The 57,069-nt window shown below is 35.3% G+C and carries 63 protein-coding genes, 2 pseudogenes, 1 riboswitch and 1 other annotated feature (2 of these 67 running past the window's edge); of the genes and pseudogenes, 49 read left to right on the forward strand and 16 right to left on the reverse strand.

The features are described 5' to 3' along the window. Both AC3WSK_RS05840 and AC3WSK_RS05845 read right to left on the reverse strand, forming a co-directional pair. Positions 1-902, reverse strand: the 5' portion of a protein-coding gene (locus tag AC3WSK_RS05840; protein ID WP_079562284.1) for an ABC-F family ATP-binding cassette domain-containing protein. The gene continues 703 nt to the left of window position 1, outside the view; only the first 902 of its 1,605 coding nucleotides appear in the window; the start codon lies at positions 900-902; the stop codon falls past the left edge of the window. 348 nt (positions 903-1,250) lie between these two features. Next, positions 1,251-2,288 (reverse strand): serine hydrolase domain-containing protein, encoded by a 1,038-nt coding sequence (locus AC3WSK_RS05845; RefSeq protein WP_492413678.1) that lies wholly within the window; start codon positions 2,286-2,288, stop codon positions 1,251-1,253. Positions 2,289-3,133: 845 nt separating this feature from the next. Between AC3WSK_RS05845 and AC3WSK_RS05850 the strand changes: the two genes are divergently transcribed. The 7 genes from AC3WSK_RS05850 (at position 3,134) to recQ (ending at position 14,016) form a co-directional block, all read left to right on the forward strand. Continuing rightward, positions 3,134-3,448 carry a hypothetical protein gene (locus tag AC3WSK_RS05850; protein ID WP_427484051.1) on the forward strand — a complete coding sequence of 105 codons (315 nt, stop codon included), beginning with the start codon at positions 3,134-3,136 and terminating at the stop codon, positions 3,446-3,448. A gap of 763 nt (positions 3,449-4,211) precedes the next feature. After that, positions 4,212-6,095 (forward strand): FAD-dependent oxidoreductase, encoded by a 1,884-nt coding sequence (locus AC3WSK_RS05855; protein ID WP_427484050.1) that lies wholly within the window; start codon positions 4,212-4,214, stop codon positions 6,093-6,095. Between the two features lie 158 nt (positions 6,096-6,253). Further along, positions 6,254-6,473: a binding site (T-box leader), on the forward strand. A gap of 118 nt (positions 6,474-6,591) precedes the next feature. Further along, a complete protein-coding gene (gene argS, locus AC3WSK_RS05860) occupies positions 6,592-8,265 on the forward strand; it encodes an arginine--tRNA ligase (protein ID WP_079562287.1) in 1,674 nt (557 codons plus the stop codon). Between the two features lie 173 nt (positions 8,266-8,438). Then, positions 8,439-9,611, forward strand: a complete 1,173-nt coding sequence (locus AC3WSK_RS05865; RefSeq protein ID WP_427484049.1) for an MFS transporter — start codon at positions 8,439-8,441, stop codon at positions 9,609-9,611. A 115-nt stretch (positions 9,612-9,726) separates the two neighbouring features. Beyond that, positions 9,727-10,293 carry a DUF6434 domain-containing protein gene (locus tag AC3WSK_RS05870; RefSeq protein WP_427484048.1) on the forward strand — a complete coding sequence of 189 codons (567 nt, stop codon included), beginning with the start codon at positions 9,727-9,729 and terminating at the stop codon, positions 10,291-10,293. A gap of 799 nt (positions 10,294-11,092) precedes the next feature. Beyond that, positions 11,093-12,238: a TcaA NTF2-like domain-containing protein gene (locus tag AC3WSK_RS05875; protein ID WP_427484047.1), complete on the forward strand. Its 1,146-nt coding sequence runs from the start codon at positions 11,093-11,095 to the stop codon at positions 12,236-12,238. 8 nt (positions 12,239-12,246) lie between these two features. Then, positions 12,247-14,016, forward strand: coding sequence for a DNA helicase RecQ (recQ, locus tag AC3WSK_RS05880; RefSeq protein ID WP_427484046.1), 1,770 nt, complete (start codon positions 12,247-12,249; stop codon positions 14,014-14,016). A 72-nt stretch (positions 14,017-14,088) separates the two neighbouring features. On the opposite strand, the gene AC3WSK_RS05885 is transcribed toward recQ, so the two are convergent. Together AC3WSK_RS05885 and msrA are read right to left on the reverse strand one after the other, a co-directional pair. Continuing rightward, positions 14,089-14,436, reverse strand: coding sequence for a VOC family protein (locus AC3WSK_RS05885; protein ID WP_427484045.1), 348 nt, complete (start codon positions 14,434-14,436; stop codon positions 14,089-14,091). 978 nt (positions 14,437-15,414) lie between these two features. Beyond that, positions 15,415-15,936, reverse strand: coding sequence for a peptide-methionine (S)-S-oxide reductase MsrA (gene msrA, locus AC3WSK_RS05890; protein ID WP_492413674.1), 522 nt, complete (start codon positions 15,934-15,936; stop codon positions 15,415-15,417). Between the two features lie 175 nt (positions 15,937-16,111). Here msrA and AC3WSK_RS05895 point away from each other — a divergent pair, with 175 nt between their 5' ends. From AC3WSK_RS05895 to AC3WSK_RS05920, 6 genes and pseudogenes are all read left to right on the forward strand, one after another. Further along, the gene (locus tag AC3WSK_RS05895) at positions 16,112-17,062 is read left to right on the forward strand and encodes an LCP family protein (protein WP_079562294.1); all 951 of its coding nucleotides are present in this window, start codon (positions 16,112-16,114) and stop codon (positions 17,060-17,062) included. A gap of 64 nt (positions 17,063-17,126) precedes the next feature. Continuing rightward, entirely contained in the window at positions 17,127-18,326 is a 1,200-nt protein-coding gene (locus tag AC3WSK_RS05900) for an AI-2E family transporter (protein ID WP_079562295.1), read from the forward strand. Positions 18,327-18,468: 142 nt separating this feature from the next. After that, positions 18,469-18,833: pseudogene (locus AC3WSK_RS05905) on the forward strand (cupin domain-containing protein). 179 nt (positions 18,834-19,012) lie between these two features. Continuing rightward, complete coding sequence (locus AC3WSK_RS05910; protein WP_427484044.1) at positions 19,013-19,966, forward strand: helix-turn-helix transcriptional regulator; 954 nt, start codon at positions 19,013-19,015, stop codon at positions 19,964-19,966. Between the two features lie 64 nt (positions 19,967-20,030). Next, positions 20,031-20,480: a GyrI-like domain-containing protein gene (locus AC3WSK_RS05915; protein WP_492413670.1), complete on the forward strand. Its 450-nt coding sequence runs from the start codon at positions 20,031-20,033 to the stop codon at positions 20,478-20,480. A 215-nt stretch (positions 20,481-20,695) separates the two neighbouring features. After that, positions 20,696-21,115: a DUF1801 domain-containing protein gene (locus tag AC3WSK_RS05920; protein WP_205756645.1), complete on the forward strand. Its 420-nt coding sequence runs from the start codon at positions 20,696-20,698 to the stop codon at positions 21,113-21,115. Between the two features lie 410 nt (positions 21,116-21,525). On the opposite strand, the gene AC3WSK_RS05925 is transcribed toward AC3WSK_RS05920, so the two are convergent. Continuing rightward, positions 21,526-21,978 (reverse strand): hypothetical protein, encoded by a 453-nt coding sequence (locus AC3WSK_RS05925; protein WP_492413668.1) that lies wholly within the window; start codon positions 21,976-21,978, stop codon positions 21,526-21,528. Positions 21,979-22,453: 475 nt separating this feature from the next. Then, the gene (locus AC3WSK_RS05930; protein ID WP_492413667.1) at positions 22,454-22,810 is read right to left on the reverse strand and encodes a hypothetical protein; all 357 of its coding nucleotides are present in this window, start codon (positions 22,808-22,810) and stop codon (positions 22,454-22,456) included. Positions 22,811-22,967: 157 nt separating this feature from the next. On the opposite strand from AC3WSK_RS05930, the gene AC3WSK_RS05935 reads away from it, so the two are divergent. Both AC3WSK_RS05935 and AC3WSK_RS05940 read left to right on the forward strand, forming a co-directional pair. Beyond that, entirely contained in the window at positions 22,968-23,348 is a 381-nt protein-coding gene (locus AC3WSK_RS05935) for a hypothetical protein (RefSeq protein ID WP_492413665.1), read from the forward strand. 27 nt (positions 23,349-23,375) lie between these two features. Continuing rightward, a pseudogene (locus AC3WSK_RS05940) lies at positions 23,376-23,826 on the forward strand (NUDIX hydrolase). 27 nt (positions 23,827-23,853) lie between these two features. Here AC3WSK_RS05940 and AC3WSK_RS05945 read toward each other — a convergent pair. Beyond that, positions 23,854-25,029 (reverse strand): aminotransferase class I/II-fold pyridoxal phosphate-dependent enzyme, encoded by a 1,176-nt coding sequence (locus AC3WSK_RS05945; protein WP_492413663.1) that lies wholly within the window; start codon positions 25,027-25,029, stop codon positions 23,854-23,856. 560 nt (positions 25,030-25,589) lie between these two features. On the opposite strand from AC3WSK_RS05945, the gene AC3WSK_RS05950 reads away from it, so the two are divergent. Next, a complete protein-coding gene (locus AC3WSK_RS05950) occupies positions 25,590-26,405 on the forward strand; it encodes a hypothetical protein (RefSeq protein ID WP_492413661.1) in 816 nt (271 codons plus the stop codon). 46 nt (positions 26,406-26,451) lie between these two features. On the opposite strand, the gene AC3WSK_RS05955 is transcribed toward AC3WSK_RS05950, so the two are convergent. Further along, positions 26,452-27,246, reverse strand: a complete 795-nt coding sequence (locus AC3WSK_RS05955) for an enoyl-CoA hydratase/isomerase family protein (protein WP_492413659.1) — start codon at positions 27,244-27,246, stop codon at positions 26,452-26,454. Between the two features lie 342 nt (positions 27,247-27,588). On the opposite strand from AC3WSK_RS05955, the gene AC3WSK_RS05960 reads away from it, so the two are divergent. Then, complete coding sequence (locus tag AC3WSK_RS05960; RefSeq protein ID WP_427484039.1) at positions 27,589-28,464, forward strand: tyrosine-type recombinase/integrase; 876 nt, start codon at positions 27,589-27,591, stop codon at positions 28,462-28,464. 103 nt (positions 28,465-28,567) lie between these two features. After that, positions 28,568-29,143 carry a hypothetical protein gene (locus AC3WSK_RS05965; protein WP_492413657.1) on the forward strand — a complete coding sequence of 192 codons (576 nt, stop codon included), beginning with the start codon at positions 28,568-28,570 and terminating at the stop codon, positions 29,141-29,143. Between the two features lie 727 nt (positions 29,144-29,870). Here AC3WSK_RS05965 and AC3WSK_RS05970 read toward each other — a convergent pair. After that, complete coding sequence (locus AC3WSK_RS05970) at positions 29,871-30,488, reverse strand: sterol desaturase family protein (RefSeq protein ID WP_079562307.1); 618 nt, start codon at positions 30,486-30,488, stop codon at positions 29,871-29,873. A 21-nt stretch (positions 30,489-30,509) separates the two neighbouring features. Beyond that, positions 30,510-31,193, reverse strand: a complete 684-nt coding sequence (locus tag AC3WSK_RS05975; RefSeq protein WP_492413654.1) for a GntR family transcriptional regulator — start codon at positions 31,191-31,193, stop codon at positions 30,510-30,512. A gap of 969 nt (positions 31,194-32,162) precedes the next feature. Here AC3WSK_RS05975 and metK point away from each other — a divergent pair. Genes metK through speE form a run of 4 tightly spaced genes read left to right on the forward strand, consistent with a single transcriptional unit; the run spans position 32,163 to position 36,119 of the window. Then, the gene (gene metK / locus AC3WSK_RS05980; RefSeq protein WP_079562309.1) at positions 32,163-33,338 is read left to right on the forward strand and encodes a methionine adenosyltransferase; all 1,176 of its coding nucleotides are present in this window, start codon (positions 32,163-32,165) and stop codon (positions 33,336-33,338) included. Further along, positions 33,338-34,834, forward strand: a complete 1,497-nt coding sequence (locus tag AC3WSK_RS05985) for an aminotransferase class I/II-fold pyridoxal phosphate-dependent enzyme (protein WP_079562310.1) — start codon at positions 33,338-33,340, stop codon at positions 34,832-34,834. Before metK ends, AC3WSK_RS05985 begins: the two co-directional genes overlap by 1 nt. Continuing rightward, positions 34,831-35,265 (forward strand): adenosylmethionine decarboxylase, encoded by a 435-nt coding sequence (gene speD / locus AC3WSK_RS05990; protein ID WP_079562311.1) that lies wholly within the window; start codon positions 34,831-34,833, stop codon positions 35,263-35,265. The genes AC3WSK_RS05985 and speD overlap by 4 nt, the downstream gene beginning before the upstream one ends. Further along, positions 35,265-36,119 (forward strand): polyamine aminopropyltransferase, encoded by an 855-nt coding sequence (gene speE, locus AC3WSK_RS05995; RefSeq protein WP_079562312.1) that lies wholly within the window; start codon positions 35,265-35,267, stop codon positions 36,117-36,119. The genes speD and speE overlap by 1 nt, the downstream gene beginning before the upstream one ends. Positions 36,120-36,417: 298 nt before the next feature. Here speE and AC3WSK_RS06000 read toward each other — a convergent pair whose 3' ends face one another. The 4 genes from AC3WSK_RS06000 to AC3WSK_RS06015 form a co-directional block, all read right to left on the reverse strand. Continuing rightward, positions 36,418-36,624: a hypothetical protein gene (locus AC3WSK_RS06000; protein ID WP_079562313.1), complete on the reverse strand. Its 207-nt coding sequence runs from the start codon at positions 36,622-36,624 to the stop codon at positions 36,418-36,420. 355 nt (positions 36,625-36,979) lie between these two features. Then, positions 36,980-37,026, forward strand: a riboswitch (PreQ1 riboswitch). Between the two features lie 201 nt (positions 37,027-37,227). Next, a complete protein-coding gene (locus AC3WSK_RS06005; RefSeq protein WP_492413650.1) occupies positions 37,228-38,322 on the reverse strand; it encodes a site-specific integrase in 1,095 nt (364 codons plus the stop codon). 64 nt (positions 38,323-38,386) lie between these two features. Next, positions 38,387-39,433 carry an ImmA/IrrE family metallo-endopeptidase gene (locus AC3WSK_RS06010; protein ID WP_492413648.1) on the reverse strand — a complete coding sequence of 349 codons (1,047 nt, stop codon included), beginning with the start codon at positions 39,431-39,433 and terminating at the stop codon, positions 38,387-38,389. Then, positions 39,408-39,749, reverse strand: coding sequence for a helix-turn-helix domain-containing protein (locus tag AC3WSK_RS06015; protein ID WP_492413646.1), 342 nt, complete (start codon positions 39,747-39,749; stop codon positions 39,408-39,410). The genes AC3WSK_RS06010 and AC3WSK_RS06015 overlap by 26 nt, the downstream gene beginning before the upstream one ends. 306 nt (positions 39,750-40,055) lie before the next feature. Here AC3WSK_RS06015 and AC3WSK_RS06020 point away from each other — a divergent pair, with 306 nt between their 5' ends. The 4 genes from AC3WSK_RS06020 to AC3WSK_RS06035 all read left to right on the forward strand — a co-directional run bounded on the left by AC3WSK_RS06020 (position 40,056) and on the right by AC3WSK_RS06035 (position 41,720). After that, a complete protein-coding gene (locus tag AC3WSK_RS06020; protein ID WP_492413644.1) occupies positions 40,056-40,247 on the forward strand; it encodes a hypothetical protein in 192 nt (63 codons plus the stop codon). 34 nt (positions 40,248-40,281) lie between these two features. Further along, positions 40,282-41,055, forward strand: a complete 774-nt coding sequence (locus AC3WSK_RS06025; protein ID WP_492413642.1) for a BRO family protein — start codon at positions 40,282-40,284, stop codon at positions 41,053-41,055. Then, positions 41,056-41,376, forward strand: coding sequence for a DUF771 domain-containing protein (locus AC3WSK_RS06030; RefSeq protein ID WP_492413640.1), 321 nt, complete (start codon positions 41,056-41,058; stop codon positions 41,374-41,376). It abuts the gene before it with no gap. Between the two features lie 143 nt (positions 41,377-41,519). After that, on the forward strand, positions 41,520-41,720 hold the full coding sequence (locus AC3WSK_RS06035) for a hypothetical protein (protein ID WP_492413638.1): 201 nt from the start codon (positions 41,520-41,522) through the stop codon (positions 41,718-41,720). Here AC3WSK_RS06035 and AC3WSK_RS06040 read toward each other — a convergent pair. Next, positions 41,704-42,123 carry a hypothetical protein gene (locus AC3WSK_RS06040; RefSeq protein ID WP_492413636.1) on the reverse strand — a complete coding sequence of 140 codons (420 nt, stop codon included), beginning with the start codon at positions 42,121-42,123 and terminating at the stop codon, positions 41,704-41,706. The two genes, AC3WSK_RS06035 and AC3WSK_RS06040, sit on opposite strands and share 17 nt — an antisense overlap. Before the next feature lie 156 nt (positions 42,124-42,279). Here AC3WSK_RS06040 and AC3WSK_RS06045 point away from each other — a divergent pair, with 156 nt between their 5' ends. From AC3WSK_RS06045 to AC3WSK_RS06100, 12 genes are all read left to right on the forward strand, one after another. Then, a complete protein-coding gene (locus AC3WSK_RS06045; protein WP_492413634.1) occupies positions 42,280-42,762 on the forward strand; it encodes a hypothetical protein in 483 nt (160 codons plus the stop codon). A 119-nt stretch (positions 42,763-42,881) separates the two neighbouring features. Beyond that, positions 42,882-43,151, forward strand: coding sequence for a transition state genes transcriptional regulator AbrB (gene abrB, locus AC3WSK_RS06050; RefSeq protein WP_492413632.1), 270 nt, complete (start codon positions 42,882-42,884; stop codon positions 43,149-43,151). An 8-nt stretch (positions 43,152-43,159) separates the two neighbouring features. After that, positions 43,160-43,342, forward strand: a complete 183-nt coding sequence (locus tag AC3WSK_RS06055) for a hypothetical protein (protein ID WP_492413630.1) — start codon at positions 43,160-43,162, stop codon at positions 43,340-43,342. Next, a complete protein-coding gene (locus AC3WSK_RS06060) occupies positions 43,339-44,232 on the forward strand; it encodes a hypothetical protein (RefSeq protein WP_492413628.1) in 894 nt (297 codons plus the stop codon). The genes AC3WSK_RS06055 and AC3WSK_RS06060 overlap by 4 nt, the downstream gene beginning before the upstream one ends. Then, positions 44,189-44,986, forward strand: a complete 798-nt coding sequence (locus AC3WSK_RS06065; RefSeq protein WP_492413626.1) for a PD-(D/E)XK nuclease-like domain-containing protein — start codon at positions 44,189-44,191, stop codon at positions 44,984-44,986. Before AC3WSK_RS06060 ends, AC3WSK_RS06065 begins: the two co-directional genes overlap by 44 nt. An 11-nt stretch (positions 44,987-44,997) precedes the next feature. Further along, entirely contained in the window at positions 44,998-45,840 is an 843-nt protein-coding gene (locus AC3WSK_RS06070) for a phage replisome organizer N-terminal domain-containing protein (RefSeq protein WP_492413624.1), read from the forward strand. A gap of 1 nt (position 45,841) precedes the next feature. Further along, positions 45,842-47,116, forward strand: coding sequence for a replicative DNA helicase (locus tag AC3WSK_RS06075; protein WP_492413622.1), 1,275 nt, complete (start codon positions 45,842-45,844; stop codon positions 47,114-47,116). Then, positions 47,113-47,547, forward strand: a complete 435-nt coding sequence (locus AC3WSK_RS06080) for a hypothetical protein (RefSeq protein WP_492413620.1) — start codon at positions 47,113-47,115, stop codon at positions 47,545-47,547. Before AC3WSK_RS06075 ends, AC3WSK_RS06080 begins: the two co-directional genes overlap by 4 nt. Positions 47,548-47,557: 10 nt before the next feature. Further along, a complete protein-coding gene (locus tag AC3WSK_RS06085) occupies positions 47,558-47,710 on the forward strand; it encodes a hypothetical protein (protein ID WP_492413618.1) in 153 nt (50 codons plus the stop codon). Further along, on the forward strand, positions 47,707-48,216 hold the full coding sequence (gene ssb / locus AC3WSK_RS06090; RefSeq protein WP_492413616.1) for a single-stranded DNA-binding protein: 510 nt from the start codon (positions 47,707-47,709) through the stop codon (positions 48,214-48,216). The genes AC3WSK_RS06085 and ssb overlap by 4 nt, the downstream gene beginning before the upstream one ends. Positions 48,217-48,228: 12 nt before the next feature. Continuing rightward, positions 48,229-48,795 carry a DUF1064 domain-containing protein gene (locus tag AC3WSK_RS06095; protein ID WP_492413614.1) on the forward strand — a complete coding sequence of 189 codons (567 nt, stop codon included), beginning with the start codon at positions 48,229-48,231 and terminating at the stop codon, positions 48,793-48,795. A gap of 3 nt (positions 48,796-48,798) precedes the next feature. Further along, positions 48,799-49,059 (forward strand): hypothetical protein, encoded by a 261-nt coding sequence (locus AC3WSK_RS06100; protein WP_492413612.1) that lies wholly within the window; start codon positions 48,799-48,801, stop codon positions 49,057-49,059. A gap of 223 nt (positions 49,060-49,282) precedes the next feature. On the opposite strand, the gene AC3WSK_RS06105 is transcribed toward AC3WSK_RS06100, so the two are convergent. Further along, positions 49,283-49,981, reverse strand: coding sequence for a DUF4145 domain-containing protein (locus AC3WSK_RS06105; protein WP_492413610.1), 699 nt, complete (start codon positions 49,979-49,981; stop codon positions 49,283-49,285). A gap of 204 nt (positions 49,982-50,185) precedes the next feature. Between AC3WSK_RS06105 and AC3WSK_RS06110 the strand changes: the two genes are divergently transcribed. The 11 genes from AC3WSK_RS06110 to AC3WSK_RS06160 form a co-directional block, all read left to right on the forward strand. Then, positions 50,186-50,602, forward strand: a complete 417-nt coding sequence (locus AC3WSK_RS06110; RefSeq protein ID WP_492413608.1) for a DUF722 domain-containing protein — start codon at positions 50,186-50,188, stop codon at positions 50,600-50,602. 326 nt (positions 50,603-50,928) lie between these two features. Next, on the forward strand, positions 50,929-51,525 hold the full coding sequence (locus AC3WSK_RS06115; RefSeq protein ID WP_492413606.1) for a hypothetical protein: 597 nt from the start codon (positions 50,929-50,931) through the stop codon (positions 51,523-51,525). Between the two features lie 50 nt (positions 51,526-51,575). Further along, positions 51,576-52,118, forward strand: coding sequence for a hypothetical protein (locus AC3WSK_RS06120; RefSeq protein WP_492413604.1), 543 nt, complete (start codon positions 51,576-51,578; stop codon positions 52,116-52,118). Between the two features lie 195 nt (positions 52,119-52,313). Beyond that, positions 52,314-53,006, forward strand: coding sequence for a hypothetical protein (locus AC3WSK_RS06125; RefSeq protein ID WP_492413602.1), 693 nt, complete (start codon positions 52,314-52,316; stop codon positions 53,004-53,006). Positions 53,007-53,210: 204 nt separating this feature from the next. Continuing rightward, positions 53,211-53,399 (forward strand): hypothetical protein, encoded by a 189-nt coding sequence (locus tag AC3WSK_RS06130; RefSeq protein ID WP_492413600.1) that lies wholly within the window; start codon positions 53,211-53,213, stop codon positions 53,397-53,399. A 200-nt stretch (positions 53,400-53,599) separates the two neighbouring features. Further along, entirely contained in the window at positions 53,600-53,863 is a 264-nt protein-coding gene (locus tag AC3WSK_RS06135; RefSeq protein WP_492413598.1) for a hypothetical protein, read from the forward strand. A 21-nt stretch (positions 53,864-53,884) separates the two neighbouring features. After that, the gene (locus AC3WSK_RS06140; RefSeq protein WP_492413596.1) at positions 53,885-54,016 is read left to right on the forward strand and encodes a hypothetical protein; all 132 of its coding nucleotides are present in this window, start codon (positions 53,885-53,887) and stop codon (positions 54,014-54,016) included. Between the two features lie 200 nt (positions 54,017-54,216). After that, on the forward strand, positions 54,217-54,726 hold the full coding sequence (locus AC3WSK_RS06145) for a hypothetical protein (RefSeq protein ID WP_492413594.1): 510 nt from the start codon (positions 54,217-54,219) through the stop codon (positions 54,724-54,726). 1 nt (position 54,727) lies between these two features. After that, entirely contained in the window at positions 54,728-56,527 is a 1,800-nt protein-coding gene (locus tag AC3WSK_RS06150; protein WP_492413592.1) for a phage terminase large subunit family protein, read from the forward strand. Beyond that, positions 56,527-56,760, forward strand: a complete 234-nt coding sequence (locus AC3WSK_RS06155) for a DUF6148 family protein (RefSeq protein WP_492413590.1) — start codon at positions 56,527-56,529, stop codon at positions 56,758-56,760. Before AC3WSK_RS06150 ends, AC3WSK_RS06155 begins: the two co-directional genes overlap by 1 nt. A 16-nt stretch (positions 56,761-56,776) precedes the next feature. After that, a protein-coding gene (locus AC3WSK_RS06160; protein ID WP_492413588.1) for a phage portal protein crosses the window boundary here: on the forward strand, positions 56,777-57,069 show its 5' end (the start). Its footprint extends 1,297 nt past the window's final position; the window shows 293 of its 1,590 coding nt (coding positions 1-293); the start codon lies at positions 56,777-56,779; its stop codon lies beyond the right edge, outside the window.

The following is a 57,069-nucleotide window of genomic DNA, read 5'->3' on the forward strand; positions in this document are numbered from 1 at the left end:
CTAGAAGGTTTAATGTCGTCAAGCTCGATTTTATCCAACATTTTCTTACGAGAAGTCGCTTGGCTTGATTTCGAAGCATTCGCAGAGAAACGAGCAACGAATGCTTGTAGCTCTTTAATCTTTTCTTCTTTCTTCTTGTTTTGGTCTGCCATCATTTTTTGTGCTAATTGGCTAGACTCATACCAGAAGTCATAGTTACCAACATATAATTGGATTTTAGAGAAGTCTAAATCCGCGATATGCGTACACACTTTATTTAAGAAGTGACGGTCATGGGATACAACAATAACCGTATTTTCAAAGTTAATTAAGAATTCTTCTAACCATTGAATTGCTTTTAAGTCAAGGTGGTTGGTAGGCTCATCTAGTAATAGAACGTCTGGTTTACCAAATAGAGCTTGTGCTAATAATACTTTGACTTTGTCAGAACCTTCAAGGTCAGCCATTAGCATATAGTGAAGCTCGTCGCCAATTCCTAACCCGTTTAATAATGTTGCTGCTTCTGAGTCAGCTTCCCAACCATTTAGGTCAGCGAATTCACCTTCTAATTCAGCAGCACGCATGCCATCCTCATCAGAAAAGTCTTCTTTTGCGTAGATAGCGTCTTTTTCAGATTTTACTTCCCAAAGACGTTTGTTCCCCATAACAACTGTATCTAATACATTGAATTCATCGTATTCAAAGTGGTTTTGTTTAAGAACTGATAAACGTTCGTCCTTACCCATTGATACGTGTCCTTCTTGCGCTTCAATTTCACCAGAAAGAATTTTTAAAAATGTTGATTTACCAGCACCGTTTGCACCGATTAAACCGTAGCAGTTCCCTGGTGTGAATTTTATATTTACGTCTTCAAATAGTTTACGATCGCCATAGCGAAGACCTACATTACTTACTTGAATCATGCAAGTTCCTCCTTTTTTCACAATGGCACTAGTATATCATGAAATATGTACCATAGTCTATAAACATTATTAAATCAACGTTTGGTTATGTGTTGTCAAATATTTGAGCGGGGTAAGAGTGGGGATAATGTTAATAAAAAGTGAATACATATACTTTTTTATGTATTTAATCGTCTCAATTGTAAAGAACAGGTTTAATGAAATAAAGCGCTCTCTAGTGAGAAGGGGCTTTATTTCATTCAAACTTGAGAAAAGGCTTTTATCATTAAAGTTTCTCTTCCCATATCCAAATTGGCTGCTGAAGAACGATGGATATAAGGTGACGTTTGATTTTTTTTGAATTCACCGTCATCTCATTCTAAGAACGATCACTGTTAATTCTTCGTCATTTAGCCGTGTAACATAATGACGGAACCCACTTGGATATCCTCCTGGATGCCCAACAGCATTTTTCCCCATGACATCTTGTGTATACCAACCAAATCCGTATTGATTCGGAAACTTTTTAGCATGGGTCATACCCATCAGCTCTAAAGATTTTTTGCTGATCAATTCATTATTACGCAAGGCTCGATCAAACAGTTCTAAATCTTCAGCTGAAGAAATGATATCCCCAGCTGCATATGCAGCAGAATTATGCATTAATGGTCCGACTTTCCCCTCTATATGTCCTTCCGCTTTGGGTAAATCATCCGGAACTGTAAACATAGAATTAATCATGTTGCTCGGCTCAAAAATATGTTCTTCTATATAATTTGCATAGGGCTGTCCGCTGACTTTTTCAATAATAAGTCCTAACATCACATAACCAGTATTACTATAACTAAAGCTTGTACCTGGGGTAAATTCTAATTCAGAATCACTAACGGTATTTACAATATCAATTGGAATCCATTCTTTACTGTAATCAAAATTTCCCTTTAGATAGTCCGGAATTCCCGAGCTATGACTTAGCAGATGACTTATTGTAATAGTTTCTCCATTCGGAAAGTCTGGAAAGTATTGCGAAATTGGATGATCTAAGTTTAGAAGTTCCTTTTCTACTAGTTGCATGACTGCTACTGCCGTGAATGTTTTAGATAATGAAGCAATCTGATAGAGCGTACTTGGGCTATTAGGTAAATCAGTGGCAAACAATCCGTAACCTTTTGTAAATAACACTTCATCTTCCTTTGCGATTAGGACGGTACCCTGAAATTTTTCATTTATCAAATATTGCTCGATTTTTTCAGAAAAGCTTCCAGATAAATTACTATGGTTGTTACGTCCAAATAATAGCAAAGCGACTATAGACACGACTACAATAACAAGAATAATAATAGAAGAAATTTTAATGATTTTTTCATATATACCTCGCAATCTATTTCTATATAGCTTTTTAAACACTTCCTACTTATTAGATACGCGGAAAAATTACCAATTTATTATGATCTTGAATCAGGGATGTAATTTTTAAAAATATGTAAGCTTTTTTGGGTAAGTTAGACAAGGGCTTATTTAAAAGTCAGAGGGTGGACGATAGATGGTTTGACAAATAAAAATAAAACAAACGTTATGAGTATTACAATCGGATAATTACATACACACTGAGGGATATGTTAATTTGTGTCTCTATTTTTTTATTTTATACAAATTATACCTGAAATACCATATAATATTTACACAAGGGAATAAGTAATACATACATTGTAGAAAAAGCTGAAAGAGTTATAAACATTTTAGAAGAAGTAATACAAACTATTGAACAATCCAAGCTGTTACCTGAGGAAGTTCAGTGACTGTCTTAGCGTCAATTATTAGCTTTGAAGTACATTGGAAGACTAAACAGGTCATTAACAGCCTAACTAGGTGTGAATTTTTATCTGAATGAAATGGTATGGAATGAAAAAAATATATTATAAAAGATACATTTTTAAGGGTTTATAATTTGTATTTATTCTTTTAACATTTGTTCCTATTGGTAGCAAACACAAAGCATAATGAGACATTGGCGGATGAGTTAGAAAGGATTGATAATGCATGAACATCTAGTAATTGAGGACATGACGCTTATATAAGCTTTTACGATAATGTAGAAATGCTTTTTTATTAAATTGATGATTAAATCCATATCGTTGTGTCTCATTGATGAAAATTATTGAACGTAAGTATTTAGTATGAAAGATTTATTCCAGGTACTCGAAAAAATGAGACTTGTTCTTTTTCAATTTCTTTAATTTAGTGGGGTTTTTATGCATAGAGAATTAAAACAAAGAATATTAAGTGAACCATCTGAATTCATTTCTTATGTGGAGAAACTAATTAGTACAAATAGATTTTACGATGGTGAAGTGCTGGAAATATCGATACTTGCCATAAAAAACGGACCTGGAAGATTATCAGATGAACAATGGCATGTCTTTATAGAAAATGGTTTATTACCTTTTTATTATGATAAATGTGAAAGATGTACCGATGATATTCCATGGTCATTTATGTTCAGTGCTATTTTTATAAATAGAGATCATCTTTGTCCTTTCTGTAATTATTTAGAAAATAAAAAATAAGTCTTTTGCCTTCCGCCATGTTGAGGAAGGCATTTATTTCACAAGAAATACAGGCTTGACATTAGTGTGGGAGATTTGGCGAATTCAGAAGTAATGGAATTAGATTTATTTGGTGGGAAAGCGGACAATAATAAATAACTATGTATCAAAAGCTTCATCATGATGGAGGTATACTTTACTCATTAGCTGCGCCCATTACATTCCTTGAAATGGAGATTTCTGTCGGAAAATGAAAAAACAATCATAAAGACCTACAACAATTTAATAGGTTCTAGTTGCTTCATTGTTACAATATCGCTAGAATGATTATGTATCTTTTTTTGTTTTAGATTATACATACATATTTATTGTTTCTTATGCTTTAAATGCATTTGGTTAGTTCTTAAAGTTGATATTCTGCTGCTATTCCAACCCCAATGATTTGCCACTACGAATATCAGTATAGGTAACTGTCAGTAGAAGACTATTATTTCATCATACTTTCATGCCGTGCCGTCCAAAATGGCACCACTTGTTATAGGAAATGAAAACCCTTGAACTCACCAAGGTAAGTTATTTTAGGTGGATTCGATTTTATCTACTGTGTGAAAAACTATTTTGAAAAGTACCTAGACTGTAAAGACCTATTAGGTTTGCTACGAACTCACGTTGAAATGTAAAACAGTTAATAACTATATAAATATGTCATGTCAACTTTTTCAAAAGGTGATCATGATTATAAACAAGAGATACAGATGGGAATTTTATCTATTGGAGGTATGTTATGGGTAAGGGCTTGGTAAGATCAGCCATATTAATAGTAGTAATTGTACTAGGTATAGGAAGTTATTATTTTATAACAGATATTAGAAGTGAAATGGCACATAAAAAACTTGTGAAAAACTATGAAAAGCCAATTCCGGAAAAAACGATAAATGAAGAATATGATGTAATTGTCATTGGTGGAGAGCCAGAAGGGGTTGCTGCTGCAGTATCAGCAGCTCGTAATGGTGCAAAAACACTTTTAGTAGAAAAGCGTGAAGAATTAGGCGGATTATTTACGTATGGAATGCTCAATTTCCTTGATATACCTCGAAATGACTCTAAACGACCAGTCAGTATGGGTATTTTTAAAGAATGGCACGACCTAGTTAGAGGGAAAGATGCCTTTGGAATTGTAGATGCGAAGGCTGCCTTTAAAAAGCTTGTCGATGAAGAACCAAATTTAACGCTTTCTGTACAAACAGAAGTCGTTAATGCCAATCTTGATTCAAATCAGCTAACATCAGTGGAATTAAAAAATAAATATGGTACGTATGCTGTAAAAGGCAAGACATTCATTGATGCTACACAAGATGCTGATTTTGCTACAATGTCAAAAGTTCCATTTTTCATGGGTGGAGAAGATATTGGTATTAAGGATAAGAGAATGGCTGTTACCTTGATGCTACATTTAAAAAATGTTGATTGGGATAAGGTGAAAAAAGAAGCAAATTCAAATACTTTTGGTGGTGCTCACCTAAATGATTCAGTTATGTGGGGCTTTACAAAGCTTCATGATGACTATAAGCCAGTACTAGAAGGTACGAGATTACGAGGCTTGAATTTAGCAAAAGTAGATGATGAATATTATATTAATGCTTTACAAATTTTCGGAATCGATGGTTTGAATGAACTTTCTAAACAGGAAGCAATTGAAAAAGGGAAGAAAGAGACTGAACATATTTTAAAATATTTACATGAGAAGTTTCCTGGCTTTGAAAATGCAGAAGTTGTGAGTTATCCGGAGGAACTATACGTCCGCGAAACAAAACATATTTGGGCAGAATACCAATTACCGATGTCTGATGTTTGGAAGAATAGTGATCATTGGGATAGCATTGGCGTAGCTGCTTATCCAGTTGATGTACAAGCGCAAACGCCTCATGATTATGGATATGTTATTTCAGCTCCAAATCAATATGCAATTCCTTTCCGTTCTTTAGTGCCGAAAGAAATCGATGGCTTGCTTGTTGTAGGTCGTTCAGCAGGTTATTCATCACTTGCAGCTGGAAGTGCACGTGTCGTTCCAACGGGTATGGTGACAGGTGAAGCAGCGGGAGCAGCAGCAGCGATAGCCATTAAAGAAGACGTAACCTTTAGAGCAATGAGCAAGGACAAAAAACTCATTAATACTTTACGAGAAGATTTGAAGAAACAAGGAGCCTTTGTAGATTCTTTTGAGATGGATTATCCTTATAAAAATGAATGGTATGATAAATCTATTCAAACTTTAATCAATTACGGTCTCGTTGTCGGTGGTTATTCGAATGACTTAAAAGTTGAAGATACAGCAACAAAGATTAAGTTTGCGAAAATGCTAAAAGAGGGCGTTCAACGTGTTAGTCCAGAGAAAATGAACGAGCTTGGGGATAAGCTGGATGTCGTTATCTATAAAGTAGCTAAAAAAGAAAAAAACCCAATTAAAAGAGATGAAGTCGCAGAACACTTGGCGGAAGTATTAGTAGGAAAGTCAAGTGATAACAACTGGAATGTATTGATTGAAAAAGGGATTATCAGTGAAAAATTAGCTAAAAGATTAACTGAAAACAAGGAATTAAAATTAAAAGAGTTGTACGCCATAATGGCTGATGTCATCCATTATGCAGAAAAGGAACATTCCCACTAATTAGTGGGGAATGTTCCTTTTCCTTTTAGATACGGTATTAATGTACGCGTAATTTGTCCTACTACCAAAATACACCATTGGAATCGATTCAATTATTTAAAAATCAAAAGACAGTTGGCTAAAAAAAGGAACTACTGTAATATAATTTGAAATTACAGTTAAATTCTGAGATGAAGAGAGTAGTTTATGGAGCAACTGGAAAGCGAATTAGGGATGGTGTGAGCCTAATGCAGGAGCCATAAATGAAACGCACTTTGGAGAAGGTTCTCAAATTTGTAGTAGAGAATATCGGGGAGTCACCTCGTTAACAATGGAAAGTGGTCATATTATATGGCAACTAGAGTGGTACCACGGGATAACTATGCTCTCGTCTCTATTTTAGAGACGAGGGCTTTTTTTATTTTCATTTAGTATGAATCGTCCGTGCACAATTCAAAATATGGACGCTTTGTTTGTCTACAAGAAAATGGATTTATGTATAGAGAGGAGAATGAATATGAATAGACAAATTGCAAAAAGTATAGCTGAGGCATTAAATAATGAGCTGTCCGTTATTGAAGTTCAAAACTTACTGGAGAAACCAAAAAAATTGGACTTAGGGGATTTGGCATTCCCGTGCTTTACGCTAGCCAAAAAATTAAGAAAGTCCCCTCACACTATCGCGTCAGACATAAAAAATAATATAAGCTGCGATTGCATACAAGAAGTTCAAGTAGTAGGTGGTTATGTCAATGTTTTTTATCATCAGCCTACGATTACTCAACAAGTTCTTAGTCAAATTGTAAAAGAGAAAAATTTATACGGGACTCAACAAGAGTCAAAAGGGAATATAGTGCTAGATTTTTCTTCACCTAATATAGCGAAGCCTTTTTCTATGGGCCATTTACGTTCAACAGTGATCGGTAATGCTTTGGCCAATATTGCCGAGAAAAACGGCTACAAAGCAATTCGCATTAATCATTTGGGTGACTGGGGAACGCAATTTGGTAAATTAATCGTCGCTTATCAAAAATGGGGAGATCAAAAGACGATTGAAGCTGCCCCAATAGAGGAACTGCTAAAAATTTATATAAAATTCCATGAAGAAGCGGAGCAGGATGATTCACTGAATGAACAGGCACGTACCGCATTTAAAGCATTAGAAGATGGGGATGAAAAGACGTTAGCTCTTTGGCAATGGTTCAGAGATGCATCACTCGAAGAATTCAAAAACATTTACGGATTGCTTGGAATTGACTTTGATTCATTCGCTGGGGAAGCGTTCTATAATGACAAAATGGCTGCTGTTGTTAAGGAATTGGAAGAAAAAGAACTGCTTGTGAAATCCGAGGGTGCTCATGTCGTTGAAATAGACAATATGCCTCCATGCTTAATAACCAAAACTGATGGTGCTACGCTCTATGCTACACGTGATTTAGCAGCTGCTTTTTATCGTAAACAGCAATATGACCCTAAAAAATCATTTTATGTTGTAGGACATGAACAATCACTTCATTTTAGCCAATTATTTAAGGTCATTGAGAAGATGGGGTATGATTGGGCAAAAGACTTGCAGCATGTGCCTTTTGGGATGATATTAAAAGAGGGTAAAAAAATGTCGACACGTAAAGGAAAGATCGTTCTATTAACAGATGTACTAACAGAGGCAATTGCTACGGCGAAACGAAATATCGAGGAAAAAAATCCAAATTTAATGCATAAAGAGAGTATCGCACGACAGGTTGGTGTAGGAGCGGTCATTTTTAATGATTTAAAAAATGATCGTCTTCATGACATTGAGTTTTCTATTGAGCACATGATGAATTTTGAAGGTGAAACAGGGCCATATATTCAATATACGTATGCACGTATCGTATCTCTTTTGGCAAAAGCAGATGCACAAAGTTATGCAGTATCGCTCGAAGCATTAGGTGAGCAAGCATGGCCTGTTATTTTATTACTCGAACAGTTTCCGAAAGTAATTACTAACTCCTTTGAACAAGCTGATCCATCACAAATTGCTAAATACGCTTTACAATTAGCACGTCAATTTAATAAATATTATGCGCAAAATAAAGTATTGGTCAATGACAGCCAAATAAAATCAAGATTAGCATTTTGTCTTTGTGTATCCATTGTGTTAAAAGAGTCGTTAGCACTATTAGGCATTGCCGCACCTAAAAATATGTAAGAACGATTAGTGTGTCTACAACATCGTGCTAGCTACAACATGCAACTAGTAATAGCTATGGAAATTGACCATTACTAGAAAAAATGGTAAAAGGGTATAGTGAGAATTCAAAGGTCTTATCAAATTTCGTTGAATTTTTAACCGTATATTTAGAGAGAAGGTTTTTAGAAAGTATGGAGAAAAAGCAAAGGCGTGTTTCCATGGTACTTGTGGTTGTTTGTATTTTCTTGGTTGCGCTCAATATGCGCCCAGCAGTCACAGGAATAGGACCACTATTTAATGTACTTTTAGAATCACTCCATATATCAAATACGAAAATGAGCTTTTTAACATCTATTCCGGTGTTTTGTATGGGACTCTTTGCACCATTTGCAGTCCCATTACAAAGAAAACTTGGAACAAAAACAGCTATTACGCTCTTACTAATCATCCTAACAATAGCAAATGGCCTACGCTTTTTAAAAGAAAGTTATGTACTACTTGTAGTAACAAGCTTTGCGGCAGGATTTGCCATTGCACTGATAGGACCTATATTAAATGCCTATATCAAGAAAAAATTCCCGAGCCGTTTTACTACGGTGGTTGGTATTTATTCATTTGGAATAGGAACAGGGGCAACATTGAGTGCGGCACTAACATTACCATTTTATTATCATTTTCATGAGAGCTGGACGATCGCGCTTGGCTCTTGGGCAATACTTGCTATTATTGCTCTTTGTATATGGATCTTGACTATACAAAATCAAGAGCTACCAGAGACAGCTGTATTTACTGAAAAAGTAGCACGAAATCCGTGGAAAAATGTCCGTGCTTGGACCATTTTAATTTACTTTGGTTTACAAACATCTTTGTTCTTCTCCATGATGTCCTGGTTAGCGCCGATGTTACAGGATAAAGGCTTCTCTCTTGGCGCCGCAAGCTCTATGCTAACATTTATGTCGATTGTACAAATGATTGGGAATATTTTGGTCCCTATATTAATGGAAAAATGGTCGAGTCGAATCGGCTGGCTCTTCTCTTTAGGGGTCTTTGGCATTATTGGCTTTATGTTGCTATGGGTAGGATCAGGGACTTTGTTATGGATTGCGGTATTCATTATAGGTATTGTATTAAGCGGCTTATTTCCAATCGGTTTATTGCTACCATTGGATGAGGCAAGAAATGACGAAGAAGCGAATAGCTGGTCATCTATGGTGCTTTCAGGCGGCTTCATGATAAGCGCCATTATCCCAATACTGATTGGCTATTGCTATGATGTGACGGGTAACCATACATTTACTTATGCAATTTTTATCACATTAATGCTAGGCATTATAGCTACTATCATTTTTCTTAAGAAAAAATAATGTGGAAACATGCGCGAATGTACGCGCATGTTTTTTATGCTGTTTTCGTGATTGGTTTTGCCAAATGTGAACTATCGTTCTATAATGTGGAATAAGTATTATGGAGGTATAATTAATGAGACCTAAACTTACGAAAGATATAAGTGTAGAAAGTTTTAAGGATTTTTATTGGTTAAAGGAAGAATTGCAAACTTTTTGTAGAAAAAACGGAATAAGTGCTTCTGGTTCTAAAATAGAGATTTCCAATAGGATTGAAACATTTCTACAGACAGGAGAGATTAAGAAACCTGTCAGAAAATTAAAAGCGAAGAAAATAGAACAGCAAGTAGACTTAAGTCTTGATACACTCATTACCGAAAATCATCGTTGTAGTCAAAATGTAAGGGCGTTTTTTAAGACAGTACTCCCTAAATTTCATTTTTCAACCTATATCCAAAGCTATTTTAAAAACAATGTTGGAAAAACATATCGTGATGTCGTAGATGCTTGGAATAAGGAGGAAGAACGGAAGAAAGACCCTTCATATAAGAATAACATTGCACCCCAATTTGAATATAATCAATTCATCCGTGACTTTTTTTCTGACCCAAAAAATCAAGGGAAAAGTCGTGAAGAAGCGATTGAAGCATGGTATACAATCAAGAAACTACCTGGAAACAATAAATATACGTCCAATAATTAGTTTACGATGTTCATTATTATTGAGGTGTAATAATGCATCAGTAAACAAATCGAGAAATGATACATAATCTTTTAAGGGGAGCTTGCCAGCCATTTTCTAGATGGGGACCTGGACTACCATGTAAATAAAGTAATATCGGGTTATCATAGTTAGTACGAGAATGAAATAAATAATGATCTGCACCATTTAATGAGACAGATTCCTCAATAGTAACATTTATTTTATCGATCATTCTCCCTAATTATGATTTCTTCGTCTTTCAATCTTTTATAAGATCTTCAACTGAACGTCATTTTGGTTTTCATCCATATCTAATTAAATGTCTTCTTCAAAACCACCTTTACATCACCATCCAAACGATATAACTTCTTTAAGACACTCTACATCGTCTCCAGTTCACTCGTCGAGATACCTTTAAAAAGATCTATTAAAAATAAATTTCTTTTTCAGTTGCCTCGAACTCAACATGTTTAGCAAGCTCAATAATTGAAGAGGGAAGCTTTCTTTTTTATATCATTTTAACCGCAAATGATAAGTCATTTTCCATAGCAAAGATAATAAAGAGCCGTTTTTTATAGGTAGAACGAATTGAACATAAGACGAGAGCTTTATTTTAACAATACAAATAAAATAATAATATTATTATGTAAACTTGAAACGAAGCGTAACGTTGTTTATGATAGAATAGAAAGATGTTTAACTTACTTTCAGGTCACTTCTATAGGTGATGAGATGAATAAGGGTTGAAGTTATTGTTCAGCACGGCCACTGAAAGAAGTTAAAGTCTCCGGACGCAATTATGCCAAGGCATAATCGAATGATAGAAAGTTTTGGTGAACGTATGTGGAAAAAGATGCTCATTCTTGGAGCGACAACTTTACTTTTAACCGGCTGTGGCAATGATACATTGGCAGAGGTAGTTCAAAGTAAAAAGACCGATGTGAAATCGGAAAAGGCTGTGACGAAGCAGCAAGAAAAAATTGTTCCGGAAGTAAAGGTAGTTGGGGAGAACGGAATCGGTGCAGGGATTATTGTTAAAAAAGAGGATGGGAAACTTTATATTGTGACAAATGGGGCGCTCGTGGCTTCAAAGCCAACTGCGCTTGTACAATTTAATAATGATAAACTGAAGGAAGCCGAAGTTCATTATTTATCGACAGCTTATAATATAGCCATTTTAGAAGTTTCCTATAACGTATCGGTAAAGGTACCGACCGTTTATAATGGGGAATTAGATCAGTTAGCTGTTTATGTCGATAGCTTACCACATACTATTCAAAAATATAGTGGCAGTGTAGCAGCTTATTACATAGATGCAAATCAAAATACACGTATAGGGAGTCCGGTTCTAGAAGCGGAGAATGGCAAACTTGTGGGCATCTATTTTAAACGCAAGGAAAACGGTGTATCACAGCCGTATATATTGCCATTTAAAGATATTGTAATGTTATTGGATGAATGGTGTGAAAGTGGCATGAAGCCAAGTAATAGACTAACTCAAGCCAAAAACTTGTATCCGTATATAGAACAGGGTGATAAGGAAGCCGTCCTGCAAGCAATTGATCAATATGGAAAGAACATTTTTGCTTTTCATACCGATGAAATAAAGTTATTTTTAGATGCATTTCATAAGCAATTAAGAGCAGCTGTTGAGGTTCAAGATGCTAGTGTCATGAAATCTTTCGTAGGGTCAAACGATTTACAAAGCACCCTGGATAATATGGTTGCCTATTACGCTTCCAAAAAAGCACAAATATATTTTTCTGATACGACAATTAAAAATATCACCATGGAAGGACAAAATATTATTGTTCGTGCCAAAACAGAATATGTCCTAACAAATTCTGCTGGTCAAGAGGCACTTGCAAACTCTATGATGGTATATGAAATAAATAAAAATGAACAGGGCGAGTATAAGCTTATTCGTCTAAAAACTGAGGAGTGAAAAGTTGGATGGAGCAAGCAAAACAAATGCTACAACATCATTTTGGCTATGATTCATTTCGCAATGGACAAGAACCAATTATTGAACAAACATTACGAGGTCAATCAAGTCTTTGTGTGATGCCAACTGGCGGAGGTAAATCAATTTGCTATCAAATTCCGGCGCTCATGCTAGATGGCCTTACAGTCGTCATTTCCCCTTTGATTTCTTTGATGCAAGATCAGGTAGAAGCATTACGTGCTGCGAATATTCCAGCGGCGTATATTAATAGTACCTTAACCGTGCAAGAAGTGAATGAAACAATCCAGCTTGCTAGTGCGGGTTATTTAAAGCTTCTTTATATAGCACCAGAGCGATTAGAAAGTGCAAGTTTTTTACAAGTATTATCGAATTTATCTGTACCTTTGATTGCCGTGGATGAAGCACACTGTATATCTCAGTGGGGGCATGATTTTAGACCAAGCTACCGAGCAATCCAAAAATTATTTACGTTGTGGCCGCAAAAACCAACTGTCTTAGCACTTACTGCCACAGCTACACCAGCTGTTTGTGATGATATTAGACAATTATTAGACATTGACGAGCAATCAACTGTCATTACAGGATTTTCACGCGACAATTTAGCATTCTCTGTATTAATCGGTGAAAACAAAGAGCGCTACATTAAAAATTATTTAATGAAAAATAAAAATGAAGCGGGCATAATTTATGCGGCTACACGAAAGGCTGTAGACGCGATCTATGAGCTGTTAAGTCGTTCGGGCGAAGCTGTTGCAAAATACCATGCGGGATTATCAGAGGACATGCGTATGTCAGAGCAAGAGCGCTTTTTAAAAGATGAAGCGCGCATTATGGTAGCTACCAATGCATTTGGCATGGGTATTGATAAGAGTAATGTACGCTTTGTTATTCATTATCAAATGCCACGCAATATGGAGAGCTATTATCAGGAAGCCGGACGTGCAGGTCGTGACGGCTTACCAAGTGCTTGTATTTTACTGTATGCTTCAGGTGATGTTCAAACACAGCGCTTTTTAATTGAACAGACGCAGGATGAAACACGGATTGCACAGGAATTAGGAAAGCTGCAAACGATGGTGGATTATTGCCATACAGAAGGCTGTTTACAAAATGCCATCTTAACGTATTTCGGCGAAGTACCAGGGATGCCTTGTAGTCGTTGTAGTAACTGTAATGATGGACGAGAAGTGAAAGATGTGACGGTAGATGCACAAAAGGTATTAGCCTGTGTCGTAAGGATGGGGCAGAAATTCGGTAAGACAATGGTGGCCCAAGTGTTAATAGGCTCCAAAAATCAAAAGGTCACTGAATTTGGCTTTGCAAGGCTATCTACCTATGGCATATTAAAAGGGCAATATTCCTCAAAGGATGTCTCAACCTTTATTGAGTTTTTAATTGCTGAGGGCGTTCTTGCCGTTAAACATGGCACTTTTCCAACCATTTATGTATCAGAGGAAGGAAAAGAGGTCTTACTCGGGAATCAACAAGTCATGAGAAAAGAAGCTGTTACTGTACGTAAGCTTGTAGACAATGATCCGTTATTTGAGCATTTACGATTATTACGTAAAGAGATTGCAGATGAGGAAAAGGTGCCACCATTTGTTGTGTTCTCTGATAAAACATTACGTGATTTATGTGACAAAAAACCGAATGAGCTAGAAGATTTACGACATGTTAGCGGTATTGGTGAAGTAAAATTCGAAAAATATGGCGAGCGTTTCTTCGATGCTCTGCAGTCTTTTTTGAAAACAGTTTAAAAAGGAAAAAGGGAAGTGCTTAATTCAACAGAATTAGGCACTTCCTTTATGTTCGCAAAGTATTACAACCTACTATCTCTCCCAAAGCTCGATCAGTCGACCTTCAGGATCTTTAATCCAAACAAACTTTCCAAATTCACTTATTTCCTTTTCCTTCTCAAGAGGAACACCAATATGTTCGAGATGCTTAATAGTTTCGTCTATATCATGTACTTGGAAATTTAACATTACTTGTTGTTCTATTGGAAAATAGCTGTCATTTTCGTTAAAGAATGAAAAGATCGTCTCATTTCCTAATTCGGGTTTAATCACAGTTCCATTCCAAATGTCTATGTCCAACTTCAACACGTCACTGTACCATTTTTTGATAACATCAAGATTGTTAGTTCTCCAAAATATTCCCCCGATACCTTTAATCATCGTATTTAGCTCCTGTCTGACTGTAAATTTTTTGAATTTATGTTTAGTACCTTCTTCAACTATACCGCTTGAATAGTTGAAGTACAATTTTTCACATCATCGATTTTGTCATAAATATCCATTAAATAAATCACCACAAAGAATAACTAAAGAGGAGATTTTCAAAACTACAGTACCAAAATAAAAAAACCCGGAATAGTAATATTCCGGGCTTGATTCACTTACTTATAGTGCTCCATGACACACTGCCTCGCTTCCGCATTGATCTTAAATTTTTAAGACAACTGTGCTTTAGCTTCATTCAGTTTTGATGGTCCTTCTGAGTTACCGGTCAATCCCACTCATCGGGTTAACCCTCCTTGTCATTGGATTTGAAAGTGAAATCTTAAATAGTATAGACCGTTCATTATTTTCTATACACGTTTTTAAAAAGAAAAAAATCCAACGGCTATACTTTTCCGGCATAAATGCGTCCTGAATCGCCTTAGGCCCGCAGATGTTAAGCGAAGCGCCAGCAACACCATGTTTTTGTCTGTGCGAAAGCAAGCGCCAGCAACACCATGTTTTGTCTGTGCGAAAGCGAAGCGCCAGCAACACCATGGTGTCAGTTAGCCGTTATCGTATGAAGAATAATTAAAGAGGGGATAAAACAAAAAATAACCCGGAATAGTAATATTCCGGGCTTGATTCACTTACTTATAGTGCTCCATGACACACTGCCTCGCTTCCGCATTGATCTTAAAATTTTTAAGAAACTGTGCTTTAGCTTCATTCAGCTTTGATGGTCCTTCTGAGTTACCGGTCAGCCCCACTCATCGGGTTAACCCTCCTTGTCATTGGATTTGAAAGTGAAATCTTAAATAGTATAGACCGTTCATTATTTTTTATACACGTAAACAAAAAAAGAAAAATCCATTTTGAAAACGGCTAAGCCATGAGTAAAAAAGGGACGTCAATCAAAATGAAATATCATAAAAATTATTTCTCCCAATGCTCAGTGATGAACTGATCTCGGCCAGAAATCGCTCGGTCTTTCTGATAATGCTCCGACTCTTTTTTATAAAAGTTCTGATGATAATCTTCTGCAGGGTAGAAGTGCTTAGCATCGCGAATTGTGGTTACAATAGGTTTATCAAAGCGACCACTGTTTGCTAGCTTTTCCTTGGAAGCTTCTGCAATGCGTTTTTGTTCGTCTGAATAAGTAAAGATAGCTGTCGTATATGATTCACCACGGTCATGGAATTGACCAAAAGCATCTGTAGGGTCGATTTGCATCCAGTAAATCTCAAGGAGCTGCTCATAACTAAAAACGCTAGGGTCAAATTCAATTTCGACTACTTCTAAATGGCCAGAAGTACCTTTTTTGACATCCTCATAAGTAGGATTGTCTATATGGCCACCCATGTAGCCAGAAGTGACCTTATGTATACCATCCCATTCAACAAATGGCTTTACCATACACCAAAAACAACCGCCAGCAAACGTAGCTTTTTCGATCATGTTCATCATCCTTTCTGTCGTGAAAATATTATAGCATTATTTGGTTCATTCCTGGCAAAAAGGGTGTAAAATAACCTTTAAATAGTTATTGAAAGGATTCGCAACATACTATAAAATGAACCTTTCTTTCGATGGAATCGTTACATTACTATAAAAAATAGAGGAGTTAACTGTTATGGAAGAGCAAGATTATTCAAGACGCTCGCAGCGCCCACAAAAAAAGCGTTTGCGTAAAGGGCGAGCATTCTTCACATTGTTATTACTGTTTGTCATCGTGATTGCAGGTTATTCCGTTATGCAATATCGAAGTGGACTGAAATTGGCAAATGATACAAAGGTAGCCCAAGAGAATTTCAAGGGCGATACAGTAAATGGCGATGTGGAAAACTATTTATTATTAGGGATTGATACTCGTGGTGAAGAAAAATCACGTACAGATACAATGATGGTATTATCGTGGAATAAGAAAACAAATGATATGAAGCTCGTGTCGCTCATGCGAGATATTTATGCAGATATTCCTGGTTATAAATCCTATAAGCTTAACACGGCGTACTATTTAGACGGTGTTCAATTATTAAAAGATACGATTACCAATATGTTTGGCCTACCGATTCATCATTATGCCATTATAGATTTTAAAAATTTCGAATCACTAGTAGATATTTTAGCGCCAAATGGTGTTGAAATCGATGTAGATAAAGATATGTCCGAAAATATTGGGGTTTCATTAAAACAAGGTGTTCATAACTTAAACGGTCAAGAATTACTTGGCTTTGCTCGATTCCGTCACGATGCTGAAGGGGATTTCGGTCGAGTAGCACGTCAGCAAAAGGTGATCGAAGCCTTAAAAAATGAAGTTTTATCACCTCAAAATATGTTGAACTTACCAAAATTCGTTGGAGCAGCGCAAGGATATATAACGACGGACTATTCATCAGCAGAAGAAGTTCAACAAGTGCTGAAAATGGTGTCGAAAGGTAAAGTCAATATAGAAAAAGCAACAGTTCCTATTGAAGGTAGTTATAATTTCCAAAGCTTTAGAGGTGTCGGTGATTCAATTGTTATGGATGTAGAGAAAAACAAAGAATTTTTACGTAAATTTTTAGGAATTCCTTTAGAGTGATTTTTAGCAAAATCCAACATCATCTTGTAAAATAAGGATATAGGATTGGTATTGGGGTGATTAGATGGAAAAAGACAGATCAGATGAGCGTTCAAATTTCTTTTCAACGAAGTTTATTCGCTTTATCGGTGGTAAAAACTTATTTTTTACACTGATTGTTTTATTATTATTAGCGTGCGTAATTTTTATGTTTCAAAAAGTTTCCTTTATATTTACCCCGCTAAAAGTTTTATTTGAGGTAGTTATTCTGCCAGGGGTATTAGCCATTATTGGGTATTATTTACTTCGTCCAATATTGGGGCTTTTCGAAAGATGGCGGATCCCAAGGGTTTGGGGTATCTTTCTTCTATATATTATTCTGATTGGCATCATTACGTTATTAGTAGTACTTGTCTATCCGTTTTTACGAGACCAGTTTACTAATTTAGCACAGGAATTCCCAGGATATTTTATGGCATTTACACAAAATATTGCTGAGTTTCTCAATAATGCACGTCTCAACGAATACTTAGATAAAGTTAATTTAAATTATGACTCAATGGTAGAGAATTTTACTACAGATATGGTGGAAACGGTAAAAGATACGGCTGCGAATTTGGCGCAAGGCGTAGCATCTGGAATTACTGGATTCGTTTCAGCGTTAACTGGGATTGTTCTATCATTAGTGACAGTGCCATTTATTTTATTTTACTTACTTAAAGATGGTAAAAAACTACCGAGCTTTATTATAAAAGTTTGTCCGCCACGTACGCGTAAAGAAGTAACAGAAATCTTACATGACATGGACAAGCAAATTAGTTCCTATATTCAAGGACAAATTTTAGTGTCCATGTGCATAGGTGCAATGGTGACTATTGGCTTTTTAATTATCGGTATGAAATATGCCTTATTGCTTGGCTTCCTTGCTATGGTTACGAGCGTGGTTCCGTACTTAGGGCCTGTTATCGCCATTACGCCAGCGGTCATTATCGCTCTTGTTACATCGCCATTCATGCTTATTAAGCTAGCCATTGTCTGGACGGTCGTACAGCTCATTGAAGGGAAATTTATTTCTCCACAAATTATGGGTAAATCACTGAGTATCCATCCAATTACAATTATTTTCGTGTTATTAACGGCGGGTTCTTTATTTGGCGTACCAGGTGTCATTTTAGGGATTCCGGGCTATGCCATTTTAAAAGTGCTAGTAACCCATTTATTTAAACTATATAAACAGCGTTATAATCGTTATACGGATGAGATGCATCAAAAATATGATGTGTAATGAAGAGACAGTTACTGCGGAAGTGCAGTAGCTGTTTTTTTATTAAATTGATCTTTGCATTAACGATAAGAATCTTCCACTTATGTGGTGTCAATATGTTAACCTTATATTAGGGTCGCAAAGAGGATGGAGGGAACAGAGAATGAATTACGTACCGATTAATTTACAAGAGAAATTAGATATATTCCAAGAACTCTGGTCTCCAAAGCTTATTGCTGAATGAATGATTATCAATTTAAGCTAGTCAAAGTACAAGGGGATTTTGTTTGGCAGAAACATGAAGATACAGATGAAGTTTTTATCGTCATTGAAGGAAATTTAATCATTGAATTTCGTGATGGAAAAGTTACTTTGAAGGAAGGGGAAATGTTTGTTGTTCCACGAAATGTCGATCATAAGCCTTACGCTGCATCCGAGTGTGAAATTATGCTTGTAGAGCCTAAAGGTGTTGTGAATACTGGACAAGAACAAACAGAGCAAACAGCAGAAAATGATGTTTGGCTTTAACTTTTCATTATGAAAAATTAATATACGCAACAGAACCCTTCAAACCATTAAAGTTAGAAGGGTTTATGTTGTTATATGATAATTTTTGTGGTGTAACTTGCACTTGTACTAAACGATCAATATCATCTAATCAAGTATTCTCTAAGAATTACTTAACATCCAAATGGAGGTTACATATTTTGAAACTGGAAAGACTCTTATCTATTATTATTCTTCTACTGAACCGTCGAAAGGTGCAGGCTAAGGACCTGGCGGAGCAGTTTGAGGTATCCATTCGGACTATATATCGAGATATTGATTCAATTAATGCAGCCGGCATCCCGATCGTCACCTATCAAGGAACAAATGGTGGCATTGGTTTGGCAGAAGGTTACCGTTTGGATCGAAATTTGCTAACAAATGACGAGCTTGCTACTATCGTTACCGCTCTTCGCAGTATTTCCACTTCATACGGCAAAGAGCAACACCAACGCCTTGTGGAAAAAATAAATAGTGTCGTACTACCAGCACATGAAGAAGAATTTCAACATAAGACAAATCGCGTACTAATCGATTACTCTCCTTGGGATGGTATTGAAAAACTCCGTCCGAAACTACAACTATTAGACGAAGCAATAGATAGCTGTGTATTAGTGTACTTCACCTATTCGAATGCAGATGGTGAAGTTTCCCAGCGAATAGTAGAGCCACATATGCTCATGCTCAAAGGAAGGCAATGGTATCTACAAGCTTATTGTCTAGAGAAAAAAGAGTTCCGCCTCTTTAAACTAAAAAGAATGAAAGGGCTCGAAGTAGATCGTGAAAAAAACTTCATTCGTCGAGATCACGCTACTCAGAAACAGGGTGAAGGCCAGCGTAAATTCAAGCCATCCGATGTACCAGAAGTTGTCTTTCGATTCCAAGATGAAGCTCGGCATTTAGCAGAAGAATGGTTTGGTATTGAAGAACTTTTGCCAGATGAGGATGGCAGTTGGCTAGTAAAAAAGGCGTATCCAGAAAATGAATGGCTCTATAGTTTCATTCTTAGCTTGGGCCATCATGTAGAGGTGCTTGAACCTCAACATTTACGGGAAATCATTGCTAGTCGTGCTGAAAAAATAGCGATCATTTACAAAAATGACATAGCAACATGACAATCAGTTGTCAGGTTTATTGTTTTATACTGGTTTTATTCTATAATAAGGAGAATGATTTAGGATGAAACAAAACGAACAAAAAAATATGACTGAATGGAATCACGTATCGTCTAAAGAAAACATACCTACGAAACGAATTGAACCTAGCCGAATTGAGGTATTATCTTCCTTCACCTTAGCTGGAATTAGTGCCGTTACAACAAATGAAGCAGAACGAAGCCAAGATGGCAAAATTGGTAAGTTGTTCGAAGAGTTCCACTCTCAAAATATTGGTAAGAAGCTAGGAGTTCATATTCAAGAGGATGGTCATTATAGCTGTTACTTCAACTATGAAGATGGAGATGCGGGACTTTATGAAGTAATGGTAAGCGTACATATTAATGAAGAATTACAACTTCAGAATCTAGATATGATAAAAGCATTTACTGTTCCTGCTGCAAAATATGCTGTATTCGTTACAAAACGTGGACCAATTATAGAAATGATTCAGCGTACTTGGGCTGATATTTAGCAATGGTCACAGCAGCCAGGGAATAACCGAGCATTCACAGGTGATTTTGAATATTATAGCAAGGATATTAATCCAGAGGACGGACAAGCAGAAATTTATATTTCGATAAAATAGCTTTCGTGTTGTAGTAGACAATTTGAATTGCCTTTAGAAAATTATTAATCGTACGGTTGAGTATTGATTAGTTTGTTATTTTTAAAAAAGGAATGATGAATATGCGTACAATTGAAAATACCAAGGTGGAGGAAGTATTCAAACAGTATCCTAAACACATTCAGTCGAAACTATTGATTCTTCGTCAGTTAATTTTGGATACGGCAATAGAGACAGAAAGCGTAGATCATGTGGAAGAAACGTTAAAATGGGGAGAACCAAGTTATATCACAAAAAAAGGGAGTACAATTAGACTAGGTTGGAAACAGTCAAATCCAGATCAATACGCCATGTATTTTAACTGTAATACGAAGCTAATTGATACATTTAAAGAGGTTTATAGAGATGTATTCAACTATGAAGGGAATCGAGCGATTGTATTTGCTGTAAATGATGAAATACCAGTAAATGAAGTAAAACAGTGCATTGCATTAGCACTAACTTATCATACTCGAAAGCATCTTCCAATGCTTGGATTATAATGAATAGACGTTAACACATTTTTATTTGAAGTAGTTTTACTTCAATATGTTATGAGTAAAAACAACATATTGAACGATAGCAAAAACCCTTCCAACCAGTAAAGTTAGAAGGGTTTTTGTTGTTGATATGATTATTTTTGTGGTGGATAATTTGTAACATCTTATTTTAATCGAGTAAATATACGTTTTACCTGGGGGTTTCTAAAGAAAAGTTAGCCAATAATAAAAATTGTGGTAGAACAATAGGTTGCAGAGAATCAAAAAAGGTGGATTACTAATCATTTTGAGTAGTCTAATTAGATAATTAATGAGAAAGCACCTGTTAGCCATCCATGTAGTGTAAAACCAACGGTACACCAAAGAGAGTGAAAGATTATTACGTTCTTTTAAGGGAGTTTAAGTACATTTCTTCACATTCTTTTCTTTAAATAAAATGAGCAAAAACCTGAAATACAAAGGCAAGCTATAAACGTCCAGAAGTTAAAAAATAAATGATTAGAAAAAGGATTTAAATAGGATATTTCGTATTCAAAATATGGGTTGATTTCATTTCGAAAAGACACGATTCGATAAATCGACATGCCAAATACCAGCACAAACACCCCTGAATAGCTGGCTTTAAATAGTTTTCGTTTCACTGGAAAACGTTCATGTAACTTTTCAAAAACAAACATCATTGCAAAGAAAAAATAAAGAATAATTAACATTGGAAACATCACAAACATTAAGCCTGGGTTTCCATTCGCACCAACAAAATTCTCACCTGTGGGGTCGAATGAAGTAGTGGTCATAGCAGTGAGTGTAAAACCGACAATGCTTACAATTCCTGAGATAACAACACTTAGCCAAAAAAGAAAACGCATACTACTCCTCCTCAACAACCTGTCCCTTTAGTAAATAAAATTCAACAAAAATAGCATAAATCCTTGTTGGATAAACGCCATTTAGTAAGTAGCGTATGCTTTCCGAAAATACAATGCATGTAAAATTAAGTGAAAAATTGGTAATGTATTATATTGAAGGGAGAGTGTTTTATGAACAAGGTGATTGTATCGTTCGGGTTCATCATTTTACTCGTTGGAGCGTTCGTATTTTACAACAAACTCTAATCTCCACTCCCGATAGAAAATATAAGTAAAAAAACAGTTATAGAAAAAAATGATTCCGACTCGAAAGCATCTTCCAATGCTTCGGAAATAGTAATATAAGCTCCATCTAATTGTTAGGCTCATTATGAATAAAGTACCCTAAATTAGCGACTTTTTTAAGTGTCTGTCCAATAGGGTACTTATTTCGTAAGGTATGATTTTAATTATAAGGACTTCTATGATTTAAACATTACTCTAATTTTTCTAGAATGGAATAAATATCTGGTGACTCTTCGATTAGAAATATTTTGTTATCCTCTTTGACATTGTAAATGACTGTTCCTTCATCGTAATAATTGGAAGTTAAATTCTCCTTTTCGATATCAGAGGATGGTACCCTTCTCTTTATTTCACCAAATACTTCTCCCGTTGAATATTTTTCATATTTTGTTAAGTCATAAGAGGCATAAATTGTTCCATTTAAATTTACCATAGGTACATACGATTGTTCTTGTTCTGTATTTGAAATATCATTTTCTAGAATTGTTGAACAGCCACTCAAGACTATTATTACAGCCACTAGACACCCAAAAATAGTATACTTCAAAAAATCTCATCCCTTCATTATTTCGTTTGCTAACTTAGACGTCTGATTTACTAAGTAAATTACCTCCCTTTAGGCCTTAGTGTAATAGAATGTAATATATGGAAATAAAAATTGAAAATTAGTGGTAATATATTATATTAAAAGGAGAGAGTGTTTTATGCAAAAGGTGATAGTATCAATCGGGCTCATTATTTTACTCGTTGGAACGTTCGTATTTTACAATAAACTTTATCTTCCTCCACTCCCAATAGAAAAAATAAGTAAAAAAACAGTTATAGAAAAAATAAATGATTCCGAAACACGAATGGTTAAATTGCGGAAAGAAAACGGCAAAGAATGGTATGTATTAAAGGGAGAAAATATATCCACAGCTGATGAAATGATCAAAGAAATGCTTGATCAAAACGGTTGGGTTTTCAAAGAAAAGGATGGCCGTGGACTCTTCTTTGAAAGACATGGCGAAAATTTGATTGTAACGACACAAATGTGGACTGGAGACTATGTGTTAGTGGATTTTCCTGCCGATTTTAACGAATAAGAGCGTTTTAAAATAAAGGAGTGCTTTATGGGATATATAAAAGATTTGCGCAAAGTAGTTGGAGTGCGGTACTTGTGTATTGGTTAATAATAATCATCAACAGGTTTTATTACAGCTTCGTATAGATAATGAGTGTTGGGGGTTAATTGGGGGTTCAATGGAGCTAGGTGAAACATTAGAGCAAGTAGCGCATCGAGAATTATTGGAGGAAACAGGACTAAAAGCTAAAAATCTAATATTAATCAATACGTATTCTGGACAAGATTTTTATTATCAATATCCGCATGGTGATGAAGTTTATAACGTTGTTTCAGCATTTGAATGTAAAGAATATAATGGCCAACTTATTCATGATCAAGCTGAGGCAACGATGCTACAGTTTTTCTCTTTAGATGATTTACCTAAAAATATTAGTCCTCCTGATAGACCGATACTTGAGGATTATATAATAAACAATAAAAACCCTTCCAACCATTAAAGTTAGAAGGGTTTTTATATTAGATGATTATTTTTGTGGTGCTAGTTGTACTTGTGCTAAGCGATCAACAGCTTCTTGCAACATTTCTTTCGGTTGTACTAAGGCTAAACGTAAATAGCCTTGTCCAGCCGAGCCAAATACTGTACCAGGAACTGTTACGATGCCAGCTTGTTCAATTAGTTTAAAGGCTAGTTCTGTACAGTCAATATCGTACGGATATTTTGCCCAGACGAACATGCCACCTTCAGAAGGCGCTGCATCCCATCCTAATGTATGTAAGCCATTCATTAATGTTTTATGGCGTTCTGAGAATGTTGCGCGTAGGTCTGCTGTAATTTCCTCGGCATTATCAAGTGCTACGACCGCAGCATCTTGAATTGGTTCGAAAATACCGAAATCTAAATTTGATTTTAATTGTTTTATAATCGAAATCATCTTAGCGCTACCCGCGATATAAGCGATACGTGTACCAGCAAGGCTAAAGCTTTTCGATAATGAGTTAATTTCCATCCCAACTTCTTTTGCGCCAGGAGTGGCTAGGAAGCTGATTGGACCATCACCAGTAAAGTAGAACTCAGAGTATGCTGCATCATGTAGAACGATGATGTTGTATTTTTTCGCAAAGGCAATGACTTTTTCAAAATAGGCGATTGAAGGCATAGCAGGCACAGGATTACCTGGTAAGTTTAAAATTAGTAGTTTTGCTTTTTGCGCAATCTCTTCAGGAACAGCATCTAAGTCTGGTAAATAATCGTTGTCAGCTGTTTGAGGCATATAGTAAGGTGTTGCGCCTGCTAGATGAATTCCTGCATCATAGGCTACGTAAGCTGGGTTTGTAGAAAGTACGATATCTCCTGGATCACAAAAGGCGATTGGTAAATGCACTAATCCCTCTTGAGAGCCGATCGTTTGAATTATTTCAGAAGCGGGATCTAAATCTACATTACTACGACGTTTATAGTAGCGACTAACAGCTTCATAAAAACGTTGCGTGCCTGTTAATGTATAGCCGTAGGATTCTGCTAAACCCGCTCTATACGATAAATGCTCGCGAATTTTAGCATGAGGAGGAAGGTCAGGACTACCTAAGCTTAAATCAATCATTTTCATGCCTTTTGCTTCCAGTTGCTTAGCATGATTTTTTAAATCTCCGAAAATTGCTGGTGTGAATAAAGACATTTTTTTAGATGGTACGATTTTCAAACTAGTACACTCCTTATAGTTGTATAACAGAATAGTAGTTCACATTTTATCATACTAAAGCATATAAAGGGAAAGTTATTCTGAAAAAAGAATATATTTCTATAATGGAGAAGATGCATGCATAGACTAGCGGGAATAAATTAACTTTTTTCAGCTGTAGTCTCCCATCTTGATAGATGATGTAATGAAAACAATTTTCAGTCATTTTCAGTGAGTGTGCAATCACCTGTGAAATAGAGGAACTTAGGTTAAGAACTTCACCTCCTGTGAAAACGCCTGAATGACCGATATCGTGTCGGCCTAAAGCCCCCGGCGGATGTCACAGAATCGGATAGGTGCGCATAGGGGATGATCATCGCATCTATGCGATTACGGCTAACTGACCTGCATTGTGCAGGCCTAAACACAAAGCCGATTCTGGACGCATTGTTTATCTGTGCGAAAGCGAAGCGACAGCAACAATTATGCCGAGGCATATATGATCTAATACTGGAAACAATGATTTTGACGGAAAAAATGGAACGTTTCTGCTATCATAAAATGGAAAGGAGCTGTCGGTCATGGATGTTTATTCTTTGAGTGGTCCAAGTGGAACAGGGAAAAGTACAAGCGCACTAGTTTTCGCCCATAAAATCGGGGTAGAGGCTCTTATTGATGATGGTCTTCTTATTGTAAATGGTGTAAAAGTAGCTGGAATTTCCGCGAAATTTGAGAAAAATACGATTACAGCCGTTCGTCGAGCGATTTTTACAGATGATACACATCGCAATGAAGTAAAAAAAGCACTTAATACACATAAAGTACAGTCGATTTTGCTAATTGGTACGTCCGATAAAATGACTAAAACGATCGCTCGTCAGCTTGAGCTTTCTCCAATCAATACATATTACTATGTCGAGGATGTACGTTCTCAAAAAGAAATAGCAAAAGCTCGCTTTATTCGACAGACGCAGGGGAAGCATGTGATGCCAATCCCGTACCGACAAGTCGAGCAAAACTTTTTTAAACGACTCGTTCAAAAAGGGAAGGAGATTTTCTCTACAAGGCGTGAAAAAATAGGGGAGACGACGATTGTTCGTCCTGATTTTCAACAAGAGTATATTGAAATTGGTAAGCATGTTTATGTGCAGCTACTCACGTATTGCTGTGTAGAGCAAGATATCGTTCACAAAGTTGAGCATGTACAATTCGTGTTAGGCGATTTAGTGCAAGCAACGATTACTTTACAGTTAAAGCTACCTATTACTTATTCCATACCAGATCGATTGTATGCATTACAAAAATCGATACAGGCGGAATTCCACCAGCATTTTGGGTATGAATTAGATGCGATTCATCTTCAAATTAAGTCGGTAGTACAAAAGCGAAAATCGTAAAAAACAGGTACTCCATTCGCAAGAGGGCGAGCGGAGTACCTGTTTTCTATTTCGACTGACGTATAAATTGTGGCTGACGTTTTTCTACAAAGGCACGGCAACCTTCTTCAAAATCCTTTCCGACAAACGGTGTTGAACCTTGCCATAATGAAGGTACACTGTCCACACATTCTTGAACAGATTGCTTCACAGCTAGTAAAGATTCAGGTGACATGCCTGCAACAAGCTTACCCATACGAATCATGTATTTATTTAAGTCTTTTTCAGCTACTAAATAATTAAGCATGCCAAGCTTAAAGGCTTCTTCAGCTTTAAACATGCGACCCGTAAATACTAAATCTTTTGTTGTAGAAGGGCCAACTAATTGAACTAAACGTTGAGCAAATTTGTTATTTAACGTGATTCCTAATTTACCGACAGGGATGCCGAGCTTTGCTTTTTCAGAGCCGATGCGGATATCACAGGCTAATGCAAGCTCTAAACCAGCACCCATTGCGGGACCATTAATGACGCCAATCGTTGGAATTGGTAAACGCTCAATTGTGGAAATCGTTTTCTCCATATGTACAAACGCTTCTTCGGCTTTTTCAAGAGAAATGGCGTTGAATTCTTTAATATCTGAGCCGGCTGTAAAATTTTCACCAGAGCCGCGTAAAATTAATACTTTGTTTTTCGGATTATCTAATACTTGTAAGGCAATTTTAGCTAATTGATCCCACATATTTGCTGTAAGTGCGTTTTTAGCCTGTGGGCGATGGATCGTAATAATTGCTAGCCCAGCTGTTTCTTGATAAATAATTTTTGCGTCTTCTGCTTCAAGTCGAGTTGTTTTTACTTGCATACTTGAAAAGCCCCCTACATGTTATAGTTGTTCCTCTTATTATATAACACAAACGGACATAAACACTAAATTATACGAATTTTCATGTAAATCAGCCTAGTTATACAAGAATAGAGGCATAGTAAAGAAATTGTATTACAACAAAGTACGGAAAATTACTATTGTAAGAAAACAAAAGATGTGGGACACTGCTAAAGGAGTATTTGAACACTGGAAGCGGGATCGTGTATGAACACTACAGATTATCCGACATTATAATTTATATATATGAATTAATAACTAACGCCCCAAAAATATAGTAAACTTAATTAAACCACGCACAGTTAATAAGGAGGTCGTAAGATGGTCACTCTAGTGGAAGCATGGAACAGCTATTTTTTACTTTTAAATTCATTGAAGAAAAGTGCTGCTACACAAAAACAATACAATATAGATGGGCAGCAATTTTTAGCGTTTGCTCATGAGAACAACTACTTGAATGTAGATTATCATTTAAAAGAATTGTTATTTATATATAGTAATTATTTAAAAGAGAGTTACGCAAATGTCAACACGTTTAATCATAAAATTGCAACATTGCGGGGCTTTATAGACTTTGTCTTTTTAAGAGAATGGGTAGATCCCTTTGATTATGAGGGTATTTTACAGCCTAAAAAGAGACAAAAAGAGGCTTTGACTTTGTTGACAAAGAAGCAATTAATCCAAATTGCGAATGTCTGGCCAACTTATTTTCAATACGCTAAAACAATGGAGCATGCTTGGCTAGCAAGACGTAATGGCTGCATTGTCCAACTACTTATGGAAACAGGATGCAAACCAGCAGAACTTGTACGTATGAGATGGTCTCATATTCAGTTTGAGTCATCGTTTATTTACATTGCTAATCAAAATGGGCGTAGAGAAATAAAGCTGACTTCAATTTTAATGAATATGCTGGCGCACTATAAAGAAGCAACCGAAGAATTACATGAAGAAAAGCTAGGAGAATGGGTATGGGTAAGTGAGGCTAGTCAATCTAAATCCATTTCTACAAAAACAATTGAGCGAATTTTTCAAACGATATCAAAGGATATTGGCACAAATGTGAGAGCCACGGATTTGCGGTATACCGTCATGCAAAAGGCATTTCAAAGTGAAAAAACAATAGAAAATATTCAGGGGAAAATGGGCTATGTACGAAAATGGGTACTGACTGAAAGACAGGACCGTTTTGAATAAAGAAAGATCGTTTTTTCGACTGTATTGAGGTGAAATAAAGCGTGTACAAATTATAAATAACGATGGGTAATTTGGGCACGCTTTTTCTTTAAAGGGGGTTATCATGGATTACTTTAAAAGTAAGGCATTTGAGGAACATAGAAAAAATACATATAGCATATTAGAGCAAATACCTTCTGCTAAAAGTCCAGTTGGATGGACTTTTAAGGGTCATTTTAGTATTGGTGGTTTTGAATATTTCGGGTTTGATGAATCATCCGATTTATTACTTGTCGTATCAAGTAATGGTAGGGGAATTATAGATTTAGCAAGAGCAGAAAAAATATCCCGAGATTATACAGGTGACTTTGTTTTAGATGAAACATTGTTAATTTGTGAAGGCTTCGACGTTTTAATAGATAAATCGATTAAATTGGCAAGCAAATATGGTGGGAGCATACTGCCAATCAGTAATAAATTCGGGGATTGTTTACAAAGAGTATCACCTCTATATCCATGTGAAGATATAATTTATCACCCTGCGTTTGAGGACTGTTTGGTCGAAGGCCACAATAAAAATTGTGTTCGCATTTATAGAGGTTATTTGTATTGCTATGGGTTTTCATTTAGTGGCAATTATTTTGTAATTGCAGATGACGGCGGTATTTTATTTTGGGAAAGAAATAATGCCGAGGCATAATTAATAAAATGCATCTTCATTTATTACTAAAATAGATAATGAATACCTGTACTTAAAGTAAAACGGGGAAACATTATTATGGGAAGCAAAAGCAAATTCAATATGGAAATTCACTGTCAAGATTAAAGCCTAAAAATCTGGCACTAGTCTAACTGTTGTGGCAAAAGATAAGGCTGGAAACAAAATTGAAGCAACGGACATAATCGTTTCTTCTAGATAACAAACATTTACATTTATAATGCATGTAAAAATGAAAAGGGCTGTCATAAAAGTGACTTTTGTGACAGCTCTTAGTTTTCCATAAGAATGGATTTAACTTCATAGAGCTCTATAATGTAGTTTTAATAGATATTCAACATCTTGAACAATAAATAAAAATGTTTATTGAAGTACAGCTTAGAACGGACTCTTAAATTTGAAGGAGACAGAAATAAAATGGAAATTTACTAACCTCATTTAGACATTTCACGGAGGACCGTATCATAAATAAGTGTTGTTTAAATCCAATCATTGAAAAACAATGATTGGATTTTTTAGGTTACAAAACCTCCTTATGAATGGGTTGTGGCTTTTTATGTTTATTTGAAGTCTATAAATATTTGTCTCTATACTCTAGGGTATTTTATACTTCACGTAACAGATTTCTTCTAATGAGCAAGATTTATCATAAAGACAGCATAGGACCGATTATTTTACCTACAAGGCATATTTTTTATTATTCTATTTTCTAGTCGCCACGTTTCTCTAGATTTTTAACAGTTTTACTTTGGTCAACATCCTTTTGGTTTTTAAAGGTACCCATAAGAAAATCATAGGCTGGGTTCGTAACGCCATACCAGTAATTTTCATTTTTGAAATGATGCCATAAATGAACCTTTTTCATCCAACGACCCCATGGAGATATTGGCTGAAGGGGACGATGGGCGATATAATGCTTCCACTCATAAAATAATAAAAAAAGCATGATACCTGCAATAAATGCGTTTGTCATTACTAAGCTAGATGTAAGAAAATAAAAAATGGCTGCTGCAATGGCAATGTTTGGCACACTATACCATAACGGTAAAAATAGTAAATGCAATTCATTTGGATTTGCATGGTGGTCATAATGTAAGCGTTTAAGCATTTTTAACAAAAATGCATTCTTTGGTGGTTTCAGATGAAAAAGAAATCTGTGCGTAACATACTCAGCTAAGGAATACATAATCATTCCAAGAATAAAAGCACCAAAAATTCCGATAGAGGTTAAATGTAGAATCATAAATCCAAAACTAATAAGGAATAGACAGGTCATGATTAAAATATCAGGATAAGAAAAATATTCTTTAAAATATTTCAATTTCATTTATCACGCCTCCAGTATTCTTTATTTTTTTCTATCGTTCCAAAGTGCTAAGCTTTTCGCCATTGTTGTGGTAGACAGCCTTTCCGCTTCCATTGCATCTCCTCTTAATGCAGCTTTTAATAAACCGTGGTAAAAGTCGAAGGACAACACACGATGTTCTTTTACAGAAAAATATCTTTTTGCCATATCTATATAAATAGAATCGAAGCTATTTAAAATGAGTAGAAAGATTGGATTAACTGCAAGGCCAGCACACCTTTTTTGCAAATCCCAATCAAATGCTGCATAGCTTTCTGCACTATCTTCAAGCTGCTCTAGATTGGCAAGGAGAGCAACCACTTTTGGTTGATTAAACGTGACAGCATCACGAATATAAGTCGGAGCCAAAGAACTTCTTAATTCTAATAAGTACATGATAAATTCATCTGTTATGGTATGTTGATTCTCAACAATATTAACAAGTGTCGTTAAATTTCCATTGCGCCAATAATCATTAACAACCGCAGGCATTCCTTTTCTCCCTGTTATCCATCCACCCCTTCCTAAACGTTGAAGTACCTCCCGAATAGTTGGACGACCAACACCAAATTCTTTTGCAAGCTCTCTTTCAGGAGGCAAAGTACTTCCTACACAATAAACACCAGTCAATATGGATCTAATTAATTCATTCTCAATTTTATCTGAGGAGCATTCCTTTTCCTTCAAATCCTCGTCCCCTTTGCTTTGTGGTAATACAAATTAAATACAGTGGTAATACCAAAAATTATATAATGAGTCTGAATTTTCTGTCAACTAAAAGTGCAAATTTTTATAAATAGGATTATCAAACAAGCTAGTAAAATACCTAGTAGAACGCAATATAAATTCAAATTATTTAAATCAAATAATTAACAAAAAGAGGGAAGTAGCATTAAATATGCCTTCACTTAGACAAATGAATTTTTCATGCCATCACTTGGATGGCCATGATGGTTTTAAAGATAAGAAGTTTCCTTATTGGAAAGCACCTAGTCGTTTTATAAATATTGGTGAAATTTAGCTAATCAACACACCTTGTTTGAAATAAAAAGTCGTCTTGATCTGTTAATAATTGATCGAAAATAATAGTCTGAATTATAGAAATTTAAATAATTTCTATGAAATAAAAGACACTAAAAATACCTATATTTTCTTTGGTAATTTAAAAATTTTATTGCTTACAATATGTTAATTTGACACATCTATTTGCAATTTTAATAGGAGTTCCTTCTATTGTTAATATAAAAAACCTCTATATGCATTTTTATTCATTTTTTATAATAAATATTAATTGTTTGCAATATGTTATACTTAGTATTTTTTGGTTCAAAAGGGTAAATGAATTAATTTTCATAGCGATTAATTATAAAAAAATATTAAAAAATAAATTGACACTCAAAAGTTTATGACTTAATATGAGTCTCAGCATAATAATATAGCTCTTATTAATAACCGTTGAGACGAGGGGTCGAAGATACGGTGGCCAAACAATTTAGTTCATAATGAACTGAATCCAGTGGGCCGAACCTGAGCACAAAATTAACTTTTGTGAACAATAAGAGGAACAGCAGCTGATAGTATTCGAAGCTTTCCTTAAAATTGGGTGAGCTTTTTTTTATGCCCTAAAAATCTATAATTTGTTAGGGGTAGTTAAAATTGTCAGAAAAAGTATTATTCACATCGGAGTCTGTATCGGAAGGACATCCAGATAAAATTGCAGACCAAATCTCAGATGCAGTATTAGACGCAGCATTATCACAAGATCCGCTATCACGTGTGGCATGTGAAGTATTCACAACTACAAACACAGTAATTGTTGGCGGAGAGATTACTACAAAAGCAGAACTAGATATCGAAAAAATTGCCCGTAATACCCTAATCGGCATTGGATACACAGATGATAAGTTCGGTATTGATGGTCATAACTGTAATGTACAAGTTTTAGTACACACGCAGTCTCCTGATATCGCAATGGGTGTTGATTCTTCTAGCGATACAAAAGAAGTTGGTGCAGGTGACCAAGGTATTATGTTCGGTTTTGCGACTAATGAAACTGAAAACTATATGCCTTTAGCAATTGAAATGGCACATATGCTTGTAAAACGTGCAACTGAGTTACGTAAAAATGGTCAATTCAAATGGGCTCGACCTGATATGAAATCACAAGTAACAATTGATTATACGGATAGTATGCAACCTAAAATTGATACTGTTTTAATGTCAATACAACATGATGATGATTTTGACCAGGTAGAATTCATTGATTACGTTACAGAAAATGTAATTAAAGCTGTTGCGAAGCAATTTGGTATGAATGAAGACTTCCGAATTTTAATTAATCCTACTGGTCGTTTCGTAGTAGGCGGACCACACGGAGATGCAGGTTTAACAGGACGTAAGATTATTGTTGATACTTATGGCGGCGCAGCTCGTCATGGTGGTGGCGCATTCTCTGGTAAAGACTGTACAAAAGTTGACCGTTCTGCGGCTTACGCAGCGCGATACGTTGCAAAAAATATTGTTGCAGCAGGCTTGACAGATAAATGTGAAATCCAATTATCATATGCAATTGGTGTAAGTGAACCAATTAGTATCGCTTTAGAAACATTTGGTACAGAAAAAGTAGCGAAAGAAGAAATTTTAAAAGCGATTCGTCAATTATTCGACTTAACGCCAAATGGCATTATTAACATGCTAAATCTACGTAAACCACAATATCAACAAGTTGCAGCTTATGGTCACTTTGGACGTAGTGATGTAAACGTAACTTGGGAAAAAACAGACAAAGTTTCAGAATTAGAGCAACTTTTAACAGTTGCTATGGGACAATAATGCAATGCGTGCAAAATCGAGTGGCTACTGAGGAATTTTTTGCCACTCAAGACCGCATGCCATTATTTGAAGCTTTAGTCAATTATACTAAACAAGATGTTACGCCGTTTGATGTACCTGGTCATAAAATGGGGCTACATGAAAACCCATTAAAATGGACGCTTGGAGAAATGACATTAAGAATGGACGTAAATTCGATGAAGGAGCTTGATTTATTAAGTCACCCGGAATCGGTTATTAAAGAAGCTCAACAATTAGCTGCACAAGCATTTAATGTCGACTACGCTTACTTTTTAGTAAATGGAACTACTGTAGGAATTTTGGCGATGATTTTAGCGACATGTAAACAAGGTGATACATTGATCGTACCTCGTAACTGCCATAAATCAGTTATGAACGGCATTATATTAAGCGGAGCAAAACCAGTATTTATTCAACCTGAAGTTGATCAACATTTTGGTATTGCACACGGAATTTCAGTTGAAAATGTAAAATCGGCACTTGCAGAAAATCCACAAGCGAAAGCTTTACTTGTAACGTATCCAACATATTTTGGGTCGATGAATCAACTGCAAGAAATTTGTAAGCTCGCACATGAACAAAATGTAACAGTTATTGTTGATAGTGCACACGGAGCGCATTTAACATTTTTACCTGATGCAAACGATGCGATTAGTGCTGGTGCAGATGCAGTAACGGTCAGTATGCATAAAACTGGGGGTTCATTAACACAAAGCTCGCTTCTATTACTACAAGAAAAACGAATCGATTCGAAGCATTTGCAAAAAGTATTAAATATGCTTCAAACGACGAGTGCAAATTATTTATTAATGAGTTCTTTAGATGTAGCACGAAGAGAATTAGCGGTGTATGGACAACAACGTTATAGCCAATTAAAGTCAATTGTTGATGCAGCAATTGAAGAAATTGAAAATAATTCACGCTATGAAGTGCTAAAAGCTGATTATGTACAACAAAATTTCAATCAAGCCTATGATTGGACGAAACTTGTTATTCGTGTGAACGATCTCGGTTTAACTGGTTTCGAAGTTTACACAATATTGAAACAGCAGTATGGCATTCAATTAGAACTTGCTGAAGGATATGTCATAATGGCAGTCATTAGTCATGTTGATACGAATGAAACAATCGGTAAATTAGTACATGCGTTAAAAGATATTGAACTTAATTACGGAAAAAAAGAAGCGATTCAGTCAGCTTATGTGACAGCGAATCAAATAAATAAATTAGCAATGACACCGCAACAGGCGTGTAATGCTGAAACAGAAACAATTTTAATTTATGATGCGGTAGGTCGAATTAGTGCAGATTCATTAATGATTTATCCACCGGGAATACCACTAATTATCCCTGGTGAAGTTATTTCAGAGGAAGTAGTAGAATTATATAACTTCTATTTTCTTAATTTTGGGAATGTTCTGTTCGAAACGAAAGAAGAAAATTATATTACAGTCGTAAGGGAGACAAATAAATGAGCATTGAATTATCAACATTAGGAAGACACGTATTAATTGAATTTTATGGTTGCCCAAGTGAAATTATCGAGCAAAACGCATTAATCGAGCAGTTTATGAATGAAGCTGCTGACTATTCTGGGGCAACAATTGTAGAATCTTGCTTCCATCATTTCAACCCATATGGTGTTTCGGGTGCAGTAATTATTGCTGAATCACATTTAACGATTCATACTTGGCCAGAATACGGATTTGCTTCTGTAGATGTTTACACATGTGGTGACTCTGTAAGTCCATGGAAGGCAGCAGAATATTTAGAACAAAAACTGCAAGCGAAAAAAACAGAATCATTTGAAGTACCACGTGGAATGGCAGATAAAATTCGCCAATTTGCAGAACAAGAAATTGATACAATTATAGTGAAACAAGAAGTATTAGAGGACGTGATTTAATGAAATGGTATACAGAACAATGGAGCGATAACTGTAAATTTTCAATCGGATACAACGAAGAGATTCATAGTGAACAATCTCCGTTCCAAAAAATCGATTTTTATAAAAGTGAAGAGTTTGGTACTTTCTTCACGTTAGACGGATTGATGATGGTTAATGAAAAAGATGAGTTCGTTTATCACGATATGATTACACACCCAGCATTCGCTACTAACCCAGATATAAAAAAGGTATTAATTATCGGTGGTGGTGATGGTGGTACTGCTCGTGAAGTACTACGTTACAAATCAGTAGAAAAAGTAGTAATGGTAGAAATCGATGAGTTAGTATTCCGTTTGAGCCAAAAATACCTTCCAATTACAGCTGCTGGCGTCGAAGAAGATCCTCGTATGGAAATGATTTTTGATGATGGCTTAGCTTATGTTCAAAACGCAGCTGATCAATCATTCGATTTAATATTAGTAGATTCTACTGATCCAATTTCAGTCGGTGAAGGCTTATTTACAACAGCTTTCTATAAAGAATGTTTCCGTGTATTAAATGAAAAAGGAATTTTAATTAACCAACACGAATCTCCATACTTTGCCGAGTATGCAGAAAACATGCGCAAAGCACATAAAAAAATTAAAGGTATTTTCCCAATCGCGAGCGTATATCAATTCCATATGCCAACATACCCATCGGGACACTGGCTATTCGGATTTGCTTCAAAAGCATTACATCCAACTAAAGATATTCAAGTAGATGCTTGGGACAAATTTGGTCTAAAAACGAAATATTACAATACAGATTTACACGTTGGCGCATTCGCACTTCCTACATTTGTGAAGGAGTCACTTAATCGTGATGAATAAGAGGCTGGGACGGAACTAAATGGTTCCTTTATAAAGCCGAATAATCTCTAGATTTACAACCTAAAAATAAATAGAAAAACCGAACGATTCCAAAACACTTCATGAGCGTTTCATTGGATAGTTCGGTTTTTTGTTTGTTGACACACTTTTTTTCTAGCACATGAAAGTGACTATTTAAATTCAGAACGTGTTGAATGAATAGCTGAAAGAAATTGTTCATTAGGGCGAGGTCATTCGGAGGTAAGAAATTAATAAAGGGTCACTCTGCAGGAGTGACCTAAAGTATAACGATAAGATACTATTTGAACTTATCTAGTTTCTTAACTTTCATTGAAGCTATTTCTCCACAATTCTTACAAATAGTCAAAATCATTGGTGAACCCGTAATATTTAGCTTATCCATCCTAATTGGTTTTACATTTGCATAAGCATAAGATCCGCCTAATTCAACTTGTGCGAAGGAATCATTACCACAAGCCTTACAAACTAATTTATTATTTTCCATTAAATCACATCGTTATGTAATTTGTGTAAATTTTATCATATAAAAGCCATGGTGTCTTTGCACGCTACAGCAAACTAAAGAACAAAATAAAGAGAATAATAAATAAGTTAATCCACTACTTATTACGAATATTTAAGAATTTATGAGAAATCCTATTTAAACTAACTTAGTTAAAATTCGGTTTGCGATATATTAAAATCAAAAGACAGAGTTTCATTCTCTACTCATTTTGTAGAATTAATCTGTCTTTAAGTTTTAATAGCAACAATCTTTTAGAAAACAACCTTAAAAAAATCCATTTGACGTTTTGCACTATTTTTTGTATTATATTGGAGAAAAGAATGCCCGGACTAGAACGGGAGAGGTTCATAGCTGATACCCTCTATAAAAAACTATGGAAACATGATAATTATGCCATGTCCATATCGGACGTCTTTTGAAAAATAATGGTTAATACTTAAGTGGAAATGAAAACGCTCAAAACCTTATGTATAATGGGTTTTGAGCGTTTTTTGTTTTATTCAGAGGGTATCAAGAATCGCATAAAATAACATATGAAATTTAAATTAGGTAAACAAAATGTAAACAATGTGAACAAAAAAATTAAGATGAGTAAATGTTGATTGCAATTTCTTCATCTCGTTCTTCCATTTCTTTTAATACGTGTGCGTAGTGATCCAGTGTTGTTTGAATATCAGAGTGACCTAAACGTTTTGAAACAGAGTGTATATCTGCACCTTTATAAATTAGAACACTCGCATGAGTATGACGCAAACCGTGAATAGAGATATGTTCAATTTCCAAAGTATCTAGTACTTTTCGTAATAATCTATTAGCATCTTTATTAGTTACTGTTTTAATAACCGATTGACGATAGAAAACCAAGTTGTTTTCATTTACATTTATAGCTAAAATTAGTTTTTTAAATTCATTCATAACTTTTTTATCGATAGAAATTTTTCGTTTAGATTGTTCGTTTTTCAATGGTACAAATCCCGTACCTCTTTTATAATCCCATGCATTATACACTTTGATTTCATTCTTTTTAAAATCAAAACATTCTGTTGTTAGTCCAGTTAACTCACCAAATCGCAGACCTGATACAAGTCCTAACAAAATTAAATGATAAGCACTTGTGGAAGGTGATAAAAAGTTAAATAATTCGTTATATAACTTTACGCTATCTTGATAATTTAAATGCTTTTCTTCACTACTTTTAGCGTTATTTGTAGCATTTAATTCCACTTTACGAGTAAAATCTAAGGCTACATAACCTTCCTCAATAGCATCCTTTACACATGCTCTTATGTGTGTATTAAGTTTTCGTACAGTCTCTTTCGATTTCCCTATACCGTATTCGTTCAAAAATATTTGATAGTCAGCACGGGTGATTTTTTGAATAGGTTTATCCTTGAAGTATTCTTTAACACGGTTATATGAGCTGAGATAACGATCATAAGTGTTAATATGTTTACTAGACTTATACAATTCAATCCATTCGTTAAAGTATTCAGCAAATGGTTTTTCTTTTACAATTACTTGATTACCTTTTTTTAATGATAACTCAATTTCTGCAGCAGCTATTTGTGCTTCTCTTTTAGTAGTGAAACCACCTTTTGAAATAGGCTTTCTTTTGCCATCTACATAGTGATTAATCATATACTGCCATGTGCTACCGCGTTTTGTGATACTAGCCATAATTTATTTTCTCCTCTCATGCGTATAAGAAAAGAGCAAGACATTCAAGTCTGCTCTATGTATTTTAAAATGGCAAATCATCTTCGGAAACTTCTTTGGAGGTATTAGAATTACTGTTCCATCCTGTTAGATAACCATCCCGATAGAAAGTAGATTGTGAACCACATTGAGAACAAAATCTAGCATTACCTGGTAGGGTACCGCAAGAACCACCACTATAATTATCATTAGAACATTCATTTACAAGGTAAGAACAACAGATAGAGCAAAAATCCCCATCGTAATTAATTTCTTCGTTGTCACAGCGTGGGCAGTATTTAGTTACTCTACTTTTTTCATCAACGTCTATTCCTTGATATATCATATTGAAATCATCTCCTCTTTCTTGATCATGAAGGCTAGAACTTCCACAATTAGGACAAAAAATAGAATGTTCATATACAAAAAATGAATTACATTCCGAACATGTCTTCCCGTGATTTACAATGTAAATAAAATTATTTAATTGTTTCTTTATATCGTCAGGTGCTACTACAGTCCAGCCATTACGAGCAATTCTTCGTAAAAATGAGAGTGTATTGTTAGCAGCAGAAAATGAGACTCTAAAAAAGTTCATTACTCTATATGTATCTATAACATTCCATTCTTTTATTATTGAAGGAGGGTTTATTAAAAATCGGGCAAAAAAATCAGCTTCTAATTCATATAATTCATACTCTTCATCAGTAATTTCTAACCTTGAAAGATTAGACCTATCTGACTCTTTATGATGTTTTAAGATGTAATGACCAAATTCGTGAGCTAAAGTCCAATAAATTCTTTCAGGTAGATTTATTTCATCATTGTATAGAATGATGTAACGATCTTTAGTTGCGTAATAATGTATACAACCATCTTCAGATGCGTTTATATTTATTACATCTTCTATTGTTAAATTTCTCATTAAAGCAAATTCATTATAAGTCAATACCTTTATGTTTGAATATTGACTTATAATTTCTTTGATATTTATTGGGAAGTCTTGAATATTGTGTTGTTTAATAACTTCATAAGCTTTTTGTCGAGCTTTATCCCAATTTGGATTTCTAATCTTCGTCATCAAATAAGTCATCGAAGGCATTCTCCAAGATTATAATAGCTCTCTTTCTTTCCTCTGGCGTCATTTTATTTGCTGCTCTTTGCAGGGTGCGTATATCTGGGTCACTATTTACAGTTCGATCTAAATTTCTTTTTTCGTCTGTACGACCCAGAAGATAGTCTGTACTTACGTCAAAGTAGTCAGCTACCCTGATTAAGTTACTTCCTTTCGGAGTGTTTTTCTTCCAAGAATATAAAGTATTTTTACCAAGTCCTATATTTTCTTCAAGTGTATTTACAGATATTCCTTGTTCATCACAAAGTTTTTTTAGAATGTCAAACGCAGTCATATCATAGGTTCCTCTCGTCTGCGTACCTTTTTGCAAAAACTAGTTTTAATAAAAACTCTTGATTTTTAAATCTAGTTTTAATATACTCTAGGTAAGCTAAGTTATTAGCCAAAAAGACAATAGAAAAGACGACCTATATAAACACATTAATTTCGTTGGGGAACGGGTAAAGTGTAGAATCAACAGGCTTTTTAAAGTCTTATTTAGCTATGTCTTTATATTAAAACTAGTTTTAATTATTGTCAATATAATTAGTGAATTGGCTAATGATTTGGCGTATAAAATAATTGCTGAGAGGTGAATAACATGCCTGAAACTAAAGAAGCTCGCGGTAAAATCCTTGAATTTAAGGAAAGTAAAAACATCACGTATGAACAACTTGGGCTAATGGTTAATAAAACGCCAGTGTATATTCAAGAGGTTTTAACAGGTAAAAAAACAGGTCCACGTGCTAATGAACTAATTCTTAAAATTATTCAGATGTTTGGGATTAAGTAATTTATAAGTATCAAAATTATATGAGGTGATTAAAATGCAATTTCAGATCATTAAAAGTGAAATGTTTAACAGTGTATCTTGTGATTTTTATCAGAATGATAATGGTGATGTGTTTATGACAATCGACCAACTTGCACAAGCCTTAGAATACTCTGATAAAAATGGTATTGAGCAAATCATTTCACGAAATGGATATTTAAAAGATGTTGAATTTTCAACTACCCACAAGTTGTCAGTGGTTGAAGGAAAGCGCCAAGTAAGACGTGATCGCAGGATTTTTTCGGAAGATGGTATTTATGAAGTCACAATGCTTTCACAGCAACCTAAAGCAAAATTATTCCGAGCGTTTGTCCGTAAAACTTTGAAAGCATTACGTAAGGGTGAGGCGGTACTTGTTCAACCTCAATCAGAAGATGCCAAGTTGGAAATCCAACGTATGCGTGCTGAGGCAATGTTGAATAACAGTCGCACACGACAAGCAAAACTTGTCTTGGATATGCAAAAGAATAAAACGTTATCGCCAATCGCAGTTGAGTTATTACAGATTAATGCTTTAGAAGTTTTAGGAGACAAAGCAATAGAGCATCGTCCAGAAGTTGAAAAATCATATACAGCTACAGAATTAGGTGGAATGTTTGGTGTTTCTGCTCAAAAAATTGGGAAACTAGCTAACGCTCATAACCTTAAAACAGACGTATATGGCTACTTCGCTTTAGATAAAGCAAGATACAGCAATAAACAAGTTGAGTCATTCCGTTACTTCGAAAGTGGTAAAGAGAAGATTCAAAAATTGCTGGGAGTGAGTTAAATGCAACAACTTCAAGTTAATTTAACTGTTCCTGTACCTGAAAATTATGTGCTAATAAATCGAATTGAATACGAAGAATTACAAAATCATTCTCTCCATGGTGTCTATTGGACAATGAGTGACTTGGAAAATCGTATTGGTAAAAAGCAAGTGTGGATTAAAGAAAATGTATTATATCCGCAAAAATTCAAAAGACAGTTAGATGTCTCGCAAGGTGGGTTTGTTTATTATCCGAAAGCGAAAGGCGAAAAATGGAGTTTCTTAGCTTCTAAGATGTCTCAGTTTTTGGAAGACAATTTTTACACAATTTTTAAAGGGTAGGTGAACAAAATGAGAATCAAAGTAGCAGAGTGGTTAGCATTACCGATTGAGCAACGTTTAGCTTTAATCAGCAATGCGATTAATAAAGGGGCAGCAGCACGTCAGAAGTAAAACTATCAAACTATGAAAGGAGAATGAAGAGTGTGGAGGACAATAAAAAATCCTCACAAGTTGCTGGAACAACGAGTGAGGAAAAGCGAAATCAACTGGACGCAACAGTTGCAAATATGATGTTTACCGTATTAGAGCAAAAACTTAATTCCTTATTATTCGCAGATAAATACCATCGTTTTTTACACACCATATATATTTTATTGTTGCTAGTGCTCATATTATTCCGATAATTTTTTCTACTACAGAGTTAATAGCTAGTCGGATTTCGGTAGCGTATGCAGAAATTAGCACTGTTGCTGTCCATGTGCAGCAACTGACGAAAAATGAAGATTTTTCAAAGCTTCGATTAAGTAAAAAACTTAAAACAGAAGAAGGGAGGAAGAAAATATCCTTCAATAAATATTTTGGGTGTAGAAACTTTAAAATGTTATGTTCATGCTCATCGCTCTTTTCTAACAATGCAAAATAAGTTTGTTTGATTTTCTCTGTATCGTAAAAATCATCATAAGATAGTGCCAAGTAGTAATAACTGTTAAGTAAATCATTTATTAAAGGTCTTTTTCTAGCAATATCATTAAATGTTCGGTTTTTATTATGTTCTTCGGCTTTAAAAAATGAATCATACAGTTGCAATATGGTTCCTATCTTTCTGATTTTATATAAACTCCTAATGGATCTACGCAAATACAGGTATAAGCAAATTAATATTATTATTGTTATTTTCAACGTTAGTGTCACCTACCTTTCTACCAATAGTTTAGCAGAAAGGAAATATAAGGAGGAATAAAAATGCAAGCAGTATTAAATGTAAAAGGCACAAAGTTATCAGTTCTATCAATTCATTATAGTGAAACAGGAAAAGTTCAATCAGTATATGCAACCAATGGAGATAACTCTAAGACTTGCTTTGTTGATAAGGAGGATAGTCAATACGAAACACGTCCGCATTTAGCTATTAACAATTTGGAAGGAGCATTGGAATATCCAGAGCTTGAAGCAAGAATTGTGGAAGGCAACAACAGGCTAATTAAACATCTTGATGAAATGGTTGGACGGGAAAATAGTGAGCTAACTGGTATAGCAATTGATGCTATGGAAGGTGAGCCAGACTTACCGTTTGATAGCCATTTATCAAAAAAACAAAGAAAGTACAAGCTTAAACAACAACGTGTACTTGGATTAATTGATGCAGTAGAAGAGGTCAAAGCATATACGGAGGGTTATTACGTAAATGCCAATGATGAAGGAACTGAAACGCAAAGCAGTCATTGAGCAGTTGAATAAACTCGGCATCCACAGTATTGAAGGAGAACTGGTAGAAGATGTATTGTATACAACTTTACTAAAAACATTGGCGCGTAAACGTGCTGAAAACTAGGAGGTATTTTCAAATGAAAAGCACTGGAATTGTTCGTAAGGTAGATGAGTTAGGACGTTTAGTAATCCCAATCGAGTTAAGACGTACTTTAGGCATTGATGTTAAAGATGCAGTTGAAATTTTTATCGATGGGGACAAGGTTATTTTAAAGAAGTACAAGCCTAATATGACATGCGCTGTTACTGGCGAAGTATCAGACGATAATTTAGTTCTACTAGGTGGCAAATTGATTCTAAGCACAGAGGAAGCTAAAAAGCTAATCACTGAGATTGAGTTGAAGTAGGTGATTCCATGCGTACAGGATACTCACACTCAGAAGAATATGATCGTGAATCAGATTACTGGCAAGACATCGAAGACGCACAGAATGCCCAATTAGAGGAACAAAAAAACTCGTCAAAGGGTGCAACCAATGGCGAGCGTGAAAATTTTATAAATGACAAAGACATTTTAACACAGGAGGGTGAAAAATGACAAACGATTTAACAACACAGTTTAATTCTGTTCAGACAAATATAGATCAGCAAAGCGTATTAGCTCAATCAAGTGCTTCCCGTGAAATGGAAGAAGTTAAAGGTGCGATTTTCTTAGCAAAGCAATTCCCACGAAACTATTTTGAATCTGAAAAACGTATTAAAGATGCTTGTAAACGACCTTCATTAGCAACTACAGCAACTTATGCATATAAGCGTGGTTCTTCCAAAGTAGAAGGGCCATCCATACGACTTGCTGAGGTTTTAGCTCAAAACTGGGGCAACCTATCCTACGGTATTCAGGAGCTAGAACAGCGAGACGGTGAATCTGTTGCGAAGGCTTTTTGTTGGGATCTTGAGACAAATGTACGCCAGGAAAAAGTATTCACAGTCAAGCATGTACGAAGTGCGAGAGGCAATTTAACTAAATTAACTGAACCAAGAGATATTTATGAAAGAGTAGCTAGTGATGGAGCTAGAAGATTAAGAGCTTGTATTTTGGGTGTTATTCCTGGTGATGTGGTTGAAATGGCTGTAGAACAATGCCGTTTAACATTAGCTGGCCAATCAGAGAAACCGTTAAAGGATCGAATAAGTGGCGCTTTAAGCCATTTCAAGGAAAACTACGGTGTAACACAAGAAATGATCGAAGAACACTTTGGATATAACGCTAGTTCGTTTAGTGAGTTTGATCTTGCTCAACTTACAAGCATTCGAGATTCATTAAAGGACAACGTTTCTAAAGTTGAAGATTGGTTCAATAAGGACACTGGCAAGCAGCAAACAAGCGCACTAGCTAATGAGTTCGAAAAAATGCAGGAGCCGCAAAAAGAAGAGGTGAACCCAGGTGCAGACAATCCATCTGAACAACCTAAATTACTTCTCGAATGAAGCTAATCAGCATTATATGTCAGTCTCGCAATTTAAGAGTGCAGTGGAGTGTGAGGCTAGTGTAATTGCTGAGCTAAAGGGAGAGCATAAACCCCCTTCCTCTCTAACGTTAGCAGTAGGTTCTTATACACATGCAGCTTTTGAAAGCGATCAGGTTTTTAACGAGTTTGTAGAAGAAAACAAAAGCGTTATTTTTAATACGCGAGATAAAAAATACGCTGATTTTAAGCAAGCCGATTCCATGATAAAAACAATCAAAAATGACCGTTTCGCAATGCTTGCTTTAGAAGGTGATAAAGAGGTTATTTTTACAGGTGAATTATTTGGTGTCCTTTGGAAAATTAAAGTTGACGCAATAAATCATGACCGTAAAAGATTTAGTGATTTAAAGACTACTCAGAGCCTTAGCAAGCGTTATTGGAGCGACAAGTATAGTGAGTATGTTTCATTTGTTGGAGCCTATGATTACGTGCTGCAAATGGCTATTTATCGTGAAATAATCTTTCAAAACACTGGAGATTATTATGAACCGTACATTGTAGCAGTCACGAAGGAAACGCCGCCCGATAAAATAGTTTTGGATTTTGACAAACGCCGATTCGATTTTGAGTTGGAGTATGTAAAGGAACTTCTACCAAATATTATTGCAGCTAAAACAGGCAATAAAGAGCCAAAGCGTTGTGAAAAATGTGGCTATTGTAGAGCGACAAAGCAATTAAAAAATACCTTTGAAATAGAGTTTCTTTTGAAGTAGGTGATACAAAAATGGCAGACATCACTTGGATAAAAATTAAAACAGATATGTTTGATAATGAAAAAATTAAGCTTATTGAACGGATGCCCGAAGGTGACACAATCTTAATCATTTGGATAAAGCTACTTACTTACGCAGGTAAAGCGAATTACAACGGATTTATCATGCTAGGTGAAAATATCCCGATGAACATTGAGGAAATGGCAATCATTTTTAACAGGCCATCAGAAAAAGTTAGATATGCCATTCAAATACTGCAGCGTTACAAAATGTTAGAAGTAGACGAGCAAGAAGTGGTTCTAATAAGCAACTGGGAGAAGCACCAAAACACTGATGGTATGCAAAAAATCCGTGAACAAAATCGCCTACGAAAGCAGAGACAGCGCGAAAAAACAAGGAATCATGAGCTTTTAGAAATTGAAGAAAAAAGTCACGTGACAGTCACGGGACGTCACGCAACAGATATAGATAAAGATATAGATAAAGAATATATATTGTCGGGTAAGAAAACCGACTCAATACCTTACAAAGAAATTATCGATTACCTAAACAAAAAAGCAATTAAGAAATATAAACATACATCACAGAAAACACAAACATTAATTAAAGCTAGGTTTAAAGAGAAATTCACATTAGATGATTTTAAACAAGTTATTGATATTAAAACAACTCAATGGTTAGCAGATCCTAAAATGTCTGTTTACCTAAGACCAGAAACTTTATTTGGTACAAAGTTTGAAAGTTATTTGAATGAACAACCGAAAGTAATTTTACAAAACAAACAACAAGAAGTTAATCTACCAAACTACGTTAATGGAATAAGTGAAAATGACCTTCTAAACATGGGGGAATAACATGCAAAATAACTTACTAGAAATGTCTGTTATCGGGACAATCATCGAGCATCCGTTTTTACTAAAAGAGTCAGGTATTAACAAAGAACACTTTGAATCCAAAATTAATGTGAATATCATTTCTGTTATAGACAAGCTTGTGAGTGAAGGTAAGCAAATAGAGTTTGTAACATTGATAATGCATGAAACACCTGAATTTGTTGGTGGAGCCTCTTACTTGAAGAGTTGTATAGATAACTCTAATTTAGATAAATTCAATGGTCGAGTTGTAGAGTTGTTGGATAAGTGGAAACAGCGAGAGACAAGAAGGATACAAACTATCGGATTGCAAGAAGGTTGGACAGCGCAAGAGGTTATTCAAAAGCTATCCGACTTGGACACCACGAGAATTGATGACCGCAAGAGTATTAAAAACGAATTGGTTAAGTATTTCGAAATGCCGTTTAGTGAGTCTAAAAAAGTAGATACAGGGATAGAGAGTGGAATAACGGAACTTGATAAATTAATCGAGGGATTCAGACCAAAAGAGTTGACGATTATATCAGCAAGACCGTCTGTAGGTAAAACAGATGTAATTTTAACTATTGGAAAGAACGCGGGCCTTAGACATATCACAACAAAAGGCAAAAAGCGTGTCATACCTGTTGTATTTAGTTTAGAGATGGAAACCGAATTATTAGTCCTGAAACGTTTAATACCATCTACTGTCGGATTTAACCGAGGAAAAACAAAAGATTTATTTAACTTGCTAACAGAAGAACAAAAACAGAAGTGGTCTGCAGACTTAGGTTATTTAAGTGAAAGTGGATTCGAATTCTTTGATAAACCAGGTCAAAAAGTTTCTGAAATAAGATCAAAAGTTAGGTTATTACAAAACGAATATCCTGATTGCGAATTTTTAGTAATGATTGATTATCTATCGATTATCAAACCTGAACAACCAGGGTATAACCGTAACGTTGAAATTGGACAAATCACGAATGACCTAAAAACAATGGCGAAGGAATTAGGGGTACACGTAATCGTTTTGTCTCAACTTTCAAGAAGTATCGAGTCGCGTCCTGATAAAAGACCAATGAATTCGGATTTAAGAGAGTCAGGTGAGATAGAGCAAATCGCAGATATGATAATTGGCTTATATCGAGAGGGTTATTACAACGGAGAGATAAACAATCAGAACTGGCAACCATTCGAATTTTGCGTAACTAAAAACCGTAATGGTGGAGTCGGAAATGTAACAGCAGCTTATAACAGGTTTTTAGGAATTATCCAATGACGTTTAATGAGTTACTACTTGATGCAATCAAGTGTGATGATGAACTACTTGCTTACTCAATTTACTGGCTAATAAAAAACGATGTCGTAAAGGGAGCTGATCGGGCCAACAATATCAACTGGAATCTAATAAACCACGAAGAAGTGAAGCAAATGAGAGAACGCAATGAATTGAATTTGCAAACGATCAAAACTTATTCGGTTCCACTTGGTAACAAGCAGCACATGATTATATTCGCTAAAAGTGAAAAATCAGCAAAGGGCCATGTCTATTCAGAGCTAGGAAGAATCCCCACAAAGATATTCGACATATCAAACAAGATGGATATGAGCTTTTGGTTTCCTGAACAACAAAAAAATAAATCATTACGCCAGGTGAAAGATGAAACATTAGTCTTTCCATCCACAGCAATGATTTTTACGAAAGGATAGAGGCGAATGAATGTCTGAAAATACTCAAACAAATGAAATAGAGCTTAAACAGCAAAAAGCACTTCAAGAAATTATAGAAATCACAAAAGGTTTAATTGATATGAACCCAGCATACGAAAAAATCAACAATATCGCTTTAAAAGGCTTGGAGGGTACAGAATGATTAACCGCGTTGTATTAGTTGGCCGTTTAACAAAAGATCCTGAATTGCGCTATACACCAAATGGAGTTGCAACATGTCGCTTCACAGTAGCCGTTAATCGAACATTCAGGGGCCAGGACGGAGAACCAGAAGCCGACTTCATTAGTTGTGTTGCTTGGAGAAAGCAAGCTGAGAATCTAGCAAACTTTCAACGAAAAGGTAATTTAATAGGCGTTGAAGGGCGTATTCAAACAGGGAGTTATGAGGGCCAAGATGGTAAGCGTGTGTACACTACAGACGTTGTTGCTGATAGCATTCAATTCTTAGAACCAAATAAAGGCTCAGAAATCGCTCAGAACGGTTCGAATGTACGTTCTGATACAAATAGAGGGGCAATATCTCAAAACGGATCAGGAGGCTATAAACAGCCTCAAAACGTACAGCAAAATTACACAAGGGTAGATGAAGATCCATTTGCAAATAGTAAAGGGCCTGTCGAGGTGTCCGAAGATGATCTTCCATTCTAAAGAGGTGTAATAATGAAAAAGTTTTTAGTAAGGTACATCGATAAAAAATTACCTGGAAATAAAGAAATATTTGTAGATGCTGAGGATCAAGTAAAAGCACGGATTAAAGCTAGACAATCGATTGGCACTATCAAACACATTATTCACATTGAACCTATTAAAGAAAAACGAAATAAATACAACAACAAAAAGGTTGAGCATGACGGAATTAAGTTTGATAGCAAAATGGAACGAGATTATTATGACCATCTAATAGAGTTACAGAATAAAGGGATAATATTCGAATTCATCATGCAAAAGAATTACACGATATTCGATGGCTACACAAAAGACGGTGTAAAAGTTAGGCCAATCATTTATAGAGCTGATTTCGAAGTGCATTATCCTGATGGGCGAATTGAAGTAATTGATATTAAAGGGCAGCCAACAAAAGACTTTCTAATCAAGAAAAAATTGTTCGAATACCGTTATCCGTTTGAGTTAATTCTCTTAACTTATTCAAAGATTGATGGTGGTTGGATTACACATGAAGATTTAGCAAAAGCACGTAAAAAACGAAAAGAAGAAAAGGGGAAATAAAACATGAAAAAATTATTAGTGCAAAAAGAACAATGGATCGCTTACAAAAGAGAAGAAGCAGAAGAAATCGTTAATGCTGCAAAAGAAAATGATGAAATGAACATGCACAAGATCACTGAAAAGTTTAATAAAAACGGAGTTTATTTCTTAGTTGATGTTCAGTATCACCACGGAACACCGAAAGAGGTAATGGAAACTACGCCACCAGAGAAAGACAAAGCACCAGATGGTCAAATGAGCATGGATGAAGTCTCAACAGTCTAACGAGACTGAATAAAAATTGAATAGAGGGCCTGTTTTTGAGGCTCTCTTTTTTATACCCAAAAACAGCCGAAGAAGGTGGTGAAAACGGAAAATATATTACGAAACTCAAGGAGAATGAACTTTTATGATCAGGGTAAGGTTAGGGAAAAAGTAAAGTTATCCTAAAAGAAGAGTGACTTGAAAAAATTTAAATCACTCTTTAGCATCTTAAAGGATATTATTTTCATTTTGTAACTTTATGAGCAGGAGAAGACCTTCTCTTATTGTCAGGTATAGAATTATAAAGTTTTTCAGTCCTTTTTGGAAGAGAAATTAGCCTGTCAACGATTATATTTAATAGTTCTAGTAAGAAATTAGTTATGGATGGATCTTCATCTAATTGAATTTCACCTGCATGTGCACCAGAATTACCAAAGTTTCGAACTACTTCTAACGATTGAGCTAGATATGTATCAACGTTACCATGAGCTATTAATGACTCGATTTTTTTGTATAATGTTGGGTCAGTATAGCCCAAATGAGTTAGAAGCTGTTCTAAAGCTAATCTAGAAAGCGCAGCTGATGCTCTAGGTGAGAGCATACGAATTTCTCCAGCTTCATTATAGGTTTTTTTTACTTGATCAGGCATATCTGAATGGGGTTCAGGAAATTCACTAGTGCTTACTGGAGGGAAAATTTTTAATTCATGCCCATACTTAGATCTCAGCCAAATACTTTTCGAAGAGCAATTATTACAAGTTGAAAGAAAGATTTGATGTAAATGTTTATCGAACGTGTCCAAAGACGGACTTAATTCGCTTGCTAATGTAGTCAACGCGCCTATTTTATTAACACAGATTGTTTTATGGGATGTAACCAAATTGCATTTGCTACACTTGAAAACAGGTTGATGATAGTCGTGATAACTAAATTGATTTACCATATATTATCCTCCAAATTATGTTGTTAATTAAATTATAAGAGTAATTGAATGAAATATACAAGGGATACTTAAAAGTAAGTAGCGTGCGACCGCATATTCAAGTTAATAGAATTATGTACTAATAATTTTTTTAACCTCAATACTAGTTCATTATACAGAGAAGGTTATCTCAATAATTACAAATTCAAAAGGTAGGTGCTGCACATGCCTACGTTATCGCGTAGTGAAATACAGAACATCGAGAAATATTGGATTGAATATGAGCAATATAAGAAGAAATTACAATACCGTGAGTGGGAGTTGTTGCATCCAAATAATCAAGGTGGAGAAATGGTAGGTGGTCGTAGTAATACGATTTCTGATACAACAGCAAAGAAAGCTATGGTATTAGCTAACGATGCCTATTATCAAAACTTAAAGCGAATTATAAATACTGTGGCAGGCCTATATGGTGAGCTTGATGAGGATATGCGAACAATCGTAGACATGCGCTACTGGGACAAGGATGGCTGTTACGAATGGGAAGATATAGCCGACAAGTTGTATATTTCACGTAACAAGGTTCTTCGCAAAAGGAACATCCTTATTGATAAAACAGCTGAAAGGATTGGTTGGGTCTAAATAGTTTAGAATTTACTCCATAATCTTTTAGTATATTTATAAGGTTTTATAAGAAATAATAGAAATCAATGTCGATACAAAAGTCACTATTTGTTATAAAAAATATTATTTTGTTGTAAAAAATTGATATAACTAAAATAGTTACTTAAGTATAATAACCTTCATCCATATGTGGTGAAGGTATTTTTGTGGGAATAAATTGTTATATAGCCACTGTAATAATTGTAAATATTTGTTATTTCATAAACGGTTATTAAATACTATTTAAATAAAATATGTAAAAATATACAATAATATTATATTGAGAAAATAGAGGAGTGGAAAAAATGAAAAAAATAAGTGGATTATTGATAGCTTTATTTTTGACTATCTTAATAGGTATTGAGCCAGCAAAAGCTAATCAAGATCTTTTATCAGAATTAGTAAAAAAAGATGCTTCAGCGTTCTGTGGCGCAAGTGCTTTTACCCAGTTTGACGCAGGAACGAAAACTAAAGAAATTAATTTTGTACAAAAAAATGCTGTTGCAGCCACTGGTTGGAAAGATCAAACAGGTAAATCAGATAAAGGGTCAAAAATAGTAATGCCTGTGGAAAAATTTAGAGACTATGGTTATTGTCACATTTATGAAAAACATATGAAATATGCGAATACTCAGACGAAAAATGAAGTTAATATAAATGGTGCTTGGAAATCACAATTCCAATATGCTCATTATCCATCCGATGCTATGAAAACAGCTATGCAAGTAATAAATGGAACCGACGAGCTGGTTGAAGATACTGAAAAGCCTAATCGATATACAAAAACATTCTACTCGTCTAATGAAGGACAAAGGGTTAGGGTTGTACTCCAACGAGGAAGCACCTGGGGAGGATATAATAGTTATGATTGGGTTTTAGTATCAATGTTCCCGGTATTCTAGTACTATCTATAATATAAAGAGTTTATAAAATTATAGAAAGAGATTAAATTATGACAGAAAAAACAGTTGTTCAAAAAGTTAAAGAAGCCATTTCTGGAATTGAAATTGGATATTTTGACACCGCAAAAGGTTTTATTTTTGATGAATACTTTAAATATTTTAATGACGATGATAAAGAGACTAGAAAACATGCGTTATTACTTTTTACAACGATGTTAGGAAACTGGTATAGTAAATCGGCTGTTGTTTTTAAACCAGAGAAAGAACGTCTAAAATATGAGGATGAACTAGATACTGAGTATTACAATTTCGAGAGTTATTTATCTTCACTACTAGATTGCTATCAAAATATTGAAAAAGAATTTCCTTACATGTTTGAACGTATTGTAAGATACTTAACCTTAATTGAAAAAGATAAAGGTTTAAGCTTCGAAGAATGGTTTCCTGAAATCAAATCAGATATATTTAAAGAGCTCCGAGAGAAAATATTGATTCCTAACAGCAATTTGGTTCAGGCTTGTCACCCAATGAAATATTTATTTAGAGAAGTTGGCATTGAACCATTTTTTACAACAGATTTTTTTGAAGAGTAATATCCTTTAGTAAGTCACATTCAATCGAGTGTGGCTTTTTTTATTTTGATCTACAATATTTAATTTATAAAATAAAAATACAATATATAAGATGAACTTGTTAACACCAGGGAAGTTCGCAAAAAAGTGTAGTAAATTGATATTATCAAGGGTGCTTAAATACGAGTACCGTTTTTAAATTAAGGAGGAATTGAAATGGAAAACACATTAAAACAAGAAAACTTACAATCTTTATTAGGGGGAAAGGCGGTCAAGCATGGAACAAATCCAAAGAATCCATTAGGTACAACAATGCTTATAACTGATGGCGATAGTACAACTGGTTTTCTCTTGAAAAAGGAAATTGCTAGTGGAAGTATATCTGATTTTTTAATCTATGATTTTGAAACACCGCAAGTTATTGATAAATTTAAAGTTTATATTGAAAACTATAAAGGTCAGTCGGTATATCTCTGTTTTCTTGATGCAAATGGAGCTGTCTTATATTCACAAGAAGATAGACTTGTGCCTGGAGATAATCAAATATATAGTCTTCCGAAAAGAATAAGCGGTGTAAAAAAAGCTTATATTTGGAATTCTGATGGAAGTAGCAAAGGGGAGGATTATAAAGTAATAGAATGGGATTTATATAAAGACCTTTCTTTAGATTTAAAGTCAGAACGAGCAATTTTGAGAATCACTTTAATTAATGAAGTCATTAAGGAATATGATCTTTCTGCTCAAGAGTTAAATGCTTTTATTGATTGGTATAATGCTAGAACCCAAGGAACCGGTTTAGAACAATATCCATTCTTAAAAACTTGGAATATGGGACCATTTGCTAAACGAACTGAATATGTAATCTACAGTAAAATTCTTATGTTTGAAGTTGATGAATATTTTATTTGAATGTATTAATTTTAGGCACCTTTTTATTAGGGTGCCTTTAAAATTTCTTGTTGGCGTAAAGTACTCCAATATAATTTTATTAAGCAAATAGCATACAACTAGTGAGGCTACTAAATTGGTAGTCTCTTTTATGTTTTACTTTTCTAATAGTGACAAATAATTCCACTCACTTTATGATAAGGTGTGGGCGGAGGTGATTTAGTGATGAGAAAAGAATATGAAACAAAATATATTTATGAAGATGGTAGTAGTAATAATAGTGATAATCTAACTAAAATGCTTAATACTTGGGCAGAAGATGGTTACGTATTACATTCGATAATCCCTTTTTTAGATGAAGGGACAACGAAAGGATATACAGTAGTCTTCGAGTTAACAATCAACGAGGACTAAAAAGATAAAGGTCGCACTCACTACGAGTTGCGGCTTTTTATTATGCCTTGAAGACTGTATATCCTATCAACCATCAAATAATCGTAGGCGTTAATCGTGGGGTTATGAATAGGGTATACAGTCTTGAAGATATAAAGTCGAAAGCTAAACAGACTATAAAAGCTAATGAGCAAATCATTATGAATTGTGGAGGCGATATCATGCCAGAAAATAAATTATCAAAACAAGATTTAATTAATATTTTTTCAGTAGCAAGAGAAAAGCAACTACCATTCGTTTTTGTCGGCGTTGAAGCAGAAGGAACTAAAGAAGCAATTGTTGTTCCAGCAGAATCATTCGATGCTAAAGAACAGTTCTATTTAAATGCTTATAGCGATGACTTAGTACATGTAATGAATAGCAAGGTTCGTATCTTTAATGTTATTGCAACAAGTACAGAAGGTATTTCGTACATCTTCGACTAATGATTTGTGGAGGGCTGAACATTGATTACTAATGAGTTCAAGAAGTTAGAAGTGACTGCTAAGAGACTGGGTGCAACAACAAGCAAGAGTGCAGAAGATGTTGCTGATACTTTAATGGAACTGGAAAAGCATGGTAAAAAGAAAAATTTATAGGAAAACATTAGGTTCTTCTAGGACTCTTATTGCATGCGGGGCTTGCGAGCCCCAAAAGTGGTCTATTTTTATTAAAAAAAATTTACTTTCGCTTTCGCTTGAGGGAGCTGAAAGTGACAACTTTGAAAAAAATCCTTCATCTAATATTTTGGAAAATGAAGCGGGGATATAAGCATAAAAGCGAAAGTGAGGTGTGAGATATGACAAAATCAAAAGCGAAAGTAGATAACCTTACTACTTTTGAAATTGCAACAAGTGAATTTGCAAAATTGGTAGGAAAAACGCCGCAATGGATTCGTCAGTTAACACGTGATGGTGTACTCACACAATGCGGACGTGGAAAATACAATATGGCGGAAAATATTCTCGCTTATATTGAGCATGCTTCAGGTGGTAAAGAGGAAGAAGGGAAGCCCCGTCATGTTGATGTTAAAACTGAGCATGAAATTCTAAAGAAAGAAAAAACAGAATTACAAGTGCGGCAATTACGAGGGCAATTACACGCTGCAGAAGACGTCCGCCTGGTAATGGGTGATATGATTTTAAGCGCTAAATCGAAATTATTGTCATTACCGACACGGATTAGCCCACAGTTGGATTGTGAATCTTCTAAAACGATTGAACAAATTTTAAAACAAGAAATCGTAGATGCTTTAAACGTTTTAGTAGATTATTCGCCTAAACTTTTTGAAAAAGAAAGTAGCGAATAAGTTGGTTAAAGAAAAAACAATCGATTTATTTAAAGATTTAGCGCAACTGTGGTCCCCACGTCCAAATTTAACAGTTTCAGAGTGGGCCGATAATTATCGTATTTTGACTTCTGATACATCTGCTGAGTCGGGTCCTTGGCGTACAAGTCGTGCACCATATATGCGAGAAATCATGGACTGTATTACAGATTCAGACATTGAAGAAGTAGCGATTATGGCATCAGCTCAGGTTGGTAAAACAGAGTTTATGTTGAACATGGTTGGTTATCACATAGATTATGATCCATGTCCAATTATGTTCATGCTGCCAAACAAAAAATTAATTCGATATTTCTCAACAACAAGGCTCTCCACAATGATTCAAGCAAGCAAGGCATTACGTGATAAAGTAGCAAAAAATGCAGGTAACACAATAGATGAAAAAGCTTTTTTGGGTGGTTCCATTGCGATTGTTGGTGCAAATGCAGCTAAATCTTTATCAAGTAGACCAATTCGAATTTTGCTATGTGACGAGGTAGATCGTTATCCAGTGTCTGCTGGTAAAGAGGGAGATCCTATTAATTTAGCAAAAATGCGTACAACAACTTTTCCATCTAATCGAAAGCATGTTTATGTGTCAACGCCACTTGATAAGGGTACTTCACGAATTGAGCAGTTGTATGAAGATAGTACGATGGAGCAGTGGTCATTCGCTTGTCCGTCATGTAGTACATCCCAGCCAATGAAATGGGAGCAAATAAAATTCGAGTACCATAAAACAGAGGATAACGAATTCATTGTGGATGAAGTAAATCATGCTTGTAATGAATGTGGGTGTTTACATAGCGAACGTGAATGGAAGCGTGCTGAAGGTAAATGGATTGCACAAAAGAAACATTCACGCCGTCGTGGCTTCCATTTGAACCAATTTGCCAGTCCATGGGTAACGTGGGAGAAAATAGTTAGAGATTTTTTAGAAGCGAAACGGGACGGACTGGAAAAGTTGAAGACATGGAAGAACACCGTTTTAGGTGAGTCATGGGAAGAACAAGGAACAACGGTCGATGAAGATATTCTATTTGAACGTCGTGAAAAATATGATGCCGAAGTTCCAAGCCCGGTAAAAGTGCTAACTGCTGCTGTCGACGTCCAAGACGATCGATTTGAAATTGAAGTGGTCGGTTGGGGCGCTGGTCGAGAGTCATGGGGGATAGAATATCATGTTTTATATGGAGATTTGAAACAAGATGAAACATGGCAACAGCTTGATTTATGGCTCCAAAAACGTTGGAGCAAAGCAAACGGTAAACAATTTGGCATAACTTGTACTTGCATCGACTCAGGTGGTCACTTTACACAGGAGGTCTACCGTTTTACAAAAGCTCGGGAAGCACGGCGAATTTATGCTATAAAGGGCGCAAGTGCGGTAAAAGGTGAGTACATTCCACTTTTAGCAGGTACATCAAGACCAAAACCATTGAAAACACTGCTTGTTCGCCTTGGTGTTAATGATGGGAAGGCACGCGTTCTCTCTAGCCTTCAGGTAGATGAATTAGGTCCAAACTATTGTCATTTTCCAAAAGGACAAGGCTATGAACTAAATTATTTTCTTGGTTTAACAGCTGAGAAGCTGGAAACACGTCATGAAAAAGGGAGACCTTATCATATATGGGTCAAGAAACGCGCTCGGAACGAACCGTTTGATTTACGTGTCTATAATACAGCAGCAATCGAAATAGTAAATCCGAACTTTGAAAAAGAATACGCCGGTATTTATGGTGTTAAGAAAAAAAGAAAAAGAGTAAGGGAGGTAAATTATTAATGGCTATTACATTAGAGGAAGCTCAAGAAAATCTAAGGATTTGGCTAGAAGCAGAGCGTACTATTGCAAATGCACAAAGTTACACAATAAGTAATAGAAGTTTAACAAAAGCCAATTTATCTGAAGTCGCTAAACGAATTACCTATTGGGAAAATAAAGTTGCTGAGCTTGAAATGGTACAAAAGGGTAAACGGATGCGAAGAACAAAACAATTTATTCCTCGTGATTGTTAGAAGGTAGGTGAGAATAATGGATATTTTTAAACAAGGTGTAATAAAAGTTAAAAACTTTATAAGTAACAAAAGAGAGAACACTACCTTAAAAAATGGACCTGTAAATTCTGCTGGCTATGGCAATCATGCTGCAAGTGATACAAAACGTTCTGTCGTAGGTTGGATTAGTTCTTTAAGTGATCCAATTGATGATATAGAGCGTAATGTTGAAACGATGCGTGAACGTTCCAGAGATTTATATATGGGTGCACCTATCGCTAGTGGATCATTAAAATCCATTGTAACCAACGTCGTCGGTTATGAGCTGAA

Source organism: Lysinibacillus sp. EB271-A1-10B (genome assembly GCF_058791335.1).

What these genes read in the sequence shown, in the direction of transcription:
- AC3WSK_RS06080 (WP_492413620.1), top strand. Translation starts at nt 47,113, where the DNA reads ATGACGTTTAATGAGTTACTACTTGATGCAATCAAGTGTGATGATGAA.
- AC3WSK_RS06130 (WP_492413600.1), top strand. Translation starts at nt 53,211, where the DNA reads ATGAGAAAAGAATATGAAACAAAATATATTTATGAAGATGGTAGTAGT.
- AC3WSK_RS05885 (WP_427484045.1), bottom strand. Translation starts at nt 14,436, where the DNA reads ATGATTAAAGGTATCGGGGGAATATTTTGGAGAACTAACAATCTTGAT.
- AC3WSK_RS06010 (WP_492413648.1), bottom strand. Translation starts at nt 39,433, where the DNA reads ATGACTTATTTGATGACGAAGATTAGAAATCCAAATTGGGATAAAGCT.
- AC3WSK_RS06055 (WP_492413630.1), top strand. Translation starts at nt 43,160, where the DNA reads ATGCGTACAGGATACTCACACTCAGAAGAATATGATCGTGAATCAGAT.
- AC3WSK_RS06025 (WP_492413642.1), top strand. Translation starts at nt 40,282, where the DNA reads ATGCAATTTCAGATCATTAAAAGTGAAATGTTTAACAGTGTATCTTGT.
- AC3WSK_RS06075 (WP_492413622.1), top strand. Translation starts at nt 45,842, where the DNA reads ATGCAAAATAACTTACTAGAAATGTCTGTTATCGGGACAATCATCGAG.
- AC3WSK_RS06135 (WP_492413598.1), top strand. Translation starts at nt 53,600, where the DNA reads ATGCCAGAAAATAAATTATCAAAACAAGATTTAATTAATATTTTTTCA.
- AC3WSK_RS06110 (WP_492413608.1), top strand. Translation starts at nt 50,186, where the DNA reads ATGCCTACGTTATCGCGTAGTGAAATACAGAACATCGAGAAATATTGG.
- AC3WSK_RS05920 (WP_205756645.1), top strand. Translation starts at nt 20,696, where the DNA reads ATGCGTACAATTGAAAATACCAAGGTGGAGGAAGTATTCAAACAGTAT.
- AC3WSK_RS05950 (WP_492413661.1), top strand. Translation starts at nt 25,590, where the DNA reads ATGGATGTTTATTCTTTGAGTGGTCCAAGTGGAACAGGGAAAAGTACA.
- AC3WSK_RS05870 (WP_427484048.1), top strand. Translation starts at nt 9,727, where the DNA reads ATGAGACCTAAACTTACGAAAGATATAAGTGTAGAAAGTTTTAAGGAT.
- AC3WSK_RS06095 (WP_492413614.1), top strand. Translation starts at nt 48,229, where the DNA reads ATGAAAAAGTTTTTAGTAAGGTACATCGATAAAAAATTACCTGGAAAT.
- abrB (WP_492413632.1), top strand. Translation starts at nt 42,882, where the DNA reads ATGAAAAGCACTGGAATTGTTCGTAAGGTAGATGAGTTAGGACGTTTA.
- AC3WSK_RS06120 (WP_492413604.1), top strand. Translation starts at nt 51,576, where the DNA reads ATGACAGAAAAAACAGTTGTTCAAAAAGTTAAAGAAGCCATTTCTGGA.
- recQ (WP_427484046.1), top strand. Translation starts at nt 12,247, where the DNA reads ATGGAGCAAGCAAAACAAATGCTACAACATCATTTTGGCTATGATTCA.
- AC3WSK_RS06085 (WP_492413618.1), top strand. Translation starts at nt 47,558, where the DNA reads ATGTCTGAAAATACTCAAACAAATGAAATAGAGCTTAAACAGCAAAAA.
- AC3WSK_RS05925 (WP_492413668.1), bottom strand. Translation starts at nt 21,978, where the DNA reads ATGCGTTTTCTTTTTTGGCTAAGTGTTGTTATCTCAGGAATTGTAAGC.
- AC3WSK_RS06105 (WP_492413610.1), bottom strand. Translation starts at nt 49,981, where the DNA reads ATGGTAAATCAATTTAGTTATCACGACTATCATCAACCTGTTTTCAAG.
- AC3WSK_RS06045 (WP_492413634.1), top strand. Translation starts at nt 42,280, where the DNA reads ATGCAAGCAGTATTAAATGTAAAAGGCACAAAGTTATCAGTTCTATCA.
- speD (WP_079562311.1), top strand. Translation starts at nt 34,831, where the DNA reads ATGAGCATTGAATTATCAACATTAGGAAGACACGTATTAATTGAATTT.
- AC3WSK_RS06070 (WP_492413624.1), top strand. Translation starts at nt 44,998, where the DNA reads ATGGCAGACATCACTTGGATAAAAATTAAAACAGATATGTTTGATAAT.
- AC3WSK_RS05895 (WP_079562294.1), top strand. Translation starts at nt 16,112, where the DNA reads ATGGAAGAGCAAGATTATTCAAGACGCTCGCAGCGCCCACAAAAAAAG.
- AC3WSK_RS05915 (WP_492413670.1), top strand. Translation starts at nt 20,031, where the DNA reads ATGAAACAAAACGAACAAAAAAATATGACTGAATGGAATCACGTATCG.
- msrA (WP_492413674.1), bottom strand. Translation starts at nt 15,936, where the DNA reads ATGATCGAAAAAGCTACGTTTGCTGGCGGTTGTTTTTGGTGTATGGTA.
- AC3WSK_RS06005 (WP_492413650.1), bottom strand. Translation starts at nt 38,322, where the DNA reads ATGGCTAGTATCACAAAACGCGGTAGCACATGGCAGTATATGATTAAT.
- AC3WSK_RS06015 (WP_492413646.1), bottom strand. Translation starts at nt 39,749, where the DNA reads ATGACTGCGTTTGACATTCTAAAAAAACTTTGTGATGAACAAGGAATA.
- AC3WSK_RS05965 (WP_492413657.1), top strand. Translation starts at nt 28,568, where the DNA reads ATGGATTACTTTAAAAGTAAGGCATTTGAGGAACATAGAAAAAATACA.
- AC3WSK_RS05935 (WP_492413665.1), top strand. Translation starts at nt 22,968, where the DNA reads ATGCAAAAGGTGATAGTATCAATCGGGCTCATTATTTTACTCGTTGGA.
- ssb (WP_492413616.1), top strand. Translation starts at nt 47,707, where the DNA reads ATGATTAACCGCGTTGTATTAGTTGGCCGTTTAACAAAAGATCCTGAA.
- AC3WSK_RS06020 (WP_492413644.1), top strand. Translation starts at nt 40,056, where the DNA reads ATGCCTGAAACTAAAGAAGCTCGCGGTAAAATCCTTGAATTTAAGGAA.
- argS (WP_079562287.1), top strand. Translation starts at nt 6,592, where the DNA reads ATGAATAGACAAATTGCAAAAAGTATAGCTGAGGCATTAAATAATGAG.
- AC3WSK_RS05985 (WP_079562310.1), top strand. Translation starts at nt 33,338, where the DNA reads ATGCAATGCGTGCAAAATCGAGTGGCTACTGAGGAATTTTTTGCCACT.
- AC3WSK_RS05900 (WP_079562295.1), top strand. Translation starts at nt 17,127, where the DNA reads ATGGAAAAAGACAGATCAGATGAGCGTTCAAATTTCTTTTCAACGAAG.
- AC3WSK_RS06115 (WP_492413606.1), top strand. Translation starts at nt 50,929, where the DNA reads ATGAAAAAAATAAGTGGATTATTGATAGCTTTATTTTTGACTATCTTA.
- AC3WSK_RS06125 (WP_492413602.1), top strand. Translation starts at nt 52,314, where the DNA reads ATGGAAAACACATTAAAACAAGAAAACTTACAATCTTTATTAGGGGGA.
- AC3WSK_RS05970 (WP_079562307.1), bottom strand. Translation starts at nt 30,488, where the DNA reads ATGAAATTGAAATATTTTAAAGAATATTTTTCTTATCCTGATATTTTA.
- AC3WSK_RS06155 (WP_492413590.1), top strand. Translation starts at nt 56,527, where the DNA reads ATGGCTATTACATTAGAGGAAGCTCAAGAAAATCTAAGGATTTGGCTA.
- AC3WSK_RS05955 (WP_492413659.1), bottom strand. Translation starts at nt 27,246, where the DNA reads ATGCAAGTAAAAACAACTCGACTTGAAGCAGAAGACGCAAAAATTATT.
- speE (WP_079562312.1), top strand. Translation starts at nt 35,265, where the DNA reads ATGAAATGGTATACAGAACAATGGAGCGATAACTGTAAATTTTCAATC.
- AC3WSK_RS05850 (WP_427484051.1), top strand. Translation starts at nt 3,134, where the DNA reads ATGCATAGAGAATTAAAACAAAGAATATTAAGTGAACCATCTGAATTC.
- AC3WSK_RS05875 (WP_427484047.1), top strand. Translation starts at nt 11,093, where the DNA reads ATGCCAAGGCATAATCGAATGATAGAAAGTTTTGGTGAACGTATGTGG.
- AC3WSK_RS05865 (WP_427484049.1), top strand. Translation starts at nt 8,439, where the DNA reads ATGGAGAAAAAGCAAAGGCGTGTTTCCATGGTACTTGTGGTTGTTTGT.
- AC3WSK_RS06030 (WP_492413640.1), top strand. Translation starts at nt 41,056, where the DNA reads ATGCAACAACTTCAAGTTAATTTAACTGTTCCTGTACCTGAAAATTAT.
- AC3WSK_RS06100 (WP_492413612.1), top strand. Translation starts at nt 48,799, where the DNA reads ATGAAAAAATTATTAGTGCAAAAAGAACAATGGATCGCTTACAAAAGA.
- AC3WSK_RS05855 (WP_427484050.1), top strand. Translation starts at nt 4,212, where the DNA reads ATGGGTAAGGGCTTGGTAAGATCAGCCATATTAATAGTAGTAATTGTA.
- AC3WSK_RS06060 (WP_492413628.1), top strand. Translation starts at nt 43,339, where the DNA reads ATGACAAACGATTTAACAACACAGTTTAATTCTGTTCAGACAAATATA.
- AC3WSK_RS06145 (WP_492413594.1), top strand. Translation starts at nt 54,217, where the DNA reads ATGACAAAATCAAAAGCGAAAGTAGATAACCTTACTACTTTTGAAATT.
- AC3WSK_RS06000 (WP_079562313.1), bottom strand. Translation starts at nt 36,624, where the DNA reads ATGGAAAATAATAAATTAGTTTGTAAGGCTTGTGGTAATGATTCCTTC.
- AC3WSK_RS05960 (WP_427484039.1), top strand. Translation starts at nt 27,589, where the DNA reads ATGGTCACTCTAGTGGAAGCATGGAACAGCTATTTTTTACTTTTAAAT.